Consider the following 56,305-nt stretch of genomic DNA (forward strand, 5'->3'; position numbering starts at 1 on the left):
GATCTCTCCCAGCAGTCGGCCTCCGAGTCCCTGCAGCAGATGGGGCAGAGCTGGCAGGCCACCGAGGAGGACCTGACCACCAGCGGTCAGTACGGCACGCAGCTGCGGGCCGGCGGAGAGTTCGTGCGGGAGTCGGTGGAGGCCGTCACACCTGAGGACGGCGACTGATGGGCGTCCTGGGGGAGCTGGGGGACCTGGCCGACGGCGTCAAGCAGGGCGTCTCCGACGGAGTCAACGCGACCGCGGGCGTGGTGGGCGACAGCCTGGACGGGGTCGGGCTGAAGTCCGCCGGGGAAAAGGTCCGCGACGGCGCCGAATACCTCACCGGGGCGGTCGGCGCCGAGGTGCCCGAGCGGGAGCTGGGTGAGACCGACGAGCCGGGCGAGCTGATCCACGGCTCGACCGGGGACATCGAGGAGGCCGTCCGGCATCTGAAGGCCTTCGCCACCGCCTTTGAGAGCGTCGGGCAGGCACTGAAGAAGCTCGACCCGGGCCACTGGACCGGAACCGCCGCCGAGTCCTTCCGGGAGTCCTTCACCACTCACCCCAAGAAGTGGCTCACCGCGGCCGACGCCTGTACGGCCGCGGCGCAGGCACTGGCGTCGTACGCCGACACGGTTTCCTGGGCGCGCGGGCAGGCGGGCGAGGCGATCGAGAAGTGGCGGGCCGCGGAGGCGAAGAGCACCGCGGCCCGGCAGAAGTACGACCAGCAGTTCTGGGACTACCAGTCCGCCCTGACCGTCGGCTCCCTGTCGGGCTCCGACGCCGTAACCCCCACCGACCCGGGGGACTTCGTGGACCCGGGAGAAGTCGACCGCGGGGCGGCCCGGGAGAGGCTCAGGGACGCCCGCCACACACGGGACTCCGCCGCCGAGAACGCCGCGACCAAGGTGACCAGCGCGTTCGAGGCGGCCCCTGCCGAGCCCGGTGCCTGGGCCAGGTTCAAGGCCGGCCTGATCGACGCTCCCATGGCCGTGAACATGGAGCTGGAGCACTTCGCCGGCGGTTTCCTCAAGGGCGGGATCGGGCTGACCCGCATGATGCGGACGGTCAACCCGCTGGACCCGTACAACCTCACCCACCCGTCGCAGTACCTGCGGAACGTCTCCATCACCGGCATGGGTCTGCTCACTTCGGCCAACCACCCGGTGCGCACCGCCAAGTCGATGGCCGGCTCCGGTTGGTCGACGGATCCGTCCGAGGCGTTCGGCACCTTCAGTTTCGAGGTCGGCCTGGACTTGCTCACGGGCGGCGCGGGTGCGGGTGCGGGCGCGGCTCGCCGCACGGTCGCCGCGGGCGTGAAGGACTCCATGGAGACGGGGCTGGAGCGGGGCGCCCGCGAGGGGGTCGGGACGGCAGCCGAGAGCGCGGGCGAATCGGCCGCGAGGAACGTGGCGAAGGACGGCTTGCCGGACGGCTGGACCTTCAAGCGCGCCCAGGAGGCCGCGGACGCCACGGCGGATGCCGCCAAGGACGTCACCCGGGACAAGTGGGACAAACCCGCCGACCCCGCGGGCGGTTCACCGGCTGCGGAGGCCGATGCCCAAAGCGCTCCCGCGGGGCGGGACGGCCTCCCGGACTCCGCCAAGCACAACTCGGCGATGGCAGAGATCTCCGAAGGCGCGGTCACGTTCAGAAGCAGTGAGGGCGCGATGCAGTACGGCGCCAAGCACTGGAACGAGTACGCGGAGGGCCTGCCGAACGACGTGAAGGAGTCGGTGAAGAGCTACACGGAGACCGGACATCTGCGCGTCAACGGGTTCCTGCGAGGCGAGAAGTACTACGACACCCCGGAGGTACACCAGCAGATCGAGCACCTGGACAAGGCGCTCGCCGGCAAACCGTTGCCTGAGGACGTCGTCGTCGACCGCAGCACGAACCTGGAACACTTCTTCGAGAAAATGGGTGAGCACGACCCGTTGAAGATGGTCGGTAGGAACTTCACGGATGACGGCTACATGTCCACCTCGCTGGGAGGGGCCGTATCCGAGTCCAGGGCCGCCGTCCTCCATCTGCGAGTGCCCGCGGAAACCCCCGGCCTGTGGGTGGAGAAGGTGGGCGCCTACGGTGCCGGAGAGCGTGAGCTGCTGCTCGGCCGCGGCAGCGAATACAAGATCACCGAGGCGTTCGAGGACGCCAACGGGAAGTGGCAGATCTACGGGGAGATTCACTGATGAGCGAGCAGCGCCGGCCGGACGGCCATTTCGGGGAGAGGCCGTCTTCTGCGATGTCGCAGGATCTGCGCGTACGGCTGACAGGCGGGGTGGAAGACTATCCACACCATGCCGACGGTCCCGTGCAGTACGTCGTGGTGGCCTACATGGCGGGGATTCTGCTGGCTGTGTACGCATCGGATGCGGAGGGTGCCCTTGGCTACGTCGTGCGCCCGGAGCTGGGGCCCGATGCCAGTAACTCCGCCAGCTTCTGGCTTCCCCTGATGCGGTCCGCGTGGGTGCGGAGGACGCCCCCCACCGAGGCGTTGGCCGAGATGGTGGCGGTGGCGCAGCGGGACGGGCTTCCGTTCCAGGCGTGGGTGGTGCCCGGCCCGTGGCGGGAGGCTCCCAGCCTGGCAGCCCTCAAAGAAGAGATCGTCGGCGACGGCAAGTGGGACCGGAGCCCGCGCAACCTGAAGCTGAACGTGTATCCGGTGATCCCCTTCCGCGGTCCGAAGATGCTCGCCCCCGAGGTGACCGAGGTCATGCGGTATGTCGCCCGGCGTCAGCCCGGCAAGGTGATCTTCGCCATCGATCCGGCATACGACCCGCACGGCGAGGTCCCGGAAGAGAGGATGCTCGGCGGCTGGGCCATCGACGAGAACGGCGAGATCGGCGAGTTCCGCTTCAACCCCACCTATGAGCCCACACTCACCGCGCTGCGGTACCGTCCGCCGGAGAACGAGGTCGAGCGTACGCTCCAAGCCCTGGACTCGCGCCGCGGCACCCCCGAGGCACTCCTGGACGCCTTCCGCGAAGGCACGTTGCTGGTCTCCGTCGACGAGGACGGCAAGCAACTCCGCTTCCGTCAGCGCGACGACGGCGAGCGCATCCTGGACGTCTACACCAGCACCCAGTACGTCCCGGACGACGGTCGGCAGGTGCGGGCGATGAACGGGGGCGAACTCGCCAAGGGCCTGTTCGGCTGCTACGTCGCGATCAACCCCGGCAGTCGCGCCAACATCTCGATCCCGTCGTCCGACCTCGCGGTCAGCGCGTTCGGCTGACGGCGGCGGTACGACAGTTCGGCGCCGCACTCGCCTTCCCGCTGGGCGGGCTCGTCGGGCCGTCGGTGTCGGCAAGTACACCCTCGACCGGGTGTGCAGGGCCATCGTGTGACACCGAGGGGATTCCTAGCCTCATCGGTATGACTGACAACAAGAACCCTCATCCCGAAGGAACTTCGCGGCGCCGGGCCTTACGGGGCTTCGCCGGTGTGGCGGGTGCCGCCGCACTCGCCACAGGTACAGGGGCGGGAACCGCGCACGCGACCGGCACCGCCGGTGGCGTACGGACGTACGTCCTCGTCCACGGCACCCACAGCGCGGCCGCGTTCTGGACGGCGATCGGCAGGGAGCTCGCACTGCGCGGGCACCGGGTCGTCGCCGTGGACCAACCCCTGCACGGCACCGAGAAGTTCATCCCGAAGGCCTACCAGGCTCAGGACTTGCGCGCCCTCGCGACCGAGCCCTCGCCCGTCGCCGCCCTCACCCTCGACGACTTCGAGCGCCGCGTCACCGGCGCGGTCCGCCGCGCCGCCCGCCTCGGCGGCCCGGTCGTCCTCGTGGGCCACAGCATGGGCGGCCTCTCGGTGAGCCGGGTCGCCGACGCCGTACCCGAACTCCTCTCCCACATCTGCTACATGGCCGCCTTCTGCCCGAGCCGCACCATGCCGTCCCTGATGGACTGCGCGTCCTCCCCGGAGGGGCAGCACGCCCTCACCCCGTTGCACCAGGTCGGCGACCCGGAGAAGCTGGGGGTGCTGCGCCTCAACTGGCGCACCTCCGACCGTCGTGAACTGGCCGCCTTCAAGGAGATGATCTGCGCGGACCACACGGACGCGCAGTTCCTGCGAGTGCTGGAGGGAATGCAGACCGACGAGTCGATGACGGCGTACGCGGACCGGGCGGTGGGCCGAGCGACCACCTGGGGCCGCCTCCCGCGCACCTATCTGCGCTTCGGCAAGGACAGGACCCTGGCCACGCAACTCCAGGACCGCATGATCGCGGAGGCCGACGAACTCACCCCGCACAACCGCTTCACGGTCCACAACTTCCCGAACGCGGGCCACCTGGGTCCCCCGGACCCCACCCGCGTGACGGACGCCCTCCACGGCCTGCCGCTGTGAGAACCACGTCTACGTGACGATGAGCAGAACGATCCACATGACGGCGGCGAGAATCGGCAGCGCATAGGCGATCAAGGGCATCGCGCTGGGACCGGGGATGCGGCTGGCTCTATAGGTTTCCGCATAGTCCGGCAGGCGCTCGGCAGTACGTCGTTGGATGGCCCGGTTGTAGCGGTGATACCGGTGTCCCACGTATGCCCAGACGGCGGTGAGCGCGAGCCCGAAGCCGGCCAGGACACGTGCTGCCGCGTGAGTGGTGCCCGATGTGGCGGTGGTGCTGTAGGCCACCGCCAGGAGGGATTGTGCGACGAGGAACAGGTTGCCGCGCTGGAAGACCATGGTGTCGGTGTGGAGGTGGTGCGCCCACAGCCGGGCGTCCGCGTCTCGCCGCTGTCCGTCGCTCTCTGGCGTCGCCATGCGGCAGGTCTGCCCGCAGCTTCTGGGAAACAGTCGGCTCCGGCCAGGCTCACGGAAGCACCGCCCAGCGTGAACCTGGCAGTACACCCTGTGGCGGCGGCAGAGGCCTGCTGATAGGGACGCGACGCGTCCGCCGCCTACTCCACCGCGATCTCCACCCGCACCCCCACCCGCACCCCCCACCCCTCCATCGCCCCCGCCTCCGCCTCCAGCACATGCCGGGAGCGCAGCCGCGGCAGCCCCAGTCGCCCCGGCTTCATCGTGCGTACGGCGATGACGCGGAGCCGGCGGTCGAGGTAGGCGACGTCGATGGGGAAGCGCATCCGGAAGGTGTGCACACTGCCCGCGGGGGAGAGGAGCAGAGCCCCGTCGACGGAGTCCCGCCCCAGCAGTCCCTTCGTCCGGGCGCGGTAGGAGGTCGCGATCTCCAGCGGTACGGCGAACCCCTCCCGCTCCCCGTGCACGATCAGCTTCCCGCGGCCGTCCTGCCAACGCCCCATCCCGGAGCCACCTCCAAGCCGTGGAGTTCCCACGCCGTCCGTGCCGGTCCCCGTACCGTGGGAGATCCTCTCTCTTCTGCCCAGGTCAGGTGTCCGATGCGAAAAATCGTCCTGATGATGTCCGTATCCCTCGACGGCTACATCGAGGGCCCCGACCGGGACATCAGCTGGCACCGTGTCGACGACGAACTGCACACGCACATGAACGCCACGGTCGGGAGCATGGGCGGACTCCTCCACGGCCGGGTCGTCTACGAGCTCATGGCCGACTACTGGCCCACCGCCGACGCCGACCCCGACGCCCCCGCATCCGTCCGGGAGTTCGCCCCGATCTGGCGGGATCTCCCCAAGGTCGTCTACTCCCGGACCCTCACGAAGGTCGACTGGAACTCCACCCTCGTCCGTGAGGTCGTACCGGAAGAGGTCCGGGCACTGAAGGAGCAGCCCGGCGGTGATCTCGCGCTGGGCGGGGCCGACGTGGGGGAGACCTTTCTGCGGTACGGCCTCGTCGACGAGCTGCGGATCTACGTCCACCCCGTTCTCATCGGCCGGGGCAAGCCCCTCTTCCCGCACACCGACACGCTGACCTCCCTCCGGCTCGTCGAGTCGCACACCTTCGGCAACGGCGTCGTACTGCTGCGGTACGAGCCGACGCCGTAAAGAAGTTGTCCTGTCCCTTCTCCCTGGGTAGGAAGGGCCGCATGACCGAACTCGGCGCTGTGTTCCGTCCCCAACTCCCTCCCGAGCGGCTGCGGGCCCTCGCCCGGCTCGCGGACGAGACGGGGCTCGAAGAGCTCTGGCTGTGGGAGGACTGCTTCCGGGAGGGCGGGATCTCCACCGCCGCTGCCGCCCTCGCGTGGACCGAGCGGGTGCGGATCGGTGTCGGCCTGCTCCCTGTGCCCCTGCGGAACGTCGCCATCACGGCGATGGAGGCGGCCACCCTGCACCGGATGTTCCCGGGGCGGGCGGTCCTCGGTATCGGCCATGGAGTGCAGGACTGGATGGGGCAGGTGGGAGCGCGGGCGGAGTCGCCGCTCACCCTGCTGCGCGAGCACCTCGTCGCACTGCGAGCCCTGTTGGGAGGCGAGAGCGTCAGCACCCGGGGGCGGTACGTCTCGCTGGACGACGTCGCCCTCGACTGGCCGCCCGAGGGTCCCGTCGAGGTACTCACCGGGGCCACCGGCCCGCGCACCCTCCGCCTCGCGGGCGAGGCCGCCGACGGCACGGTGCTCACCGCCAACACCCCGCCCGAGGGTGTCCGCCGGGCCCGTCTGCTCATCGACGAGGGACGGCAGAGGGCGGGGCGGACGGATCGGCACCGGATCGTGGTCTACCTCCTCACCGCCACCGGGCCCGATGCGGCCGCCCGGCTGCGCGCCGAACTCACCGACGAGGGCGTCGCGGACGTCCCCGACCTCGGCGTCGCCGGGGACGCGGGAGCGGTCGCCAAGGCCGTCCAGCGACTGGCCGACGCCGGCGCCGACACGGTCGTCCTCCAGCCGACGGCCGACGAACCCGACCCGGAGGGTTTCGTACGGTTCGCCGCGGAGGACGTCCGGCCCCTGCTGCCCTGACCCGCTGGGCGAAAAAAGTCAGCGGCGCCCGCCCGCGTCGTCCTGCGACGATCATCCCCATGACCTCCCACCGCACCCGCACGTTCGAAGACCTCGTCGCCGAGGGCGCCGCCGTGCCCACCGAGGGCTGGGACTTCTCGTGGTTCGAGGGGCGGGCCACCGAGGCGCGGCCCTCGTGGGGCTTCGCCCGCTCTCTCGGCGATCGCCTGGCCGGTGCCACCGCCTTCCTCGACATCCAGACCGGCGGCGGCGAGGTGCTGGACTTCGCTCTCGGGCAGGGGGTCAAGACACCGCTGCTCGCCGCGGCCACCGAGGGCTGGCCGCCGAACGTCACCAAGGCCACGGCGCTGCTGCGTCCGCGCGGCATCGTGGTCGTCGCCGCACCGGAGGACGCGCCGCTGCCTTTCGCCGCCGACACCTTCGACCTGGTCAGCAGCCGGCACCCGGTCAACCCCCAGTGGGCGGAGATCGCGCGCGTGCTGCAGCCCGGAGGCACGTACTTCGCCCAGCACGTCGGCCCGCGCAGCGTCTTCGAACTCGTCGAGTACTTCCTCGGCCCGCAGCCGGAGGCGCAGAGCTCGGACCGCCACCCCGACCGCGACCGGGCCGCCGCCGAGGCCGCCGGACTGGAGGTCGTCGACCTGCGGGCCGAGCGGTTGCGGATCGAGTTCCACGACATCGCCGCCGTCGTCCACTTTCTGCGCAAGGTGGTGTGGATGGTCCCCGGCTTCACCGTGGCCGAGTACGAGCCCCGGCTTCGGGCCTGACGTTCACGGCTGCGGGTGGTCCTTAGATAGCTGCAAATCAGACAACTGGTGCATCGCGTGTCGATCTGCCCCGCATATCCATGGTCTTCACGGGGTTTCCACATCGTTATCCCAGGCAGCTCGCATCAGGGCGGCGACTGACGTAAATTCAAAGCGAGGCAATTCGCGCCGGCAAAGCTGCGCGGTGGCACCGCGCAGAGGAGGGGGCTGCGCGGTGCCGCGCCCACTTCCCCGCGTCAAAGAAACGTTCCGACCCGGAGTCACCCGCTTGGGCGATGCCTCACGTCTCCATAATTCCGCCGTGATTCGGCCACGAAACCCCCATGAGCAGGCCTTCGACCGGCCATCGCGCCGTCGCCGCCCGACTCCGGAGAGTAGTTGTGGCACGCCGATGCACACACCATCCCTCACGAAGGGTTATGGTGGAACCCCCCCCTCGGGCCGGTCCGTCTCCCCCCCACGGACCGGCCCGTTTTTTTATCGCGCGGACCAGGACGCTTCGTACCGCGACGCAGGGGCCACCCACCCGAAGGGCTTCACGGCCCCGCCGCGCCGACGCCGGCTGCCCCCGCAACACGCAGGAGCGCACGGACAGAAGGCCCCCCGCACACCGGGCATCCGGCACTCCCCGGTACGCTCTACCCGCGGGGACCGCCATCCGTCAAAGGGGCTGACAATCACGTGAACCTGCGCGACAAGCTGCGCGGCCTGCTCGTCAGGCTCTACGCACGCCGGGTGGAAGGCCACCTGGACCACGCCCAGGTGCCGAAGCACATCGGTGTCATCGTGGACGGCAGTCGGCGCTGGGCGAAGGCAGCCGGATCCACCCCCGTCGACGGCCACCGCGCCGGCGCGGAGAAGATCGAGGAGTTCCTCGGCTGGTGCACCGAGACGGACGTCGAGGTCGTCACCCTCTGGCTGCTGTCGACGGACAACTTCAACCGCCCGCCGGAGGAGCTCGGCCCCCTCCTCGGCATCATCGAGGACGTCGTCCGCACCCTCGCCGCCGACGGCCGCTGGCGGGTCCACCACGTCGGCACCCCCGACCTGCTGCCCTCCCCGATGCAGACGGCGCTGAAGGAGGCGGAGGAGTCCACGGCCCACGTCGACGGAATACTCGTCAACGTCGCCATCGGCTACGGCGGCCGCCAGGAGATCGCCGACGCCGTACGGTCGATGCTGGTGGACGCGCACGACAAGGGCACCTCGATGGAGGAGCTCGCCGAGGCCGTCGACGTCGACATGATCGGCCGCCATCTCTACACCGGCGACCAGCCCGACCCCGACCTCGTGATCCGTACCAGCGGCGAGCAGCGGCTGTCCGGATTCATGCTGTGGCAGACCGCCCACTCGGAGTACTACTTCTGCGAGGTCTTCTGGCCGGCCTTCCGCAAGGTCGACTTCCTGCGCGCGCTGCGCGACTACGCGGCACGCCACCGCCGCTACGGCGGCTGACCAACCTCTCCGGGTACCCCGTTCGGGGCGGAAGTGTCGCGTTTTCAGGGGGTTACCCCCGGATCCCCAGGAGTTCACCAGGGCGTCGTCACATGAGCTGGCATGGCATCGCTCGTTCGAGGGCATAAGCCAGTCAGGTCGATGCCCGAACCACGGGTGTCGGATCTCAGCGGACGGCACGGGGCCGTCCGCCCGGGAGGCCCCTTGCACCAGCTCGACCGTGCGGTCACAGCACGGAAGAAGCAGTGGAGGGCCGGTTCCCGGTCCGTGCAAACGGGCCGACGACCGGTCCAGCTCCACTCCGTCGCTCCCCGACCTCATCCGAGGGGGTACGTCCTTCCGTGGTGACCAGCACAAAGCGCCGCATGCCTGACCGGCGCACCTATGTTCTCGACACCAGCGTCCTGCTGGCCGACCCGAACGCCCTGAACCGCTTCGACGAGCACGAGGTCGTGCTCCCCATCGTCGTGGTCACGGAGCTGGAGGCCAAGAGGCACCATCCCGAACTCGGCTACTTCGCCCGGCAGGCCCTGCGGCTGCTCGACGAGTTCCGGGTCCGGTTCGGTCGACTCGACGCCCCCATCCCGATCGGGGAACTCGGCGGGACCGTCCGTGTCGAGCTCAACCACTCGGACCCCAGCGTGCTGCCGTCCGGATACCGCCTTGGTGACAACGACTCCCGCATCCTCGCGGTCGCCCGCAACCTGCAGGCCGAGGGGTTCGACGTCACCGTCGTGTCGAAGGACCTCCCGCTCAGGATCAAGGCGTCCTCGGTCGGGCTCCTCGCCGAGGAGTACCGCGCCGAGCTCGCCATCACGGAGAATTCCGGCTGGACCGGAATGTCCGAGCTGACCCTGCCGGGCGAACAGGTGGACATCCTCTTCGAGGAGGGGCATGTCTACGTTCCCGAGGCCGCCGACATCCCCGTCCACACCGGGCTGACGATCCACTCGGAGCGCGGCAAGGCCCTCGGCCGGGTCTCGCCCGAGGGAAATGTCCGTCTGGTGCGGGGCGACCGGGAGGCGTTCGGTATCAAGGGGAGGAGCGCGGAGCAGCGCATCGCGCTGGACATCCTCCTCGACCCGGACATCGGGATCGTGTCCATGGGCGGCCGGGCCGGCACCGGCAAGTCGGCGCTCGCGCTGTGCGCGGGTCTGGAGGCGGTCCTGGAGCGCCGCCAGCACAAGAAGGTCATGGTCTTCCGTCCGCTCTACGCGGTCGGCGGGCAGGAACTGGGCTATCTGCCGGGCTCCGAGTCCGAGAAGATGAGCCCCTGGGCGCAGGCGGTCTTCGACACGCTGTCCGCGGTCACCAGCCGCGAGGTCATCGAGGAGGTCACCGCACGCGGCATGCTCGAGGTTCTGCCGCTCACCCACATCCGCGGCCGCTCGCTCCACGACGCGTTCGTGATCGTGGACGAGGCGCAGTCCCTGGAACGGAATGTACTTCTCACCGTTCTGTCCCGAATCGGCGCGAATTCACGGGTCGTTCTGACCCATGACGTGGCCCAGCGGGACAATCTGAGGGTCGGTCGCTACGACGGTGTGGTCGCCGTGGTGGAGAAGCTGAAGGGGCACCCCCTCTTCGCCCACGTCACGCTGACGAGGTCCGAGAGGTCCCAGATCGCGGCCCTTGTGACCGAAATGCTCGAAGACGGCCACATCTGAGGCAATCTGCCAGATCTGAGGAAGTCTGGGGTATCCAGGGCCAGTTGGCGCCGTCCGGAAAGGCCAAGAGCCTAGCCGGGCGGCGCCTTCGCGTGTTGCTGTTTCTCGAAATCCCGGGGCCCAAACGGGATGTGAGCTTTCACACGCAACTCAGAATTGCCACCCGGCGTCCGGTTACGGCAGAGTCTCATTCCTGTCAGGCCCCGCATACGACACACCTGTACCCCCAGCGGTACGGCACCACAGCAACACCACCAACTCCACAGCGTCGTCGTATGCCGCCCGTGCACCATGCGGCGCTCCCCGCGAGGGAGTTGCCCACCGGGCCCGTGCCTCCCGTGACCCCGTTAGTTGGGAGGCCAGTGTCTAGGGGCACGATTGCGTCCGCCAGGGTCACCGAAGCGGGCGATGCTGGAAGGAAACCGTGTGAGCCCGATTTCGGTCCGGGGATTCGCAGTGGCCTCCGCCACCGCGGTCACCGCTGTCGGAAGCGTTGTCGGAGTTGCCTCCGGCAGTGTCGCGCAGCCGAACGACGCCGAGGCGACGGCAGCCGACATGACGCTCCTGGCGGACATCCCCGCGGGTGAGCAGGCTCAGGTGCAGACCGCGTCCCTCACGCAGCAGGCCGACACCCAGGCCATCGCCGCGGACGCGAGCGCCAAGAAGGTCGCGGAGGAGTCGGCGCGCAAGGCTGCCGCCAAGTCCGCGATCGAGAAGAAGGAAGCCGCCGAGAAGGCGGCCAAGGAAGCCAAAGAGCGCGCCGAGGCCAAGGAAAAGGCCAGCAGGAGCTCCTCCAGCTTCCCGGTCCAGAGCTCGTACACCATCGCGCAGATCCAGTCGATGGCTTCCTCGATGGTGCCGAGCGGGCAGTTCCAGTGCTTCAGCAACATCGTGGACCACGAGTCCAGCTGGAACTACCAGGCCGTCAACGCCTCCTCCGGTGCCTACGGTCTCTTCCAGGCCCTGCCGGGCTCCAAGATGTCGTCGGTCGGCTCCGACTGGCAGACCAACCCGGCCACCCAGATCAAGTGGGGCCTCAACTACATGGACAGCCGGTACGGCAGCCCCTGTGAGGCCTGGTCGTTCTGGCAGGCCAACCACTGGTACTGAGCGCGCCCGGCTCTCAACCTCGCGAAGCCCCTCCCCGTCCTAGGGGGAGGGGCTTCTGCCATGTACGGTCGGACCGGACGACTCCAGGGGGGAGTGGTGAGGAGAGACGGGGGAAGAGGACGGATCATGTCGCGAGTGCCAGGGTGGCTCGGTCGGATCGGTACCCGACTGACCGATATGGGTGAGCGGTTGGACGAGCGCCGCGCGGAGGTGGCCCGCGAGGAGGCCGAGGCCGACGCGGCCGAGGCGCCTGAGCGCAGGCCGAAGAAGCCGTCGGGCGCCGCCTCCCGCGCGCCTGTCGTGCTGGTTCCCCGCCCCGATCCGGCGCAGGCCGTGCCGTGGGGCGTACGGGTCGCCGCCGAGGCCGGCTGGCGGCTCCTGGTGCTCGCGGGCACCGTATGGGTGCTGATGCGGGTCATCAGCTCCGTACAGCTCGTCGTCTTCGCCTTCGTCGTCGCCCTGCTCATCACCGCGCTGCTCCAGCCGACGGTGGCCCGCCTCATGCGGCACGGCGTCCCGCGCGGCCCCGCCACGGCTCTCACCGCGATCCTGGGCTTCGTCGTGATCGGCCTGATGGGCTGGTTCGTGACCTGGCAGGTCATGGAGAACATCGACGACCTCTCCGACCAGATCCAGAGCGGCATCGACGACCTGCGCAACTGGCTCCTGAAGAGCCCCTTCCACGTCACCGACAAGCAGATCAACCAGATCGCCAAGAACCTGCGGGAGGCGGTCGGCGCCAACACCGACCAGATCACGTCGGCGGGCCTGGAGGGCGTCCAGGTCGTCGTGGAGGCGCTCACCGGCATACTGCTGACCTTCTTCTCCACGCTCTTCCTGCTCTACGACGGCCGGCGCATCTGGGCGTGGACGCTGAAGCTGGTCCCCGCGGCCGCCCGGCCCGCCGTGGCCGGTGCGGGACCGCGCGCCTGGCGCACCCTGACCGCCTACGTCCGCGGCACGGTCCTCGTGGCCCTCATCGACGCCGTCTTCATCGGCATCGGCATCTACTTCCTCGACGTTCCCATGGCCGTCCCGCTGGCCGTCTTCATCTTCCTGTTCTCGTTCATCCCGCTCGTGGGCGCGGTCGCCTCCGGAGCGCTGGCGGTACTCGTCGCGCTGGTCACACAGGGAGTGTTCACGGCGGTGATGACCCTCGCGGTGGTCCTCGCCGTCCAGCAGATCGAGGGCCACATCCTCCAGCCGTTCATCCTCGGCCGCGCGGTGCGCGTTCACCCGCTCGCGGTCGTCCTCACGGTCGCGACGGGCGGCATGGTGGCCGGCATCGGCGGCGCGGTGGTCGCCGTACCGCTGGTGGCGGTGACGAACACGGTGGTGAGCTACCTCAAGGCGTACGCCGAGGAACAGTCGGCACCACCCGAGATCGAGGACGAGGTCGTAGCAGACGAAGAGGGTCCGGCGGAACCGCCTCCGGACCCTGAAAAACCTGCCTCGGATTCGGTCAAATGAGCGCCGAACACAGTGCTTTGAGCGGCCTGCGAATTCAACTTCCGTCAACTAGCGGCAGGTAGGAAACCAGCCCCCGGAATATGCGCCCGGCCTGATACACATTCCCTCCTCAGCGCTACGCGTCAGGCGTATGTGCGAGGCGGCGGGGGGTGTGATGTCGGGCCACGAACACCTGGCACAGGCCCTGGCCGCGTGCGGCCGTGACGGCTTCACCGGAGAGCTGCGGATCACCGGGACACCCGGTGGCACCTTCCACTTCGGGGACGGCCGGGTGGTCGCCGTGGAGTCGCCCGGCGCCCCGGGACCCGAGGCGCTGCTGCTGCGCTCCGGGCGGGTCAGCGGCGAGCAGTGGGCCGAGCTGGTGCGGGAGTCCGGCGGTTCGCGCTGGCCGGCCACCGCGCTCATCGCGCACGGCTACGCGGGGGCCGCGCAGCTGCGGGTGGTGTGCGCGCTGGCCCTGCACGACGCCGCGTTCGCGATGGCCGCGGGCCGGGTGGAGGACTGCGAACGCCGCGCCACCGCGGAGCCGTTCGCGCAGGTCCCCCTGGGTGAGCCGCCCCTGCGGCTGCTGCACGACGCGGTCCGCAGACTCACCGCCCTGGCCGCGCTGCCGCACCCGGTGCACCCCGACCGGGAACGGCCCGTGCGCTCGGGCACGGACAACGGATCCGGGGCCCTGCGACGCGAGTTGCTCACCCACGCCGACGGTCGCAGTACGGCCCGCGACCTCGCCTTCCGGGTCGGGCGTGGTGTCTACACCGTGACGGTCGAGGTCGCTCGCATGCTCGACGAGGGGCTCCTGGTGTGCGCCGGACCGTCCACGCCCGTCGCGGTCCGCTCTCTTCCCGAGGGCGACGAACTCCGGCCTCGCACGCCCACGCCCGTGGAGCAGTCCCCGTCCCCGACAAGGACCGATCTGCCCCGCCGAAAACCCGGCAGCTTCTTCCGGCTCCGAAACGGAACGCCCAAATGAAAAAGCCGATCAGATGTGAACAGAATTAGGGGAGTTGAGTAAATGGATCACAAAGCCCTGGCGCTCGAAATGCGTGGTCTGCGCGAACAGGTCACCGGAATCACCGATACCGCGCTCGCCGCCGCGGACGGACTGCTCATCGCCGCGGACACCGCCGACTCGATCGACCCGGAGGGCCTCGCCGCGCTCGCCGCGGCCGGCCTCGGCCTGGCCCGGCGCACCGCCGGGGCGACCGCCCGCGGCACGCTGCGCCGGACGGTGACGTACGGCAGCCACGGCTGCGCCGCCTTCTACGCCGTCGGTGACACCGCCCTGATGGTGGTGCTCGGCGACGAGGGCATGGACGTGGACCACCTGCACCGGGCGACCCAGCCGACCCTGAACCGGATCGGCTCGATCCTCACCGACAAGGCGACCGAGAAAGCGCCAGAAGGAGTCTGAAGGGATGGCGACGAAGCGTATGACCTCAGGTTTCTCCGACCAGGTGATGGGCCTGGTCAAGTCCCTTCGCACCGACGCCCCCGACTGTGTGGCGTCCGGAGTGGTCGACATGTCCACCGGCATGCTGCTGTCGTACGAGACCGTCGAGAACCACCCGCCGGAGGTCCTGGACCTCCTGGCGGGTGCGACCCTCGACCTGTTCCAGGGCCGTACGGTCGTGATGATCGAGGACGTCTTCAAGGAGCGCCGCGGAGTCAGCAGTGACAACCACTTCTTCCAGGAGATCCTGGTCAACAGCGAGAACCTCACGCACCTGTTCGTGCGGCTGAGCGAACAGCAGGACGTCGTGGCCGTGGTGGTCTGCCGCAAGTCGGTCAACGTCGGCATGCTGTTCGCCCAGGTCCGGCGGGTGGTGAAGGAGTACAGCCTCTAGGGCCCGGTGGACGGCCGGCTGCGGGCGGTCACTCCGTCCGCAGCCCGTCCGGCCGCATCAGCCTCAGCAGCGGCGGCAGGCTCAGCACCGTCACCACGATCACCACCGCGGCCGCCACGCCGGTCATCGACAGCACGCTCGACCAGTCCACGCGCACCGTGGTGTCCGTCATCCGAAGCAGGACCGCGCCCAGGGTCAGCCCCACCACCGAGGCCAGCAGCAGCCCGAGCGTGATCGGGATCGCCGTCTGCCACAGCACCGACAGGCTCAGGGTGCGCCTGCGGGTGCCGAAGGCGACCAGCGCCGACAGCAGCTTCTTGCGCTCACGCAGCTGCTCCAGCTGGGAGACCAGCAGGCTCGCCCCGATCAGCGCGAGGACACAGGCGGCGCCCACGAACAGGCCGGTGCGGATGGAGTCGTAGCGGTCGCTGCGCTCGAACGACACCCATTCCATCGGCTCTTCGAGCGGGTTGATGCGGGCCGCCGTGTTGCGTACGTACTCGCGCGCGTCCGGCAGCGAATCGTCGAGCCGCAGATAGATCTGTCCGCGCACGCCCGGCGCGACCGTCGAGGACAGGGCGCTCGGGGTGATCAGGAGGCCGCCGCGCTTGTAGCCCGTCGGGTCCACGAGGGAGCGGGCCTGCTTGACGTCCTTCGGCAGGGTCCAGGCGACCGGCTTGGTGTTCTCGGAGCCGTCGGAGGTCGCGGTCTCGAAGTAGAGCGTCCGGCCGGGCTCGGCGGTCAGGGCCCCCTCCTCGCCGTCGTCCCCGCCGCCCTGCAGGACGAAGGAGTCGCCCTCGCGGCACGAGGGCAGTGCGGCGATCTCGCGCAGGGACGCGCAGTCGGCGACGGTCACCCGGCTCCAGCGCGCCTCGTCGCCAGGCCCGTCGGCGACGTACCCCTCGTCGAACGCGTACACCTTCTCCACGCCCTTGGTCGCGGAGAGTTGCCTCGCGGTCGCGGCGAGCGTCTTCCCGTCCGGCACGCTCACCTGCATCTGCGCCCGTGAGACGTCGTAGCCGGTGTTCTTGGTGTAGTCGCCCTCGACACCCGCGAACAGCATCTGCAGCGCGATCGCCCCGGCCACCGCGACCGCGATGCCGTTGACCATCCGGGCCGCCGTGCCGCTGCTCAACTGGAGCCTGCGCACGGCCAGTTGCCAGGACAGTCCGCCCGCGCCCAGCCGGGCCACGACCGCCTCGACGATCCAGGGCAGCAGCGCGGTCACGCCGACAAGGAGCAGGATGACACCGCCGGTGACGAGGTACTGGTTGAAGTCGCCCTCGTCGCGGCCCTGTCCGACCATCGGGTAGAGCATCGCGAGTCCGGCCAGCGGCAGCAGCAGCCGCCACCACAGCCGCCGTCGTGCGGGCTTCGCCGTACGCACCACGCCGAGCGGCTCGATCACCACGCCGCGCAGGGCGAACAGCGTCACCATGACGGCCGCGGCGGGCACCGCGAGACCGACCAGCAGGGCCAGTGCGGGGGAGGGGTTGAGGTAACTCGGGAACACGCTCATCCCGAACACCTCGACGGAGCCCGCCACTTCGCGTCCGATCAGGAAGAACCCGGTGCCCAGGACCAGCCCCAGCACCGCTCCCGCGAGCGCCTCGCCGGCGGCGATCCGCCGGGTCGAGCGGCCGTCGGAGCCCACCAGGCGCAGGGCCGCGAGCCGCCGGTCGCGCCGCTCGCCGCCGAAGCGCACGGCCGCGGTGATGAACACGGCGACCGGCATCAGCAGGACGACGAAGACGACGAGGATGAGCAGGAGCATGACCGGGTCGGTGCGCTCCGTGGTCGGGTTCGGGTTCCCGAAGCGGTCGATCCGCTCGATCCGGCCGCCGTTGACGCCCTGGGCCGCGAGGCCCTCGGCGCCCCGGTAGTAGGCGAGTTCATGGGAACCGATGAGCCCGCTCTCGCCGATCGTGCCGACGATCCGCTCGGGAAGCCGGTCCCGCAGGAGCCTGCCGTCGCCGGACTCCAGCAGCTTCTTCAGCGCGGGGGAGACGACCATCTCACCGGCCGCCGGGAACGCCCCGACCCCCGGCGGCAGCGGCGCCTTCGGTCCCTCGGGCTCCAGCTCCCGGCCGCGGACGCTCAGATCCCGGAAGGTGGTTCCGGTGGCCGCGACCAGCAGGGTGTCGGCCGCCTTAGGGATGACCTTGTCGCTGAACGTGATGTCCGTACGGGCGTCCTCCCGGTCGTGCCGGACCGCGAGCGCGCTCGGCAGCGCGGTGGTCAGCAGCAGCAGCGCCACCCCCAGGCCCACGCCGACCGCGGTCAGCAGCGCCCGGACCCACCCCTCGCGTCCGCCCGCGAAGGCGAACCGGACCCCCATGGCGAGGTCTCGCCACCACTGCCTGAGACTCATACGACCCGCTCCATGTCCCGGGACTTCCCGTCCCGTACGACGATCTCGCGGTCGGAGTAGGCGGCCACCCGTGCTTCGTGCGTGACGAGAACGACGGCCGCGTTGGTGGACCGGGCGGCCTCGGTGAGCAGGTCCATGACACGCTCGCCGTTGAGGGAGTCGAGCGCGCCGGTCGGCTCGTCGGCGAACAGCACGCGCGGGTTGGTCACCAGGGAGCGGGCCACGGCCACGCGCTGCCCCTGACCGCCGGACACCTCGCCGGGCCGCTTCTTCCTCAGGTCGTCGACCTCGAGGCGTTCCATCCAGCCCAGCGCCGCCTTCTCGGCCTCCTTGCGGGACGTGCCGTTGAGCCGCAGCGGCAGCGCCACGTTCTCCACGCAGGTCAGCTCGGGGACGAGCTGACCGAACTGGAAGACGAACCCGAACTCGGAGCGCCGGAGCGCACTGCGCTCGGCGTCGTTCATCGTGGCCATCTCCCGGCCGTTGTAGGTGATCGAGCCCGAGTCGGGCGTGACGATCCCGGCGAGACAGTGCAGCAGGGTCGACTTGCCGGACCCGGAGGGGCCCATCACGGCGACGACCTCGCCGGGGTGGATGGAGAACTCGGCGCCGTCGAGCGCGACGGTCGGACCGTAGGTCTTGCGCAGCGCGTCGGCTACGAGCAGGGAACCGGCCGGGGTCACTTGACCACCACCTCCGCGAGCTTGTCGAGACGCGCGGCGGTGAGCTCCAGCCAGCGCAGGTCGGCTTCCAGATGGAACAGGGCGTGGTCGCAGATCAGCTGGTCGGCGAGGTCGCCCTTGCGCTTGCGGTCGGTGAGGATGCGCATCATCCGCAGGTGCTCGGCGCGCTGGTTGTCGAGGATGTCGCCGGCGTTGCGGTGCGTGAGCAGCGCGAGCACGACCTTGGTGTACAGCGTGGACTGGAGATACGGCTCGGGCTTCTCCGGCGTCGCGAGCCACCGCTGGACGTCGGTGATCCCGGCGTCGGTGATGGCGTACCGCTTGCGCTCGGGGCCGCCGCCGGGCTCGATCCCGTCGACTTCGACGAGCCCGTTCTTCAGCAGCCGCGACATCGTCGAGTAGACCTGGCCGTAGTGCAGCGGCCGGTCATGACCGAACTTCTCGTCGAAGGCCCGCTTGAGGTCGTAACCGTGGCGGGGCCCGGACTCCAGGAGCCCTAGGAGGGTGTGACCGATGGACATGGGAAGGACTGTACATGCGGTGTATACCCACCATGTATACGCAGGGTGTTTAGAGGGGATCGGGATGTGAGGAGGCGCAGGTGAGGACCGATTGTCACGGTTCTGCTACGCGTCTTTGGGCGGCTGTTCTCTGGAGGGCTGTTCCTTGGGTGGCCGTCCCCGGCGCGGCAGCGGCCCGGTGTCGCCGGGAAGCCGGCCGGTCTCCTTCAGGGCCCGCCGCAGCAGGAACTCGATCTGCGCGTTCGCCGACCGCAGCTCGTCCCCGGCCCACCGCGCCAGCGCCTCGTACACCAGCGGGTCCAGCCTCAGCAGCACCTGCTTGCGCTGCTGAGGCCGCCGCTCGGGGGAGCCCCCCTCGGAAGGTGTCGTCACTGGTAAAGGGTCCCGGTGTTGAGAACGGGCTGCGGGGCGCGGTCGCCGCACAGCACCACCATCAGGTTGGACACCATCGCCGCCTTGCGCTCGTCGTCCAGCTCGACGATGTCCCGCTCGGTGATCCGGGCGAGCGCCTCCTCGACCATGCCGACCGCGCCCTCCACGATCTGCCGCCGGGCCGCGACGACCGCGCCGGCCTGCTGCCGCTGGAGCATCGCCGAGGCGATCTCCGGCGCGTAGGCGAGGTGGGTGAAGCGGGACTCGATGATCTGGACACCGGCCGACTCCACGCGCGCGTGCAGCTCGGTGGCGAGCTTCTGGGTGATCTCGTCGGCGTTGCCCCGCAGGGAGAGCCCGTCCTCCTCGTGGGCGTCGTAGGGGTACTCGATGGCGATGTGCCGTACCGCCGTCTCCGTCTGGGTGGCGACGAACTTCACGAAGTTGTCCACCTCGAAGGTGGCCTGCGCGGTGTCCTCGACCTTCCACACCACGACCGCGGCCAGCTCGATCGGGTTGCCGTACGCGTCGTTGACCTTGAGGACGGCGGTCTCGTGGTTGCGGACCCGGGTGGAGACCTTCGTACGGGACGTGAAGGGGTTCACCCAGCGCAGGCCGTCCTGGCGGATCGTGCCCTTGTAGCGCCCGAAGAGCTGGACCACCCGGGCCTCGCCCGGCGCGACCGTGTTCAGGCCGCGCAGCGAGATGAGCGCCACTATCAGGACGAGGGCCCCGCCGACGGCGAAGCCGGGGCTCTCCCCGCTCGCGGCGAACAGGAAGACGGCGAGCAGCAGCCCGACCAGGCCCAGCAGCAGCGCGAGCGCGCCGCCGATGCTGTGCGCGGCGAACTCCCGCACGCGCGGCGCGGGCATGTCGGGTGTGTCGGCGATGGGTGCGGAGTCTTGCGCGGACATGGAGGTCCCCCCGTTTCGAGTCTAGCTCGGTGTTAGCTAAGTGATATCACTTTACCTCCTCGCGGCAACCTTGACCCCCTCTCGGAGGTCTGGTTCCGAGGAGGCGGGTGCTGATTCTCACGCCCCCCGAAGACCCGATCGAAGGTCCTGTGTCATATGGACCGGTGTTAGCTTTCTGAGCTGACCTGTGCCACGAACTTGTGTGGCCGCCGATGAGGAAGCGGAGCGAGTCGACCCATGGGACGAGCGGAAGAGAGAAGAGCACGTCAGCGCGGTGGCCGCCGCGCGGCGCCGCCCACGCGCTCGTCCGGGACGCCGAGCGAGGGCATCGCGCCGGGCGGCAGGGCCGCGGCGCGCAAGGCTGCCGCCCGCGGTAAGAAGAGCACCAAGAAAGGTAAGAGCGGCATACGCCGGCTCTTCACCTGGAAGAAGATCCTCGGCGCCTTCCTCGGCTTCTGTCTGCTCGGCATCGGCGCCTTCATCGTGATGTACATGATGATCGACGTGCCCAAGGGCAACGCGGCCGCGCAGAAGCAGAGCAACATCTACGAGTACAGCGACGGCTCGGTCATGGCCCGCGTCGGCGACACCAACCGCGAGATCGTGGATCTCGCGGAGGTGCCCAAGTCCGTCCAGCGCACCTTCGTGGCGGCGGAGAACAAGTCCTTCTACACGGACTCCGGCGTCGACCTCAAGGGCACCGCCCGCGGTCTGCTCAACACCCTGTCCGGCAAGGGCAAGCAGGGTGGCTCCACGATCACCCAGCAGTACGTCAAGAACTTCTACCTCGACCAGGACCAGACCGTCTCGCGCAAGCTGCGGGAACTGGTCATCTCGTTGAAGGTGGACCGCACGACGTCCAAGGACGACATCCTCGCGGGCTACATCAACACCAGCTACTACGGCCGAGGCGCCTACGGCATCCAGGCCGCCGCCCAGGACTACTACCGCGTCGACGCCAAGAAGCTCAGCGTCGCGCAGGGCGCGTACCTCGCCGCGCTGCTCCAGGCCCCGAGCCAGTACGACTGGGCGGTCGCCAGCAAGACCGGCAAGGAACTGGTGACGGCCCGCTGGAACTACGTCCTGGACAACATGGTCGAGCAGGGCTGGCTGAGCAAGGCCGAGCGCGACGACATGACGTTCCCGGTGCCCAAGGAGCCCAAGGCCGCCCCCGGTCTGGAGGGCCAGAAGGGCTACCTGGTCAAGCTCGCCAACCAGCAGCTGGAGAAGCAGCTGGTCAAGACGCAGGGCATCACCCAGGACGAGGCGGAGGCCCGGGTCGAGAACTCGGGCTGGACCATCACCCTGAACATCGAGAAGAAGAAGCAGGTCCAGCTGGAGAAGGCCGTCAAGACCCAGCTGATCAGCAAACTGGACCCGAAGAAGCGGTCGGTCGACAAGAACGTCCAGGCCGGCGCCGTCTCCGTCGACCCCAAGACGGGGAAGATCGTCGCCCTGTACGGCGGCCAGGACTACACCAAGCACTTCATCAGCAACGCCAATCGCACCGACTACCAGCCGGCGTCGACCTTCAAGCCGGTCATCCTCGCCGCCGCCCTGGAGGACGCCGCCGAGACGCAGGGCGGCAAGGCGATCGGCGCGAACACGATCTACGACGGCACCAGCAAGCGTCAGGTCGTCGACAGCAACGGCGACAAGGTCGGATTCGCCCCCGAGAACGAGGACGACCACGACTACGGCAAGCAGGTCACCGTCCAGACCGCGATGAACCAGTCCATCAACTCCGTCTTCGCGCAGATGGGCGTCGACGTCGGCATGGACAAGGTGCTGGAGACGGCCACCAAGCTCGGCATGGACACCGGCAAGCTGAGGCCGCTGCCCGCCTACACCCTGGGCACCATGGGTGCGAGCCCGATCCAGATGGCCGGCGTCTATGCCACGCTCGACAACCACGGCAAGCAGGTCACGCCGACCATCATCAAGTCGGCCGAGCAGGGCGGCACCGAGACCCGGATGCCGGACCCGATCGGCGAACAGGTCATCAGCCGGGAGGCCGCCGACACGGTGACCTCGGTGCTGACCGGCGTGGTCGCCGACGGTACGGCGAAGGTGTCCGTGGCGGAGAACCCGGCCCGCGACGGCCGTAAGGTCGCCGGCAAGACGGGTACCTCCGACGACAACCTCTCGGCCTGGTTCAACGGCTTCACTCCGGATCTGGTCACCTCGGTCGGTCTGTTCGGCGAGGACGCCAAGACCGGCGCCCAGACCAAGATGTACAAGACCGCCGGCCTTCCCCGTGTCAACGGCGGTGGCTTCCCGGCGCAGATCTGGGCGGCGTACACCTTCGGCGTTGCGGCCGAGAACAGCAAGTTCGACCTCGACACCGACCAGGGCGCAGCGGTTCAGCCCACCTGGACCCCGAGCCCGACCCCGACCCGGTCCGAGACGCCGTCGCCGTCCGCGACCACGAAGAAACCGTCGGAGACGCCGTCGGCGACCCCGACGACCAGTGCGCCGGTGACCCCGACGACCAGTGCGCCGGTGACCCCGACGACCAGTGCGCCGACGACACCGGACGAGAGCACGACCAGCCCGGCGAACCCGTTCGACCCCAACGGCGACCAGTAGCGGAGAAGCAGAGAAGGGCGCCCGGTGGTCACCGGGCGCCCTTCTCTCGTTCCTGTACCCGCGCGGGCAGCGGCGCGCTCAGCTCCGGTTCAGCTCGAACCACACCACCTTGCCGGTGCTGAGCCGGGTCGCTCCCCACCGCCGGGCCAGCCGGTTGACGAGGTACAACCCTCGCCCACCCTCGTCGGTGGCCCGGGCCTGCCGCAGCCGCGGCAGTTGCGGCACATCGTCCCCGACCTCGCACCGCAGCACATCGGTCCGCAGCAACCGCAGCGTCACCGGCCGGGTCGCATACCGCACCGCATTGGTGACGACCTCACTCACCAACAGCTCGACGGAGTCGGTGAGATCCTCCATGCCCCAGCGGGACAGCGCCCGCCGCGCGAGCCGCCGCGCACGCCCCGGCGCCGCGTCCTCCGGCTCCAGGAACCAGTACGCCACATCACTGGGCGCGATCCCGTCGAAGCGGGCCGCGAGCAACGCGATGTCGTCGTCCCGGTCTCCCGGCCCGAGCATGTCGAGCACCTCGTCGCACAACGCCTCCAGCGGCGGCGGATGATCAGGCCCGGTGAGCGCAGCGGTCGCGGCGAGCTTCTCCCGCAGCTGCTCTATCCCGGTCCACACGTCCCGCAGCCGGGACTCGACGAGCCCGTCGGTGTACAGCAACAGCGTCGCCCCGGCCGGTGCGTCCAGCTCCACGGCCTCGAAGTCCACGCCTCCGACACCGATCGGCGCGCCCGGCGGCACCCGGAGCACCTCGGCACGGCCGCCCAGGTGCAGCAGCACCGGTGGCGGATGACCGGCGTTGGCGATGGTGATGCGGTGCGACACCGGGTCGTACACGGCGTAGAGGCAGGTCGCCATACGGTCCGTGCCGAGCCGCTGCGCCTGCTCGTCGAGGTGGTGCAGCACCTCCTGCGGGGGCAGATCGAGCCCGGCCAGCGTCTGGGCCGTGGTCCGCAACTGACCCATGATCGCGGCGGACGTCATGGAGTGGCCCATCACGTCACCCACGACCAGGGCGACCCGGCTGCCCGGCAGCGGGATCGCGTCGTACCAGTCACCGCCCACCCGGGCCGTCTCGGCGGCGGGCAGATAGCGCGACGCCAGCCGCACGCCCGTCGGCCGCGGGAGCGTCTCGGGCAGCATGGTGCGCTGCAGCTCGTCGGCGATGTACGCCTCACGGCCGTACAGAACGGCCTTGTCGATGCCCAGCGCGCTGTGCGTGGCGAGCTGGGCGGCGACGAGCAGGTCGTCCGGGTCGAAGGGGATGCGGTCGGGGCGGCGCAGGAACAGCGCGGCACCGATGACCCGGCGCCGGCCGCGCAGCGGGGCCAGGATCGTTCGCCGACCGGTCGGTACGGCGAACTCGCCGCCCTCGCCGAGCAGCTCCGGCAGCGCGGCGCGGGCCGCGGGCGTGTCCGTGAAGACCGGACGCACCCCGCGCAGCACCTCGGCGAGCGCACTGCCGGGCTGCACCTCGCACAGTTCGGTGCCGAGCGCGTCCAGCTCGGTCGGGTTCTCCGGCACCGGCACCGGCAGGATGCCGTCCTCCAGGTCCCGCTCCTGCTGCGGAATCCGGTCACTGCGCCGCAGCCGGAGCACGAGGGGGCCGGTGGGCCGCTCGTCGCCGACGGGCAGCGGGTCGCGCAGATAGACGAGGATCGCGTCCGAGAAGGTCGGCACGGTCGCCCGGCACAGACCCATCACGATCTCGTCCAGGTCGATGCCGCGCGCGATCCGGCGGGTCGCCGCGCCCACGAAGCGCAGCCGGTCGCCGTCCCGCCGCATGGGCGTGGGCCGGCCGGGGACCGCGCCCTGTCCGGTGCGGCGTTCGTCGCCGCCCACGCCGCTCTGCGGCCGGTCCTCCTCGGCGCCCGGCTGGACCGGGACACCTTCGGGTACCGGCCGCGGGCGATGCGTGTCCTGCTCGGCGGCGGCCGGCTGGGAGTGCTCGGGGCCGGTACCGGCCGGGTTCATGCCCATGTCCTCGTGGTTACCGGTCCTGCCGGTCGTACTGCTGCTGCCCTGGACGACGGGTGCCGTGTCAGGCGTGGGGTCACCGGAGCGGGCCTGGACGGGTAAAGCCGTCGGCGCCTCGACGCCCTGGGCGGACGGTGGCGCCGGGGAACGCAGGAGCGCCCCGCGGGGGTCCGTGGGGTCGACGCCCGGCTGGGGGCGTTCGAAGGAGGTCGGGTGCTCCGTCACGCGTGTCGAATCCGTCCGTCCGGGGCTGCACGCCGTACGCGCAGTTGGTCCCGCCGAAATCCCGATACCCGGAATACGTGTCCCAGGAACGGAATTCCCGCGTGGTCAGGGGCTGTTCCTGCGTTTTTGGTCAACTTTCCGCGGCCCGTACCGGTGTTGCCCTCATACCCCACGCTCACGTCCTGCCGCCCCTCGGTGACGATCGGTCAAGCCCAGTGCCCGCTCCGGTAGTTGCCGCTGCGCACTCTTGCGGAGGACGATCCTACGTTTGCAGCCCGGGGGCGCATCAAGGGTCTCATGAGGACAAGTGCGCGGGCGTGCGGTCCCAGTCTTCCGGAAGAAGCGGCACAGTCCAGGACGGATCGGGCCGCCAGTCGGGCCAGCCGTCCGAGAACGGCGGGCCCCAGGCACGGATCACCTCCACCGCGGACCGCCCCGCCTCCCTGACCTGTTCGGCCAGGTCAGGGCCCATCAGCCCGTCCTGCTGGGCCTGCGCGAACTCGTCCTCGTCCCGCCACTGCCAACTGCGGTCCGGATCCACGGTGATGTCCAGGAAGTGGTCCTCGGAGTCCACACCCCCGGCCCACCGCGCCAGCGGCTCCTCGAGGTTCACATACCAGTTCTTGAACCGCCAGCCCGGCTCCCAGAACAGCCACACCGACCACGGCAGTCCCGGCCGCGCCAGCTTCAGCACCCCGGTGCCGAACCAGCGGTCCCGCTGCACGGAACGCGGCTTGGTGTAACGCGACTCCAACGGCTCGGCATGCACCGATGTGCCGTCGGCCAGCACCGGCTTCACACACTCGGTGCCCGGTGCCAGCCACACGACGAGCAGGTCCTCGTCGTCGCGTACGACGGTGACCGGACGGGCGATGTGCACGTGCGCGCCGGCATTTTCCCGGTAGCGCCACAGGATCTGACTCCCGGGCTCCCAGAAATGCGCCGACGTACCCGCTTCCACCGCTCTCACCGCTCCACCGTCTGCCATGACCAGATATTAGGTGCCATAGGCATACGACGCTGCGGTGCGCGTCACGGTTCACCCCGGGGCGGGGAAAGGTTACGGCCGTGTCATCCGCAGGACATCCAGCGCCTCGTCGAGCTGCTCCTCCGTGAGATCGCCGCGTTCGACGTAGCCGCTCTCCAGCACGACCTGGCGAATCGTCTTCAGCTCCGCGAGGGCCTTCTTGGCGACCTTCGCGGCCTCCTCGTACCCGATGTACTTGTTCAGCGGGGTGACCACGGAGGGCGAGGACTCGGCGTACTCCCGGGCGCGTTCGCGGTGCGCGACGATCCCGTCGACGGTCCGGTCGGCCAGCAGCCGGGAGACGTTGGCGAGCAGCCGGACCGACTCCAGGACGTTCTTGGCGATGACCGGCAGCATGACGTTGAGTTCGAAGTTGCCGGCCGCACCGGCGGTGGCGACGGTCGCGTCGTTCCCGACGACCTGGGCGGCGACCATGAGGACGGCCTCCGGGATCACCGGGTTGACCTTGCCGGGCATGATCGACGAGCCGGGCTGCAGGTCGGGCAGGGAGATCTCCGCGAGCCCGGTCCTGGGCCCGGAGGACATCCACCGCAGATCATTCGCGATCTTCGTCAGGCCGACCGCGATGGTCCTGAGCTGCCCGCTGGTCTCGACGATCCCGTCCCGGGCGCCCTGCGCCTCGAAGTGGTCCCGCGCCTCGGTGAGCGGCAGCCCGGTGGTGCGGGCGACCTCCTCGATGACGGCGGCGGGGAAACCGGGCGGGGTGTTGATGCCGGTGCCGACCGCGGTGCCGCCCAACGGCAGCTCGGCGAGCCGGGGAAGCGAGGCCTGCAGCCGCTCGATGCCGTACCGCACCTGTGCCGCGTACCCCCCGAACTCCTGACCCAGGGTCACCGGGGTGGCGTCCATCAGATGGGTCCGCCCGGACTTCACGACATCGGCGAACTCCTCGGACTTGCGGGCGAGGGCCGTGGCGAGATGGTCGAGGGCGGGGATCAGATCCCGGGTGACGGCGGCGGTGGCGGCGATGTGGATGGAGGAGGGGAAGACGTCGTTGGACGACTGGGAGGCGTTGACGTGGTCGTTGGGGTGCACGTCACGGCCGAGCCGCTCGGTCGCCAGCGTCGCGATGACCTCGTTGGTGTTCATGTTGGACGAGGTGCCGGACCCGGTCTGGAAGACGTCGACGGGGAAGTGCGCGTCCCAGTCCCCGCGGGCCACCTCGTCGGCCGCCTCCTGGATCGCCTCCGCGACGTCCTTGTCGAGCACCCCCAGCCGCGCGTTCACCTTCGCGGCCGCCCCCTTGATCCGGGCCAGGGCCTCGATGTGCGCCCGTTCGATCCGCTGCCCGGAGATGGGGAAGTTCTCCACGGCCCGCTGGGTCTGGGCCCGCCACCTGGCGTCCACCGGGACACGGACCTCGCCCATGGAGTCGTGCTCGATGCGAAACGCCTGTTCCTGTTGCTCGTCGGCCACTGCCGATCACCTCCGTCGTGGTCAGCGTCCGTGACCGCCGGGGCTATTCCTGCCGCAGGTCGTTGGACCGATCACTCCGCTGATCTGGTGTTTTTGCGGTGGTTGGCGTTGAAGCGCGCCTTCTTCTGGCGGTTCCCGCATGTGTTCATGTCACACCATTTGCGGGTGCGGCTCTGGCTGGTGTCGAAGAAGGCGGCCTGGCAGGTCGGCGAGGCGCACAGGGCCAGTTTTCCGTCTCGTTCGCCCGCGATGATGCCGACCGCGTCGGCGGCGATCACGCTGAGGGCATCCTCCACGCGGGAAGCCGAGCCGAGCCGCCATCGCCGCTCACCGCCGGGCGTCAGGATCGCCGCGGCCCGACCCTGAACGCTGCGGTCATTGATGACCTGGACGGCAGACGCGGGGAGCGCGTCCCGGATCGCGGCCGCTGTCGCGGCGGCGTGGATCGACTCCCGCAGTTCCCGGGCGAGGTCGAGCTGGGCAGGGGTGCAGGAGTCCACGGCGAGGCCGTTCACCGCCAGCCAGTCGACGAGTCGGTGCGGTGTGGGAATGCGCTCCACGGCGTCGCCATGACGCTCCGACAGAGTCCCCGTGAAGCTGGTCGCCAGCACCTTGCCGAGGCGGAAGTCAGGGGATTCGGCACGCATGGAACCACCTTAGCTGGTTGCTCGGCGACATGAAGACGTGTCACGCTGGAACCGCCTTAGACGGTTCCACTATGGCCAGGAGGACTCATGCCCCGTCCGACCAGCGACGTGCAAGCATTTGAAGCCCACGCAACGGATGCCGACCTCGACGATCTGCGCGCGCGACTGGCCGCGGCGCGACTGCCGGAGGCTGAGACGGTCCATCGCGCCGCGCCCGACCCTCGCCGATGGGAACAGGGCGTTCCGCTCGCCGACCTCGTCGATGTCGTGAACTACTGGCGCACCGGGTACGACTGGCGGTCGTTCGAAGAGCGCCTCGACCGAATCGGCCAGTTCCGCACGACCATTGACGATCTGGGAATCCACTTCCTGCACCGCCGATCGGCGCGCGCAGACGCCACTCCTCTGATCCTTACGCACGGCTGGCCGGGCAGCATTGCCGAGTTCGTCGATGTGGTGGAGGAGCTGGCGGATCCGAAAGACGCGGACGCGCCGGCGTTCCACGTCGTGGTCCCGTCGCTACCGGGCTTTGGGTACAGCGACAAGCCGGCCACCACCGGGTGGGGAACCGAAAAGATCGCGGCCGCTTGGGTGGAACTGATGGGAAGGCTCGGCTACAGCAGGTTCGCAGCCCACGGCGGCGACTGGGGCGGCAATATCACCACGGTTCTCGGCGGCAGGTTCCCGGCGCACGTTCTCGGCATCCACACGTTGTTCGCGGAGGCGCCGCCCGGGTTGCCAACGGACGGGCTGACGGCGGTCGAGCGCAAGTGGACCGAGGAAACCCGCGACTTCTGGCGCCACCGCGCGGCGTACGCGAAGCAGCAGGCGACCCGACCGCAGACCATCGGATACTCGCTCGTCGACTCACCGGTCGGGCTTCTTGCCTGGATCCTCGACAAGTTCGCCGAGTGGTCGGACACCGAGGGCAGTCCGTTCGAGACGATTTCCATGGACAGGGTTCTCGACGACGTCACCCTGTACTGGCTGACCCGGACCGGCGCATCGGCGGCCCGCATCTACTACGAAAGCCACAACTCGCTGGACCCGGAACTCCGGGTCGACGTGCCGTCAGCCATCACCATGTATCCCCGCGACATCGAGAAGTCTCCGCGCCCCTGGGCACAGGAGCGGTACCGGCGGATCGTCCGATGGGGGTCGCCCGAAGTCGGGGGACACTTCCCGTCGCTGGAGGTTCCCGAGTATTTCGTCAAAGACCTGCAAGAGGGCCTCGCGGCAGTACTGACCGCCAACCGGTGAACGCGGCAACAGACCCCCCGGCGTCCGCCGAGGGGTCTGGAGGCTTCAGGCCAGCCCAGGACCCCGGACCGGGATGCTGGTGAACGTCGGCTGCTCGGGTTCCGGTGAAGTGAAGAAGTCGTTGCCCTTGTCGTCGACGACGATGAACGCCGGGAAGTCCTCGACCTCGATCTTCCAGACCGCCTCCATGCCGAGCTCCTCGTACTCGACGACCTCGACCTTCTTGATGCAGTCCTGGGCGAGCCGGGCGGCGGGGCCGCCGATGGAGCCGAGGTAGAAGCCGCCGTGCGCATCGCACGCGTCGGTGACCTGCTTGCTGCGGTTGCCCTTGGCCAGCATCACCTTGGATCCGCCCGCCGCCTGGAACTGCTCGACGTAGGAGTCCATACGGCCGGCCGTCGTCGGGCCGAAGGAACCGGACGCGTAGCCCTCGGGCGTCTTCGCCGGACCCGCGTAGTACACCGGGTGGTCCTTCAGGTACTGCGGCATCTCCTCGCCCGCGTCAAGGCGCTCCTTGATCTTGGCGTGCGCGATGTCACGCGCGACCACGAGCGGACCGGTCAGCGAAAGCCGCGTCTTCACCGGGTACTTGGTGAGCTCCGCGAGGATGTCGTCCATCGGCTGGTTGAGGTCGATCTTGACCACGTCACCGTCGGACTCGAGGTGCTCGTCCGTCGTCTCGGGCAGGAACCGCGCCGGGTCCGTCTCCAGCTGCTCCAGGAACACCCCCTCCGCGGTGATCTTCGCGACGGCCTGGCGGTCGGCCGAGCAGGACACGGCGATGGCGACCGGGCAGGACGCGCCGTGCCGGGGCAGCCGTACGACACGCACGTCGTGGCAGAAGTACTTACCGCCGAACTGCGCCCCGATCCCGATCTTCTGGGTCAGCTCGAAGACCTTCTCCTCCAGCTCCTTGTCCCGGAAACCGTGCCCGAGCTCCGAGCCCACGGCCGGAATCTCGTCCAGGTAGTGCGCGGAGGCGTACTTCGCGGTCTTCAGTGCGTACTCGGCCGACGTACCGCCCACGACGATCGCCAGGTGGTACGGCGGACAGGCGGCCGTACCGAGCGAACGGATCTTCTCCTCCAGGAACTTCATCATGGAGGCCTCGTTCAGGACGGCCTTCGTCTCCTGGTAGAGGAACGACTTGTTGGCCGAACCGCCGCCCTTGGCCATGAACAGGAACTTGTAGGCGCCGCCGTCGGTGGCGTACAGCTCGATCTGCGCGGGGAGGTTGGAACCGGTGTTCTTCTCGTCCCACATGGTCAGCGGGGCCATCTGCGAGTAGCGCAGGTTGAGGTTCAGGTACGCGTCGTAGATGCCCTCCGACAGCGCCGCCTCGTCACCGCCCGCCGTCAGCACGTTCTGGCCGCGCTTGCCCATGACGATCGCGGTGCCGGTGTCCTGGCACATCGGGAGGACGCCCGCCGCCGCGATGTTCGCGTTCTTCAGCAGGTCCAGCGCCACGAACTTGTCGTTGCTCGACGCCTCGGGGTCGTCGATGATCCGCCGCAGCTGAGCGAGGTGCGCGGGACGCAGGTAGTGCTGGATGTCGTGGATGGCCTCCGTGGCGAGCTTGCGCAGCGCCTCCGGCTCCACCTTGAGGAAGGTCCGCCCGTCGGCCTCGAAGGTGGAGACACCCTCGGAGGTCACCAGCCGGTAGGGGGTGGTGTCCTCTCCCATGGGGAGCAGATCCGTATACGCGAACTCAGGCATCTCAGCCCATTCCTCACTCGAAAGACGGCCACCCACCTCCGTTGGCGGGCCTCACCAGCGTAGAACCTGTCCAAGGACGGGAGCTTGTGAGGTAAGGCTCAGTTGGTTCGCCAAGAGTTGTCCACAGCTCTAGTCGCGATCTATCGCGTTTCGGTACGCTGCTGCTGTGGACCTTCAGAAGCCCGACCTTCACAAGCACGCAGGCCCCGCACCCGCGGTGGCCGACCTGCGTGCCTCGGACGCCGACCGCGACCGCGTCGCCGACATCCTGCGCGAGGCCCTCGCCGAGGGCCGCCTCACCGCGGACGAGCACGAGGAGCGGGTCGAGGGGGTACTGAGCGCCAAGACGGTGGGCGAGCTGGAGGTCTTCATACGGGACCTGCCGGCGGCCCACGAGCGCCGTGCCGCCCCGGCCTGGACCCCGGCCCCGAACCGCCCGACCGATGCGATACCCCACGACCCCGACGACAACGTGGTGGCGGTCCTGAGTGCCGCCGTCCGCAAGGGGCGCTGGCGCGCGGGCCGTCGTATCCACGCCTACGCGATCTTCGGCAGCGTGGAGATCGACCTCAGCGAGGCGATCTTCGAGTACCGCCAGGTCGTGATCAAGGCGTTCTCGTTCTGCGGCAGCGTCGAGGTGCGCGTCCCCGAGAACATCTCGCTGCGCGGCACGGGAGTCGGTGTCCTCGGCGACTTCCAGGTGGACACGCTCGACTCGGCCGAGCGGGACGCGCCCGTGGTGTACGTCGACGGCTGGGCCGTCCTCGGCAGTGTCGACGCGAAGCCGAAGCGGGGCAAGCTCGTCGCGGACATCCTCGACCGGGTGCAGCGCGCGGTCGATCGCAAGGTCGACAAGAGTTTGCGCAAACACCTGGATCGTTGACGGTTGTGAATCCGGGCGCATCCGAAGCGAACGGATCCGCCCGTGGTGGGCTCCCGGAAGCGCACGCGACCGCGCGCGATCCAGCGGTTCGGGACTCAGTGCATAGGCGCGCGCACAGCGGGTAGGGCTTGCTGCATCGTCTCTCGCTCGCGAAGCCGTCGTCAGGAGTAGACCGTGCTGCAACCGCCGCATTCGTCCCTGCAGGTAGCTGCCGTTCCGGCCCAGCGGGTGCCAGTGCGGGACAGGGACCAAGACGCTCCATGGCACACCGAGGCGGTGTGCCGGCGCGACGAGGCCGGCCTGTTCTTCGCCCCGTCCAAGGAACCCACCGCCGCCAGGCTCTCGCGCGAGGAGGCCGCGAAGCGCGTCTGTGCCCGCTGTCCCGTCATGGTCGAGTGCCGCGAACACGCCCTGCTCCAACCCGAGCCCTATGGCGTCTGGGGCGGCCTCACCGCAGCGGAACGCCGGGTGGTCCTGGCCCGCAGGCGCCGCCGCGACCTGGAGCTGCAGAAGGCGGCGAGGGCGGCGCGCATAGCCCAGGCAGGCTGAAACAAGGGCAACAAGGGCAAAAGGAAAGGGCGCCCCCTCCGCACCGGGGGCGCCCACTCACTTCGGCGCGAGCTATTTCGCGCGGTCGAAGTCGATCGCGCTGTAGGCCCGCAGCTTGCTGAGCCGATGCTCGGAGTCGATCCGCCGAACCGTCCCCGACTTCGACCGCATCACGATCGAGTCGGTCGTCGCGGTCTCCGACCGGTACCGCACACCACGCAGCAGCTCACCATCGGTGATCCCGGTGGCCACGAAGAACACGTTCTCCCCGGACACCAGGTCGTCCGTCATGAGCACCCGGTCCAGATCGTGCCCGGCGTCGATCGCCCGCGCCCGCTCCTCGTCGTCCTTCGGCCACAGCTTGCCCTGAATCGTCCCCCCGAGGCACTTCACGGCGCAGGCCGAGATGATGCCCTCGGGCGTACCGCCGATGCCCAGCAGCATGTCGACGCCGGTGCCTTCGCGCAGCGCGTAGATCGACCCCGCCACGTCGCCGTCGGAGATCAGCTTGATCCGCGCCCCGGCCTCCCGGATCTCCTTGATGATTCCTTCGTGCCGGGGCCGGTCGAGGATGACCACGGTCACGTCCTCCGGGGTGGACCGCTTGGCCTTGGCGACCCGCCGGATGTTCACGGAGACGGGTGCGTTGATGTCGACGAAGTCCGCGGCCTCGGGCCCTGTGACCAGTTTGTCCATGTAGAACACGGCCGACGGGTCGAACATCGACCCACGGTCCGCCGCGGCCAGTACGGCGATCGCGTTCGGCATGCCCTTGGCCGTCAGCGTGGTCCCGTCGATCGGATCGACGGCGATGTCGCACTCGGGCCCGGTCCCGTCGCCCACGCGCTCTCCGTTGAAGAGCATCGGGGCCTCGTCCTTCTCGCCCTCGCCGATGACGACCACGCCGTTCATCGACACGGTGGAGACGAGGGACCGCATGGCGCGCACCGCGGCGCCGTCGGCGCCGTTCTTCTCGCCCCGGCCCACCCAGCGGCCCGCGGCCATCGCGGCGGCTTCGGTCACCCTGACGAGTTCCAGGGCGAGGTTGCGGTCGGGGGCCTCGGAGGGGACCTCGAGTTCGGACGGCAGATGATGATGCTCGGTCATCGGAGCGCACCTTTCTGATACGACGACGGCCGGATGAGGGTTCGACCGTCGACTCTATCCCCAGTCCGACAAAATGAGCAGGGGACCCCACGGATGAGCGGACCGGGCACCTGCGACGATAGGGGGCGTGGCAGGTTCGAACGGCAAGCAGAAGACGGTCCGGGACATGATTCTCTCCCTGGGCCTGATCGGGATCGCGGCGGCGGTCATCTACGTGTTCATCCCGCACGACGACTCCGCTCCCGACATCAAGACGGTCGACTACCGCGTCGAGCTGCTCACGGCCCGCCGCGCGGCCTCCTATCCGGTGGCCGCGCCCGAGGATCTGCCGGCCGGCTGGAAGGCGACCTCGGTGCGCTTCCAGGGCGACCAGTTCGACGCCTGGCACCTGGGTTTCCAGGCCCCTGATGATCAGTACGTGCAGGTCGAGCAGTCGACTCAGAAGCCGTCGACGTTCATCGACGAGGCGAGCCAGGGCGGCGAGGCGACGAAGCAGACCCAGCAGATCGCGGGCCGCACCTGGACGCGGTACACGGGCGGCCGCTACGACGCCCTCGTGCACACCGCCGACGGGGCGACGACGGTGGTCGCGGGCACGGGATCGTTCGCCCAGCTGGCCGAGATGGCGAAGTCGCTCAAGACGGCGTGAGAGCACACGAGAGGGCCCGGCTGCCAGGCAGCCGGGCCCTCTCGTCGCGTGTCAGCCGTCTCAGACGGTGGTGACGACCTCGTCGTACGACAGGCGCGGGGAGCGCGGGAACCAGGCGTCCTCGCCCGGCTTGCCGATGTTGACGACCATCAGCGGGGTGTGGTCGTCGTCCAGGAACTCCTTGCGGACGCCCTCGAAGTCCAGACCGGTCATCGGGCCGGCGGCGAGGCCGGCGGCACGGACGCCGATGATGAAGTACGCGGCCTGCAGGGCGGCGTTCAGTCCGGCGGCACCCTCGCGGGCGGGGCGCTCGCTGAAGAAGACGTCCTTGGCCTGCGGGAAGTGCGGGAAGAGCTCCGGCAGCTCCTCGTGGAACTCGTTGTCCGCGGAGAGGATCGCGACCAGCGGGGCGGTGGAGGTCTTGGGCTGATTGCCCTCGGCCATGTGCTGGACCAGGCGCTCGCGGGCCTCGGCGGAGCGGACCAGGGTGATGCGCAGCGGGCTCTGGTTGAAGGCGGTCGGGCCGTACTTGACCAGGTCGTAGATGGCCTGGAGCTGCTCGTCGGTCACCGGCTCGTCGGTGAAGGTGTTCGCGGTACGGGCCTCGCGGAACAGCAGGTCCTGGGCGGCGGGGTCAAGAACGAGAGACATGAGAAACCTTCTCGGGGGGACGTCGACCCCGGAAACGGACCGGGGACCGGTTGACGTTCTCGACGGTACGCGACTGAAGTTCAACCTTCAACAAAAATCGGGGCGTGGTGATCCGCTTCACAGATCACCCAGGTCTCCTACTCGGCGTCGCCCTCGGTCCCGGCCTTTTCCTCCTCGGCCAGTGCCGCGTCCAGCCGCGCCCGCGCCCCGTCCAGCCAGCGCCGGCACACCTTGGCCAGCTCCTCGCCCCGCTCCCAGAGCGCGAGGGACTCCTCGAGCGTCGTACCGCCCGCCTCCAGCCGCCGTACGACCTCGATCAGCTCGTCCCGTGCCTGCTCGTACCCGAGCGCCTCTTCCGCCACCTTGCTGGTCATCCGCCCACCCTATGCATCGACTCGGACAACGAACTCACCCTCGGCGACCCGCGCCCGCAGGGTCTCCTGCGCCGTCACCTCGTCCGGCGCCCGCACCACATGGCCGTCGGCCTTCTGGAGCACGGCGTACCCGCGCTGGAGGGTCGCGGCGGGGGAGAGGGCCACCACGCGCGCGTGCGTGTGCGTCAGCTCGGAGTCGGCGCGGTCCAGCAGATGGCCCAGGGTGCGGCGGCCACGGTCGACCAGGGAGGACACATGGTCGGCGCGCTCGTCGATCATCCGGTGCGGATCCTCTATCGACGGCCGCGCGAGCGCTTGCGCGAGGCCCCGCTCCTCCCGCTGGAGGAAGGACTCGACACACCGCCGCGCGCGGTCCTGCAGCGCTCGCACCCGCTCGTACTCCTCACCCACGTCCGGTACGACCTTCTTGGCCGCGTCCGTGGGCGTGGAGGCCCGCAGGTCGGCGACGTAGTCGAGCAGTGGGGTGTCCGGCTCGTGCCCGATCGCCGACACCACCGGCGTACGACAGGACGCGACCGCCCGCACCAACTGCTCGTCGGAGAACGGCAGCAGATCCTCCACGCTGCCCCCGCCGCGCGCCACGATGATCACGTCCACGTCGTCCAGTGCGTCGAGCTCCTTGACCGCCTGGACGACCTGGGGGACGGCGTGCACGCCCTGCACCGGGACGTTGCGCACCTCGAAACGGACGGCCGGCCAGCGGTGCCGGGCGTTCTCCAGGACGTCCCGCTCGGCGGCCGAGGCCCGGCCGCACACCAGCCCGATGAGCTGCGGCAGGAACGGCAGCGCCTTCTTGCGCTCCGGCGCGAACAGCCCCTCCGCGGCGAGGGACTTCTTCAGCTGCTCCAGCCGGGCCAGCAGCTCACCGACCCCGACGGGCCTTATCTCGGCGGCCCGCAGCGAGAGCTGGCCCCGCGGCGCGTACCACTCCGGCTTCGCCAGTACGACGACTCGGGCGCCCTCGCTGACGACATCGGCGATCTCGTCGAAAACCTGACGGAAGCAGGTGACGCTCACCGAGATGTCGTACGACGGATCGCGCAGCGTGAGGAAGACGACGCCCGCTCCCGGGCGCCGGGAGAGCTGGGTGATCTGGCCCTCGACCCACACGGCACCGAGGCGGTCGATCCAGCCGCCGATCAGGCGCGACACCTCGCCGACGGGCAGGGGCGCTTCGGGAGTCGAGTTCACAGCCATGCCGCGAGCGTAACGGCCCGGTACGACAACGCACCGTCACCGGCCGTCACTACGCGACGGGATCCGGCCTCCTTGGTTCAGCAGCGTCGTGACGACCACCGCGAGCGCCGTCACGGGCACGCGATCTTTGACGGGCCGAACGCGGCCTTACGATGGGACGCATGACTGCTTCGCCTGGCCGCCGTGTCCTGCTCGCCGCCCCCCGTGGCTACTGCGCGGGTGTGGACCGCGCCGTGATCGCCGTCGAGAAAGCCCTGGAGCAGTACGGCGCTCCGGTGTACGTCCGGCACGAGATCGTCCACAACAAGTACGTCGTACAGACCCTGGAGAAGAAGGGCGCCATCTTCGTCGAACGGACGGAGGAGGTCCCGCCGGGCAACATCGTCATGTTCTCGGCTCACGGCGTCGCCCCCGTCGTCCACGAGGAGGCCGCGCGCGGCAAGCTCGCCACCATCGACGCGACCTGCCCGCTGGTCACCAAGGTCCACAAGGAGGCCGTCCGCTTCGCGGGCGAGGACTACGACATCCTCCTGATCGGGCACGAGGGCCACGAGGAGGTCATCGGCACCTCCGGCGAGGCCCCCGACCACATCACCCTCGTCGACGGCCCCTCGGACGTCGCCAAGGTCGAGGTCCGCGACGAGTCGAAGGTCGTCTGGCTCTCCCAGACCACGCTGTCCGTCGACGAGACGATGGAGACCGTCGACGCCCTCAAGGAGAAGTTCCCGCAGCTCATCTCCCCGCCCAGCGACGACATCTGCTACGCCACGCAGAACCGTCAGCTCGCGGTGAAGCAGATGGGCGCCGAGGCCGAGCTGGTCATCGTGGTCGGTTCCCGCAACTCCTCCAACTCCAAGCGGCTCGTCGAGGTCGCCAAGCTGGCCGGCTCCCGCGAGGCCTACCTCGTGGACTACGCGAGCGAGATCGACGAGGCCTGGCTTCAGGGCGTGACCACGGTCGGCGTGACCTCGGGCGCCTCGGTGCCGGAGGTACTGGTCGAGGAGGTCCTGGAGTGGCTGTCGCAGCGCGGTTACGGCGACGTGGAGCTCGTGAAGGCGGCCGAGGAGTCCATCACCTTCTCGCTGCCGAAGGAACTGCGCCGCGACCTGCGCGAGGAGGCGGCGGCGCTGGTCGCGGAGCGTAAGGGGACCTCCCCGGCGTGACTGTCAGTCGTCCGTCGTAACGTAGGGCCATGCAGATCTTCGGCTTGGACATCGGCGGATCCGGGATCAAGGGCGCCCCTGTGGACCTGGACAAGGGCGACCTCACCCAGGAGCGCCACAAAGTGTTCACCCCGCACCCGGCGACGCCCGACGGCGTGGCCGACGGGGTGAAGCAGGTCGTGGACCACTTCGGGTGGACGGGGCCGGTCGGCCTGACCTTCCCGGGCGTGGTCACCGGCGGCTCGACGATCCGTACGGCGGCCAATGTCGACAAGAGCTGGATCGACACCGACGCGCGCGCGTTGTTCAGCGAGCGGCTCGGCGGACTCCCGGTGACCGTCGTCAACGACGCGGACGCGGCGGGCGTCGCCGAGATGAACTTCGGCGCGGGCAAGGACCGCAAGGGCACCGTCATACTGCTCACCTTCGGCACCGGCATCGGCAGCGCGGTCTTCGTCGACGGCGTCCTCGTCCCCAACACCGAGCTGGGCCACCTGGAGCTGCACGGCCACGACGCCGAGAAGAAGGCCTCCAGCAAGGCCAGGGAGGACGAGGAGCTCACCTGGGAGCACTGGGCCCACCGCGTCCAGAAGTACCTCGCCCATGTCGAGATGCTGTTCTCGCCCGAACTGTTCATCATCGGCGGCGGCGTCAGCCGCAAGGCCCAGAAGTTCCTGCCGCACATCGAGGGCATCAAGGCCGAGATCGTCCCGGCACAGCTGCAGAACAACGCGGGGATCGTGGGGGCGGCGATGAGGGCGGTGGAGGGTTAGGGAGCGGGCCGGCCACTGTCCCCCTTCGTACCGCCCGCCGGTCCTCGTCAGCGCGAGCGGCTCCGTACCAGGCGGATCCTGCGGACCAGCGCGATGATGCCGGCGGCCAGCGTGCCGGCGTAGAGCCAGCCGGCCTGCGTGGCCAGCGCGGTGAACAGGCCCATCAGGCGGCCCGAGGTGCCGCCGCTGCTGTCGGCGACCGGGACGAGCCCGGCGGCGAAGGCGATCGGGACGATGATCGGGGCGGTCAGTAGATCGCCCCGGCGCATCCAGACCGCCGTCAGTACGCTCACCGGCACGAACAGCACGCCGTACACCGTCAGCGACGAGCCGAACAGCAGCGAGACGAGGAAGCCGAGCGCGCACATCAGCCCGGCGCAGAACAGGCCGCCGCCGAGCCCGGTGAGCCGGGGGTTGGGGAACCGTCGCAGCGTCTGGACCACGGGCGGCGGGGGACGGCGGGGCGCCGCCGGCTGTCGCTCACCGCGGGCCTGCGCGGGCAGCGGTGCTCCCGGGGCCGGGCGTCGCGTTCCGTTGTGCGGGGGGCGGGTCCTGTGTTGCTCCACTGGACCAACCTAGGTCTGTTTATGTGTGGAATCGCTCCTCGGACACGCGGTGCGAAAGACCTTGGCCATGCGTTCGAGAGGTCAGCCGGAGCGTGCTGCGGCACGCCGTAGACTGGTGGATCGGCCCCCTGGCCGCCAGTCTCCTCACGTCTCCTCTCACGTACGGGAAGTCGCAACGTGTCGCTCACGATCGGAATCGTCGGTCTGCCGAATGTCGGCAAGTCGACCCTGTTCAACGCCCTGACCAAGAACGACGTGCTGGCGGCCAACTACCCGTTCGCCACGATCGAGCCGAACGTCGGCGTGGTCGGCGTCCCGGACCCGCGGCTGGCGAAACTGGCCGAGATCTTTTCCTCCCAGAAGATCATTCCGGCCACCGTCGACTTCGTGGACATCGCGGGCATCGTGAAGGGCGCCTCCGAGGGCGAGGGCCTGGGCAACAAGTTCCTCGCGAACATCCGTGAGTCGGACGCGATCTGCCAGGTCATCCGTGCCTTCAAGGACGAGAACGTCGTGCACGTCGACGGCAAGGTCTCGCCCAAGGACGACATCGAGACGATCAACACCGAGCTGATCCTCGCCGACCTCCAGACCATCGAGAAGGTCCTGCCCCGCCTCCAGAAGGAGTCGCGGATCAAGAAGGACATCGCCCCGAAGGTCGCCGCGGTGGAAGCGGCGAAGGAGATCCTGGAGAAGGGCGACACCCTCTTCTCGGCGGGCATCGTCCAGGGCTCCGGCAACGAGGAACTCCTGCACGACCTGCACCTGCTGACGACGAAGCCCTTCCTGTACGTCTTCAACGTCGACGAGGACGAGCTGGTCGACGAGTCCTTCAAGGACGAGCAGCGCGCCCTGGTAGCCCCTGCCGAGGCGATCTTCCTCAACGCCAAGCTGGAGGCGGACCTCGCCGAGCTCGACGAGGAGGACGCGATGGAGCTCCTGGAGTCGGTCGGCGCCGAGGAGCCGGGCCTCGCCACTCTCGCCCGCGTCGGCTTCAACACTCTCGGCCTGCAGACCTACCTCACGGCCGGCCCCAAGGAGTCCCGCGCCTGGACCATCAAGAAGGGCGCCACCGCCCCCGAGGCCGCCGGAGTCATCCACACCGACTTCCAGAAGGGCTTCATCAAGGCGGAGGTCATCTCCTTCGACGACCTGGTGGAGATGGGATCGGTCGCCGAGGCCCGCGCGAAGGGCAAGGCGCGCATGGAGGGCAAGGAGTACGTGATGCAGGACGGGGACGTGGTGGAGTTCCGCTTCAACGTGTGACTCTCGGATTCTCTGTACTCCAGCGGGATCGTGGATTCCCGCTGGAGCACCCATCACCGGAAGCCCTTCAGCGTGCTGAGTTCACGGACTCCAGAAGATGACGGCCCCGGCGCACAGCACGCCCCACCGCATCCACCTCGCTCGCCACGCCCGTTCACGGCGGCTCCACCCGCCGCTGACCTCGAGCCCCCGCGTCAGTCGGAGGTCCGGCGTCTCCTCCAGATCACCATCGCCTCGCCCAGGATCGCGAGGATCAACAGCACAAGGCAGCATCCGAAACCGAGCAGTCCGGCCGCGACCAGGTAGAGCGAACCCGGATCCGTGCACGCCCAGGTGGACGAGCAGCTGACGGTCCGCGGGTCCGCCGGCGGCCCCATCGCCTGCCAGCCGATGACGACGCAGAGCACGGAGACGACGCCCGCGGCGGACAGCAGGATCCACCGGACCCGTCGGGCTCCCCACCACGACAGGATCCATCCCACGACGATCACCGCCGGCAGGATGAACACGTAACCAGGGACTATGTCCACTCTGAATCGCTCCGCGACATCGAGGTCCGGCCGGTCTGCCGCTGGGTGATGTGGTCGCCCATGTTGATCAAGCCTACCGTCGGGTGCTTGACGGTCGGCAGGTCACCCGTCGGCTTCCGAGTCCTCACCGCAAGCTCCAGGTCGAGCCGGTCGCCTGACTTGAGCTTCACTCGCGTGGCCCAGCGGGTTTCGAACAGAGATGCGGTCCGGGTGTCGGAGAGGAGCCGCACCCCCGCGTCGTGCACCTTGTTGTTGAGCCGGGCGCTGACGATCCTGACGTCGGAGACGACCTGGGGGTCCAGCGCGACGGAGAATGAGGCGGCCACGGGTGCCGTGCCCGGCCCGACGCTGTTCAGCGTGATCCGCGCCGGGTAGTAGTACCACCGCTTGCCGTTCGCCCACTCGCAGCGGTTCCACACCCCGCTGACCTCCAGGCCCCACGGCGTGGCCACTCCGCCGAAGGCGTGCGGACGTCCGGGCTGGAGGCTCCGGTCAGTCGGTCTCACGTTCTTGTGGTGCACGGCCGCGGTGGCACCGGCCGGCCCGGCGACCAGGTCGTACGGGTAGAGCACGGGGAACGCGGTCCCCACGACGACCACCGGGTCGCTGCCTGCGGGGAGGGCCTCGGTCAAGGTGACCGTGCAGGCGGTGACCGAGGTCCTGGGGTCGGTGGAGACGGTACTCGTGGCGCGCAGCCGGCGGTCGCCCACGGTGGCGACGGCCGCGGGCAGCGGGGAGTACAGCCGGGGGTCGTAGCTGATGGCCACCTGGGTCCCGGCGGGCAGATCCGTGCCCGCGTGCTTGACCTGCACGGCCAGCTGTCTGGGGAACGCGGCCGGTTGGACACCGACGCCCGCCAGGACCGCGACCGGGCTCGCGCCGACCGGGACCAACTCCACGCCGGCTGCGGCCGCGGTGTCGGCCCATGCCGGGCCCGGACCGGCAACGGTGACGGCGCCGACGCCCAGCGTCAGACCTCCGAGTACCAGCACCTGCCGACGACTGACCTTCGGGTCGAACATGTCACATCCTCGATTCCTCATGCGCAGTACTGGACGATGGCGTCCTTGAAGGCGTCCGCCACACCGGACAGCGCGGCGTCGGACATGGACCCGGGAGTCGGGCAGGTCACCGATTTGGTCGTCTTGACCCAGAAGGCATCCCGGATGGCGGCCATCTCCGGGTCGGCGGCGTCGCTGGTCATGGCGCTCATGGCGGCGGCCGCCACCGTCGCGGGCGAGCTGCCGAAACGGATCGAGTAGAACGTCGACCGCCGGGCCGTGGCCGCGGTGGGCGACGCGTAGCCGGCCTTGAAACCCGTCGACAGTGGCTGACTGGAACCCTGCTTGACGGGATAGCCCAGAACATAGGCGTCCATGTCGGCGAGGAGGTCGTTGAGCGAGAAGTACGTGTTGTCGCCCTTGCCGCCGATCTGACCCGCGGCGTAGGTGTACGCCTGGTCGTCGGAGAGCCCGCTCAGGTAGAACTGCGCCAGCACGCTGACGAGATCGCCGCCCCAGCTCCCGAAGTCCGTCAGGTTGGACGACGTGAGGTCGCCCGGGATCCCGCTGGTGATGACGGCGCCGCAGGACGCGCCGAAGTGGTCGACGTCGGAGTCCCACAGCAGATCGGGGTCGCGCAGCGGGCCCGCGTACGGCTCGTCGGGATAGGTGTTCACGAAATCGATGAAGCCCTGGTCCAGCTCACCGAAGACCGTGTCGGAACCCGTGAACACATACTGTGACGTACGGGCCCGGAGGTACTGCGCGACCAGCTCCTGCGCGGACCGGTCGGTGTGCCCTTGGTCGATCCACTGGCCGGCCCTGGCCTCCACCCAGATCATGTACGTGTAGAAGGCGTCGTTGGGATCGCGCGGCCGGGTCACGCTGTCGACGCCCGGGTCCATGCCGGAGGCGATGTCGTTGTCGATCTCCACCGCGCCGCTGGTGCCGGAGGCCAGCGTGAAGTCCTTGATCTGGTCGAAGGCCCAGTTGTCGGGGAGCGGATAGCCGAGGTTGCCGCTGTAGCCGGTCGACATGCCGCTGACGAAGCTCCGGGTGGTGAGACCCTCGGCCGCGAGGCGGATGCAGGTGTTGCGGCATCCGTACACACCGATCGCGTACTGGCTGCCCATCGCGGCCATGCCGTTGTTGACGCCCTGGAAGTGCGGGATGATCGCGCTGGTGATGTCGTCGTCGGTCGCGTCGAAATCGACCGAGAAATAGATGACGGTGCCGTACGGGATACCGAAGGTGATCGCTGCTTCGGCCGCGTCGTTTCCGGCCGCCACACCTTGCGGGTAACTGAAGTCAATGAGCGCGTTTCCCTCGTCCTGATAGATCGGGAAGAGGGAAAGGCCGTTGTCGAAAATGAGCGCGATCTCGGAGTTGGTCAGGACCTTGTTCGTGCCGCCTATGAGATAGCGGCCGACGGTCGTGTATCCGTTGCTCTTCACCGTCTGGATCGTCGTCGCGTTCAGTGGATACATGCAGTCGAAGGCGGTGCCCTTGCGGTCCGGGTCCCCGGTCGAGACCAGCAGTGACATCCAGGTCTCGTAATCGGCCGCGCCGGTGGCGTCGAGCGAAGAGAACTTCTGGAAAGCCGTCACCGTGGCCACCAGGTCGGAGGTGAACGTCCCGCCGCCGTCCCCCCAGTGGTTGTCGTAGTTGTTGAACGCGACCGCACACTGGAACAACCGGACCCATCCGGCGTCCCCCGAGTCCTGCGAGCCGCTGGACACGTACGCGGTCGTCTTGAGCGCCCCCTCGGTGGTCGGACCGAGCGAGCCCGTCACCTGGCTGTCCGTCAGACCCATTTGGTACTGGATGGCCAGGACCAGAGCCTGTTGCACATTGCGGGAGAAGTGGCCGTCGCACGGCCCGATGAAGAACTGGCCCTTCCCGTAATAGGCGTCGTTCAGCCACCGTTGGCACGTCTGGATCATGCTGGAGCCGCCGGACGTGAGCACGTACGCGTCCATGGTCAGCAGCGCCTTGAAGACCTTCGGCTCCACGTTGTAGATCTGGGAGTCGGGCACCTCCGGACCCGGCAGACCCATGTCCGCCACCAGCGCGGTCAGGCCGGCGCCGGTGTCCACGTTGAAGCCGCCGTCGATTTCGCCGCCGCTGTAGCCCTTGCAGTAGAGGGCCGCCTCCGCGATGGTCCGCATGTTGATGTTGTCGGAGTCCCGCCCGACCGGGCCGTAGGCGTTCAGATCCGCCCATGTTGTCGGCCCGAAGTTGTCGGACAGCGAGGTGATGCCGAGCTCGTGCTGGAGTGCCCGCGTGAGGCAGTAGATCGTCTCCCAGCCCGTCATTCCGTTCTCGGTGCACGGGTTGTACCCGGATACGCCTGTGTATGTTGCATTGACCCATTGCTGTGCTTTGAGAACCATCTGATCCATAGGGTGGTCCTTCTCCCTGCCGGTGAGCCGATGCGTACGAAGATGGCAGCTCGCTCCATCGCCGCCCCATCGCCAGGCCATCGCCGGGAGGAGTCCGGATTTACTGACTTTGCCAGAAGGGGGCGGGTGTCAAGAAAGCCCCAAAGAGTCCCAAAGAGTCATACTCGTGCGCGAAAACTAATCCTGTGTCACATATACTTTCGAGGGCGCGGACGCGTGAATTCATCGGCATCCGGCGCGCCTTTTGGCTCCGCACCCTGTCGAAAGGATGGCCGATGCCCGACTTCGGGATTCTCGGGCAGCCCTACGCTGAGCCTCTCCGGTCCAGTATCGGCGTGAATCGCAGGCGTGAGTGGGTCATTCTTTCCGTTCTGGTGACGCGACCGAACGCATTCATTTCCATGCATACGCTCATCGACGCGCTGTGGGGCGACGACCCCCCGCGGACGGCGCGTGAGCAGGTGATGAACTGCCTCGGCTCCATTCGGCGGGCGATCGCGGCCTCGAGCGCCGGCGATGTGTGTCTCGACCGGGTTCGGGACGGATACGTGTTCGGCATCGAGGCCGAACGGATCGACCACGTCGTGTTCTCCCGGCTCTGCGCCGAGGCCGAGTCGGCGAAGGCGCTGGGCCGGACGGAGTCGAGCCTCGGCCTGTACGAACGTGCGCTGGCGTTGTGGCGCGGCGGCGTGTACGACGGGCTCGACGTGCCGAGCTTCGCCTCGCACGCGGCGGCACTGGAAGAGCAGCGGGCGATCGCGGCCGAGGAGTACTTCGCCCTGTCGATCGCGACCGGTCACGCCGGCGGAGTGATCCCGCGCCTGCTGCGGCACGTCGGGGAGCATCCGCTCCGGGAGCGCGGAGTCGCCCTTCTGATGTCGGCGCTGCACGGCGAGGGCCGCACTCATGACGCCCAAGCGGTGTACGCGCGGCTCGTCCGCCGACTGGGGGAGGGGCTCGCGGTCGGCCCGGGCCGCGAGGTTCGCCAGACCCTGGACGCGATCCTCAACGGCACGGTGGCGGTCCCCGCTCCCAGGGCTGACGCGCTCTCAGTCGCCGAGCTGAGTACTCCGTCCTGAGAACCGCGTTACCGAAGGAGGCCTGCTCCTCGGAGACGGCCCCTGCGACTGCATCGGTTGCTGCCCGGCGCCGATGCCGAGTGGAGGCGCCCCGCGCAGAAGACCCGCGCAGACGCCCCCCGCCCCGGACCCACGCCCCCTCAGCCCCCCACCACCGCCCGGCACGCCTCCGTATACCCCCGCACCAGCGCCCGCCCCCCGTCCTGCTTGCGCCAAGCAAGTACGAATCTGCTCGGGCCGATTCCGCGGACCGGCCGGGTGACCACGCCGCCCAGCGTGATCAGGGGGGCATTGCCGGCGGCCACGAGGCAGATGCCCAGGCCCGCGACGAGGGCCTCGTACGTCTCCTCCGTGCCGGCGATCTCCGCGCCGATGCGGGGCGGGCGGCCGGACCGTTCGTCGAGGGCGAGCCAGAAGTCGCGCAGCGGGCCGGTGCTCGGTGGCAGGGCGAGGAACGGTTCGTCGGCCAGGTCGGCGAAGTCGACCTCCTCGCGGGCGGCGAGCGGATGGTTGTCGGGGAGGGCGACCAGGCGGGGCTCCTCGGCGACCACGGTCCATCCGTAGCGCTCCTCGTCGGGCAGCGGCAGCCAGACGAACGCGACCTCGGTCTCGCCGTCCGCCAGGCCCGCGGTGGGGTCCTGCCAGCTCATCTGCCGCAGCCGTACGACCGCCTCCGGATGCGCGGCCGTGAAGCGGGAGCGGATCGCCGGGAGCAGACCGCCGCGGCCGGGGCTGGTGCTCATGCCCACCACGAGCGTGCCGCGCTCCGCCGCCCGGGCCGTCGCCATCGCGGCGTCCGCCGCCGCCCAGGCCGCCAGCACCTGCCGGGCGTGCGGCAGCAGCGCCTGACCCGCCTCGGTGAGCAGGACGCCCCGCGGGTCCCGCCGTAACAGCTCCACGCCCAACTGCCGCTCCAGCGCACGGATCTGCTTGCTCAGCGCGGGCTGTGACACGTACAGCCGTTCGGCCGCGCGCGTGAAGTGCAGTTCCTCGGCCACCGCCAGGAAGTAACGCAGGTCCCGTACATGCACGTCGGTCGTCATAGCCATCGGTTATCACCCTGGGTCTTGGACGGGCAACCGACTTCGGCAGCAGGCTGGTTCGTGGAACAACTCGAGAAGAGGAGTCGTGATGAACAAGGTCTGGCTGATCACGGGCGCGAGCAGCGGATTCGGGCGGGCGATCGCCGAGGCGGCCCTGGCCGACGGCGATGTCGTGGTGGGCGCGGTCCGCAGGCCCGAGGCGCTGGACGACCTCGTGGCCGCCCACCCCGACCAGGTGGAGGCGGTGCGTCTGGACGTGACCGACATGTCCGCCGCGGAGGCCGTCGTACGGGATGTGGTGGCCCGGCACGGACGGATCGACGTGCTGGTCAACAACGCGGGCCGGACCCATGTCGGCGCCTTCGAGGAGACCACCGACGCCGAACTGCGTGAGCTGTTCGACCTGCATGTCTTCGGACCGGCGGCGCTCACGCGGGCGGTGCTGCCGGCCATGCGCGAGCGGCGTTCGGGCGCGATCGTGCAGATGAGCAGCATGGGCGGGCAGCTGTCCTTCGCGGGCTTCTCGGCGTACAGCGGGACGAAGTTCGCGCTGGAGGGCATGTCCGAGGGGCTTGCCGACGAGGTGCGGGAGTTCGGCATCAAGGTGCTGATCGTGGAGCCGGGGGCCTTCCGCACCTCGCTGTTCGAAGCGAGCCGCGCGGGGGCCAGCGCCGACAGCGGCGTCTACGCCAAGGTGAGCGAGACCCGCGGGGCCGTCTCCGGCGGCGACGGCACCCAGGCCGGCGACCCCGCGAAGGCGGCGGCCCTGATCCGCGCCGCCCTCGACGCCGAGGAGACCCCACTGCGGCTGCCCCTCGGCGACGACGCGGTGACCGCCGTACTCGACCACCTCGACGCCGTACGGAACGACGTGGCCACCTGGGAAAAGACCACCCGGGCGACCGCCTTCGACGACTGAGGCCGCTGGGGGGGGGCAGCCACCGGAGCGGCGGCCGGTTCTGTCCCGCATCCCGTCGCCGGGGCGAGGCCGTCCGGGTCACCGTCTTCGGCGACTGAGTCCGCTGGGCGGCCACCGGAGTGGCGCCGGTTCCGTCCCCACCCCATCGCCCAGCCCGCAGCGCGGCTAGCGGAACGGTGCCGGGTCCGTCACCCAGCCCGCCGTCATCGCCAGCCGGGTCTCCCGGTGTACGGCGAGGAAGGCGAAGGGGCGGTCGAAGGTGGCCGTGACGACGGTCGACGTGTGTCGGGGGGTGGGCGGCGGCCCACCCGGCGCCGCCGCGACCGCGGTCACCGCGGCCGCCTCGAAGCCGAGCGCGTCAAAGCGGGCCAGGACGGACTGCCGGGCGGAGCCGACGGCCAGGGGTGCGGCGCTGATGCCGGCGAAGTGACCCTGCCGCGCGTCCCGAGCCGCGGTGAGGCCGAACAGTCCGTGCAGGTCCAGCAGATCGTGGTGCGCCCGCGCCTCGAACGCCGCCGTCGTCACCTCCAGCGTCGGTTGCTGCGGGCCGGCACACGGCCGCTCCTCGACCCGCAGACCCGGCCCCGCCGGCCCGTGCGGAAGCAACGACCCCCGTACGACCGGACACGTGCCGTCGAGCAAGCCCGCCCCCGCCGCCATCACCTGACCCGGTGTCATGTGCTCGTCCCCGAGCAGGAGATGGACGTCGATGCCGTTGTCGCCGAGCACCTTCACCTCGGTGACCCGGCCCTCGGGTGCGGTCACGACACCGACCCGGTCCAGCCGCACGCTCCGGCGGTGGAGGCCGCGCAGGGTCCGGCCCTGCCAGGGGCCCGCGGACGGCCGTACCGGACGCACCTCGAAGGGCCGCAGCCACGTGGTCCGCAGAGCCAGTGCGCTCGCCAGCACCAGTTCGGTGTCGTCCCGCACCTCCACCGGCATCCGCTCGATCAGCCCACCCGTCCGCTTCGCGGCCCAGGCATCCATCTCCCGCTGATCGAGGGCGGGATCGCCGGTGATGACCCCGAGCGCGTCGGTGGGCAGCCCGGCCTCCCACTCCTCGCGCAGCTCCAGCGTCCGCCTGGTCCACAGTCCCAGAGCCGAGTCCAGCGCCTCCGATTCGGCCAGTCCCGCGAGCAACTCCCGCGCCACCGCGGCCGCTTGCTCCGCGGGCACTCCGAGCGCCCCCGCCAGCTCGGCCCGCGCCGGACCCCGCGCCCCGTCGGCCAGGAAGGCCAGCAGCGGCCACACCCCGGCGGCGGAGAACACGGTCCCCCCGGAAGACACCCCCGCCCACCGTGCCGTCAGCCCGTTCACCGCCTGGGTCGTCGCACCCGTGATCGGCATTCCACCCCCGCCCGCCCCGCGCATACCATGCGCCCTGTCGTACGTCAGTTCCCCGCCACTGCTGAACCAGGAGCACGGTACCCGTGTCCATACCCCCGCCCCCTGGGCCCCACCAGCCCGACCCCGCCCAGGGGCCGTCCCCGGTCCCGGACCCGTACGGGCCGCCGCCGCAGGGACAACAGCCGTATGGGCAGCAGCCGTACGGACAGCCGTACGGGCAACCCTATGGCCCGCCGTACCAGACCTGGGGACAGGGCTACAGCCCCTACGCCCGCCCGTCGTCGGTCAACGGACTCGCTGTCGCCTCCCTGGTCCTCGGCGTCCTGTGCTGCTTCCCGGCGCTGGGACTGGTGCTGGGTGTGATCGCGCTGGTGCAGATCAAGAAGAAGGGCCAGTCCGGCAAGGCCCTGGCGATCGTGGGGTCGATCCTGTCGTCGCTCGGACTCGCCCTGTGGGTGACGGTGCTCGCCACCGGGGGGCTCTCCGACGCCTGGGAGGAGTTCAAGAAGGGCGCGAGCGAGGGCACGACCTTCTCGGTGGTGAAGGGCCAGTGCTTCGATGCGCCGGGGGAGTCCCTCGAAGGCCTCACCTACGACGTCGACGAGGTGCCCTGCGCGGGTGAGCACGACGGCGAGGTGTTCGGCGAGTTCAAGATGACCGGCGGCGACGGCTTCCCGGGCGACGGCGCGGTCTCCGACGCGGCCGACGACAAGTGCTACCCCCTCCAGGACGCCTACGTCATGGACACCTGGGCGCTCCCCGGCGACGTCGACGTGTACTACTTCGGCCCCACCCGGCAGAGCTGGCGCCTCGGCGACCGCGAGGTCAGCTGCATCTTCGGCAACACCGACGAGAAGGCCACCCTGACCGGCTCGCTGCGTGCCGACGAGACCACCCTCGACACGTACCAGATCACCCTCCTGAAGTCCCTCAACGCCATGGACACCGTGTTGTGGGAGGAGCCCGAGGACTACCCCGAGGACGACCTGCCCGGCTATCGGAAGTGGTCGCGGGACGTCTACGACAGCCTTAACAAGCAGATCAAGGCCCTGCGCGCGCCGTCCTGGCCGGCCGCTGCCGACAAGCCGGTCGCGGCCCTGGTGAAGGACATGGAGGACGCGCGCGCCGAGTGGGCGAAGGCGGTCGCCGCGGCCGAGGACGACGACGTGGACACCTTCTACATCCATTACGACAAGGGCTACGCGTACGTCGACGGCCCCAGCACGGTCACCGCACGCAAGGCTCTGGGGCTCGCCACCAAGCGGCCGACGTACGACGACGGGGGCGACGACGGCGGCGGCGAGTCGGGCGGCGGCGAACTCAAGGTGTGAGCGCGGCCATAGCGGGGAGAAAGTGCCTGCGTAAAGACCCCCAGCGGAACATGTCATCACATCGAGTGATTCTCTGGCCTTTGCTTGCATGGCCCAACCCACGGTTGCCACGCTGTTGCTGTCTGTACAACCTGATGGGAGCGGCCAGTGACATTCGGTGAGCAGCCGGCGTACCTGCGCGTCGCGGGTGATCTCCGCAAGAAGATCGTCGACGGTTCGCTGCCACCGCACACCCGCCTGCCGTCCCAGGCCAGGATCCGCGAGGAGTACGGCGTCTCGGACACCGTCGCGCTGGAGGCGCGCAAGGTGCTGATGGCAGAGGGTCTGGTCGAGGGTCGCTCCGGCTCCGGGACGTACGTCCGGGAGCAACCCGTGCCCCGCCGCATCGCCCGCTCCGGCTACCGCCCGGCCTCCGGCGCCACGCCCTTCCGGCAGGAGCAGGCCGACGGGGAGGGGCGCGGCACCTGGGAGTCCAGCAGCGCGCAGACCGAGGCGTCGGCCGCCATCGCCCAGCGGCTCGACATCCGGCCCGGCGACCGCCTGATGTGCACGAAGTACGTCTTCCGGGAGGCCGGTGAGCCGATGATGCTCTCCACCTCCTGGGAGCCCCTCGCTGTCACCGGCCGCACTCCCGTGATGCTCCCCGAGGAGGGCCCCCTCGGCGGCATGGGCGTGGTCGAGCGCATGGCAGCCATCGACGTCGTCGTGGACAACGTCACCGAGGAGGTGGGCGCCCGTCCCGGCCTGGCCGAGGAGTTGCTCGCCCTGGGCGGTGTCCCCGGCCATGTCGTCCTCGTGGTCCACCGCACCTACTACGCCTCGGGTCGCCCGGTGGAGACGGCCGACGTGGTCATTCCGGCCGACCGCTACCAGGTCGCGTACCACCTCCCGGTGAAGTAGCGCGCGCCCCGGGGAAGTTGCCCCGGGCGAGCACTCAAGGGGCCCGCAGGCGAACGCCGTTCGAATTCGGCCGTTCTCGCAGGTCGACACCCCAGTTCCAGAGGTGCCCCTGACCGGAGGCATCACCGCCCACCGGGGGCGCGTTCACGGCTGCGCGCCCCTGTCGGAGGAGTCCGTCCTGGCTGGTTGCGTACCTCTTTGTGCAAACGCGTATTCGCTGCGTAAAGGTTGGGCGTAGGCTCGGGCATATGCGGAGTGCGGTTTCCTTATCGGGTGGGGCTCGACGCAGGTCGGGAAGGAGCGGTGGGGCGCAATGAACGACGGCACGATCACTCTTCCCTGGCTCGTCATACGGCAGGACGACAACGGCAATCGCTACCGTGTGGGCAGGTACGCGACCCGTGCCGAGGCCCAGAAGATCGCCGACAGCCTCGATGCCCGCGGCCACAAGCAGCTCTACTGGGTCGAGCGCATCAGCCAGAACGGCGCGAGTTCGGCCGACTGAGGAGCCTCCCGTAGGCTCCGGCGCATGACGGAACGGATCGTGGTGGTGGCGGCCGCCCTGTACGACGGCGACCGCCTCCTCGCAGCCCGCCGCAGCGCCCCTCCTGTTCTGGCCGGCCGATGGGAACTGCCCGGAGGCAAGGTGGAGGAGGGGGAGTCGTCCGAGGCGGCCCTCGTGCGCGAGCTTCGAGAGGAGCTGGGCGTGGAGGCGGAGGTCGTGGCGCGCATCCCCGGCGAATGGCCCCTCAAGTCGCCGTACGTCCTCCAGGCCTGGACGGCCCACCTCGTCCCGACCTCCCCGGACCCCAAGCCCTTGCAGGATCACGACGAACTGCGCTGGCTCGCCCCGGGCGAGATCTGGGACGTGAACTGGCTCGACCAGGACGTGGAAGCGATTCGCATACTGGAGAGACTCAGGGGCGCGGGCTCTTAGGCGCCCTGTGTTACGCCGTTCGGCGCGGTACCGCAGCCCTGATATCGGGTATGTGCCCCTTAACCCCACGAAAGCGGACATGGGCTGGCCCGGGATGTGATCGGCGTGATCGACACCGAAGGCGACTGCGCCAAGTGGACGTTCCCGGCGGACCCGGGCGCCGTCCGCGCTGCCCGGACGGCCGTCCGGGACCGGCTGGCCGCCTGGAATCTCGACGGCCTCGCCGACATCGCCGCCCTGCTGGTCAGTGAGCTGGTGACCAACGCCCTGCGGCACGCCACCGGCCCCATCGGCGTCCGTCTGGTCCGCCCCGAGGCCGTCGACGGCGTCCTCCTGGTGGAGGTCTCCGACCCCCTCCCCGACCCGCCCCGCGAACGTGTCGCCGCCCTGGAGGACGAGAGCGGCCGCGGTCTCCAACTGGTCGCCCACGCGGCCCGCCGCTGGGGCACCCGTCCCGGCGCGACGGGCAAGACGGTCTGGTTCGAACTCTCGGTGCCGGGATGAACAGGACCTGATCCCGGTGAAGAACACCTGTACGGCACCCCCACCCCTGTCCATCGACTGGTTCAGGCCAGTGGCGGTTGTCGGCAGACGTGATTCGAGGAGGTGTCCGCTGGTTAGAAGACTGGAAGTGTTGTCGCAGCCCGGACCGAAAACCGTCGGGATCGTGCTGTGATCGTGAACACCGTGTTGTGCGGCGCCGTAGTGCTGGATACTGCGGGCAGCCGCCCCCGGTGACCGGTACCGGACGCGGTGAGCTGGAGGGGACGGTTCGCGTGAGCGAGATACCAGCGAAGGCCACGGAGTCGAATGACCCGTTGGGCGGCGCGAGGGCGGAGGCCGCGGATGATGCCGTGGCGCATGTCCGTCCCGGCGAGCCGCCGTCCGGTGACGCCATGTGGCAGAGCAGCCCGCCCGGCTCGATCTACGACTACATCAAGGTCGCGTCCTTCTCCATAGGCCCCGACGGTCTGGTGGAGCAGTGGAGTCTGCGTGCCGAGCAGCTCTTCGGCATCCCCGCCGAGCACGCCGTCGGCATGGACCCCATCGAGGCCTTCATCGACCCGGACCTGCGCGCGCAGGGCCAGCGCAAGATGGCGGAGATCCTGGACGGCCGCGAGTGGACCGGTGTGGTGCCCTTCCGGGTGCCCGCGTCGGCGGCCGACGGTGAGTCCGGCCGGGAGGGCCTCGCCGAGGTCTATGTGATGCCGACGCGGACCGAGGAGGGCGAGAAGGCCGCCGTCTGCATCGTCGTCGACGTGCGCACGCTGCGCAGCATCGAGACCGACCTCGCCGCCTCGCAGGCGATTTTCGGTCAATCTCCCTTCGGATTCGTGCTGATCGACCCCGACCTGCGGGTTCGCCGCGTCAACTACCGTTTCGCCTCCCTCTTCGGCGGCAGCCCGGACGACCACCGGGGCAAGGGCGTCCACGACTATCTGCCGCGCCCCGAGGCCGAGCGCGTCTCCGCGACCCTGCGCCGGGTCCTGGAGACCGGCGACTCCATCACCGACATGCACGTCACGGGCTTTCTGCCGGGCTCCGACGAGCGCCGCCACTGGTCCATCAACCTGTACCGGGTGCGCAGCGGGTCCGGCCGGCCCATCGGCATCGCCTGGCTGGGAACCGACATCACCGCCCGCCGGGCCGCCGCCCGCGAAGCGGCCGCCGCCCGGCGCAATCTCGCCCTCCTGAACGAGGCAGGCGCCCGCATAGGCAACTCCCTCGACCTGGAGACCACGGCCCGCGAACTCCTCGACGTCGTCGTCCCCGGCTTCTGTGACCTGGCCACCGTCGACCTCTACCAGGGACTCCTGGCCGGCGACGAGACCCCGCCGGGCCTCGCCGACGGCAGTGCGGAACTCCGCCGGGTCGCCTTCGCCAGCGCGGTCTCCGACGCCCCCTTCATCGGCTCCGGTGACCCCGTCGCGGTCGGCGCCGTCCACCACTACCCCTTCAACTCGTCCTGCGCGGACGCCCTGCGCACCGCGCGCCCGCAGTACATCCCGGCCGAGGAGGGCGGCCTCGTGCAGTCCACGCTCGCCGTGCCGATGGTCGCCCACGACACCGTCGTAGGCCTCGCGCAGTTCGCCCGGACCAAGGGCAGCGAGCCGTTCGGGGACCGGGACCGGGATCTCGCGGTGGAGCTGGCGGCGCGGGCGGCGGTCTGTATCGACAACGCGCGCCTGTACCGGCGGGAGCACGAGCGGGCGCTGATACTGCAGCGGTCCCTGCTGCCCCCCGGCGACCCGGTCGCCTCCGGCCTGGACATCGCCTGCCGCTATCTGCCCGGCGACTCCTCCGCGGACCGGCCCAGCGAGGTCGGCGGTGACTGGTTCGACGTCATCGAACTGCCGGGACACCGTACGGCGTTGGTGGTCGGTGACGTGATGGGCCGTGGTCTGCGGGCGGCGGTGGCGATGGGCGAACTGCGGTCCGCCGTGCGCACCCTGGCCCTCCTGGACCTCGAACCGGCCGAGGTGCTCAGCGCGTTGGACGAGATCGCCCGCGGTCTCGGCGCACCCGGCGGTGTCCAGCAGGCCACCCGGGCGGCCCGCCGCCCCCGTGAGGCGGACCTGTCCGAGGTGTACCTGGCGACCTGCGTCTACGCCGTCTACGACTCGGTGACCCGCCGCTGCACCTTCGCCAACGCGGGACACCTCCCGCCCGTCCTGGTGGAGCCCGGCGAGGACGCGCTGATGCTCGACGTGCCGCCCGGCATGCCGCTCGGCGTCGGTGGCGAGCCCTTCGAGGAGGTCGAGGTCGACCTACCCGAAGGCGCCCTGCTCGCGCTCTACACGGATGGACTGGTCGAAAGCCGCGATCACCCCCTCGACGAAGGTCTCCAGGCCTTCGTAGGAGCGCTCACCGACCCCTCCGCCCCCCTGGAGGATGTCTGCGACCACGTCCTCAACACCCTCGACACCCACCACGGCGAGGACGACATCGCACTGCTGATGGCACGTGTCCAGGGCCTGCCCGCCGACTCGGTCGGCGACTGGACCCTGCCGCGCGAGCCCCGCAGTGTGGGCCGGGCCCGGGAGTACGCACGCGGCCAGCTGCTGAGCTGGGACCTGGAACCCCTGGTCGACACCACGGAACTCCTGGTCAGCGAGCTCGTCACCAACGCCCTGCGGTACGGCGAGGGTGACATCCGGCTACGGCTCCTGCTGGACCGCACCCTGGTCTGCGAGGTCTGGGACTCCGGACTCGTCCAGCCGCGCCGCCGCCGCGCCCGTGACACCGACGAGGGCGGCCGGGGCCTGCAACTGGTCGGCCTCCTCAGCGCGGCCTGGGGCTCCCGCCGTACCCCGCGCGGCAAGACGGTGTGGTTCGAACTGCCGTTGCCCGACGGGCAGAACGGCATGGTGGATCCGGCGGAGGCGTTGCTCAGCCTGTTCTGAGGCCTGAGCCTGTTTCTAGGCGGGGTGCCCGCGCAGGCGTACGTCCTGTTCGGCGAGGTCACGCGCCTCGCGGGCCAGGGCGTCCGCCCGCGGGAGATCGTCGGTGAGCCGAGCCTGCGACAGCAGGACGCGGGGTGCGGCACCGACGGCCTCGCGGTGGACGGTGACGTAGTCGTCCGCCGCGGCCACCGACTCCCGGGCGACCAGCAGCGCAGCCACCGCGAGCACCCCGGACCGGCCGGTCGCCAGGGGTGCGGTCGCCTGCACGATCCGACGCAGGACGCCGAGGGGGCTGTACGGCTGTCCGGACGTCGCCTCCTGTCGTACGGCGGCCAGGACCGCGTCGGCGTGCAGAAGCCGGGCGTAGGTCTCGCCCTCGTACGCGGTGCTGTCGCGGAAGGGGGCCAGCTCCGCCTCCGCGCCCGTGAGCGCGGGCGGGATCAGCCGGGCGGCCTCGGTGAGCGCCGAGCGCAGCCGGGCCACGGCCGTCACCAGCACGTCCGCCCGGGAGATCGCGGTCTCCGCCGCGCGGAGGTGGTGGGCCGCCTCGTCAGGCCTGCCGGAGGCGGTGGCCTGGTGGGTCTGGTTGAGGTGCACGGTGGCGGTGACCAGGCCGTCCTTGGCCAGCTCGAGATACCCGGTGACGGAGTCGTCCAGGGGCGTCACCTCCGCCCCGGCCGTGCGCGCGGTCAGCTCACGGAAGCGGGCCTCGGCCGACGCCAGGGCCGCGGCGGGGTCACGGTCCAGCGCCCGGAGAGTGCGCAGGCTCTTCCCGGCGGTGGTCAGCCGCCGCTCGGCCTCCTCGCAGCGGCCCACGACTCCGGCGAGGGCGGCCGCCTCCTCCGGTACGCCTTCCTCGTACCGCCGCCGTATCGCGCACGCGGCCGACAGTTCGGCCTCCGCCGCACCGGCCGCCGTCGCGAAGGGGGACACCGACTCGGGGCCGAACACGGCTTCGGCAAAGGGGAGTTCCTCCCGGAAGGCGCGCAGGCGGTTGTCGGCGTCGGCCAGTGCGGCCCGGGAGCGGTGGTCGAGGTCGGCGAGCGGGGGCTGGCTCCCGGGAGCGGGATACGCGCCGACGTGGGTCGTGCCGGTGGCCGCCGGGGTCGTACGGCTGCGGGTGCGGCGTATCCGGCGGACGGAGCCGTAGGCGGCGAGGGCGAGCACCACGGCGAGCGCGGCCACCGGCAGGACGAGGTCGGTGCCGGAGGACTCGTCCTCCGCCGGGGCGGCGGCGCTCGTGCGCGCGCCTGCAACCGGAGCGTCGTCGTTGATCGTCATCCACGGCAACACCAGCCACATGACCCCGGCGACCACACC

The 56,305-nt window shown here is 69.8% G+C and carries 53 protein-coding genes (2 of these 53 cut by a window edge); 30 read left to right on the forward strand and 23 right to left on the reverse strand.

Annotated features, from left to right (window positions below):
* The 4 genes from RNB18_RS39700 to RNB18_RS39715 form a co-directional block, all read left to right on the forward strand.
* Nucleotides 1-168, forward strand: the 3' portion of a protein-coding gene (locus RNB18_RS39700; protein WP_311718959.1) for a hypothetical protein. 417 nt of this gene lie to the left of the window's left edge; 168 of the gene's 585 nt are visible here — the last part of the coding sequence; its start codon lies off the left edge, out of view; the stop codon is at nt 166-168.
* Nucleotides 168-2,174, forward strand: coding sequence for a putative T7SS-secreted protein (locus tag RNB18_RS39705; protein ID WP_311718960.1), 2,007 nt, complete (start codon nt 168-170; stop codon nt 2,172-2,174). Before RNB18_RS39700 ends, RNB18_RS39705 begins: the two co-directional genes overlap by 1 nt.
* Nucleotides 2,174-3,220 (forward strand): type VII secretion system-associated protein, encoded by a 1,047-nt coding sequence (locus RNB18_RS39710; RefSeq protein WP_311718961.1) that lies wholly within the window; start codon nt 2,174-2,176, stop codon nt 3,218-3,220. Before RNB18_RS39705 ends, RNB18_RS39710 begins: the two co-directional genes overlap by 1 nt.
* A gap of 140 nt (nt 3,221-3,360) precedes the next feature.
* A complete protein-coding gene (locus tag RNB18_RS39715; RefSeq protein ID WP_311718962.1) occupies nt 3,361-4,341 on the forward strand; it encodes an alpha/beta hydrolase in 981 nt (326 codons plus the stop codon).
* Between the two features lie 9 nt (nt 4,342-4,350).
* Here the strand turns inward: RNB18_RS39715 and RNB18_RS39720 are convergent, their stop codons facing one another.
* Both RNB18_RS39720 and RNB18_RS39725 read right to left on the reverse strand, forming a co-directional pair.
* Nucleotides 4,351-4,758: a hypothetical protein gene (locus tag RNB18_RS39720; protein ID WP_311718963.1), complete on the reverse strand. Its 408-nt coding sequence runs from the start codon at nt 4,756-4,758 to the stop codon at nt 4,351-4,353.
* A gap of 137 nt (nt 4,759-4,895) precedes the next feature.
* A complete protein-coding gene (locus tag RNB18_RS39725; protein ID WP_311718964.1) occupies nt 4,896-5,258 on the reverse strand; it encodes a DUF192 domain-containing protein in 363 nt (120 codons plus the stop codon).
* Between the two features lie 96 nt (nt 5,259-5,354).
* Here RNB18_RS39725 and RNB18_RS39730 point away from each other — a divergent pair, with 96 nt between their 5' ends.
* The 10 genes from RNB18_RS39730 (at nt 5,355) to RNB18_RS39775 (ending at nt 15,148) form a co-directional block, all read left to right on the forward strand.
* A complete protein-coding gene (locus tag RNB18_RS39730; RefSeq protein ID WP_311718965.1) occupies nt 5,355-5,918 on the forward strand; it encodes a dihydrofolate reductase family protein in 564 nt (187 codons plus the stop codon).
* A gap of 41 nt (nt 5,919-5,959) precedes the next feature.
* Nucleotides 5,960-6,832: an LLM class flavin-dependent oxidoreductase gene (locus tag RNB18_RS39735; protein ID WP_311718966.1), complete on the forward strand. Its 873-nt coding sequence runs from the start codon at nt 5,960-5,962 to the stop codon at nt 6,830-6,832.
* Nucleotides 6,833-6,891: 59 nt separating this feature from the next.
* Nucleotides 6,892-7,599, forward strand: coding sequence for a methyltransferase domain-containing protein (locus tag RNB18_RS39740; protein WP_311718967.1), 708 nt, complete (start codon nt 6,892-6,894; stop codon nt 7,597-7,599).
* Nucleotides 7,600-8,280: 681 nt separating this feature from the next.
* Nucleotides 8,281-9,054: an isoprenyl transferase gene (locus RNB18_RS39745; RefSeq protein ID WP_311718968.1), complete on the forward strand. Its 774-nt coding sequence runs from the start codon at nt 8,281-8,283 to the stop codon at nt 9,052-9,054.
* 341 nt (nt 9,055-9,395) lie between these two features.
* Nucleotides 9,396-10,721, forward strand: coding sequence for a PhoH family protein (locus RNB18_RS39750; protein ID WP_057609974.1), 1,326 nt, complete (start codon nt 9,396-9,398; stop codon nt 10,719-10,721).
* Nucleotides 10,722-11,147: 426 nt separating this feature from the next.
* Complete coding sequence (locus tag RNB18_RS39755; RefSeq protein WP_311718969.1) at nt 11,148-11,831, forward strand: aggregation-promoting factor C-terminal-like domain-containing protein; 684 nt, start codon at nt 11,148-11,150, stop codon at nt 11,829-11,831.
* A gap of 126 nt (nt 11,832-11,957) precedes the next feature.
* The gene (locus tag RNB18_RS39760; RefSeq protein ID WP_311718970.1) at nt 11,958-13,301 is read left to right on the forward strand and encodes an AI-2E family transporter; all 1,344 of its coding nucleotides are present in this window, start codon (nt 11,958-11,960) and stop codon (nt 13,299-13,301) included.
* A gap of 154 nt (nt 13,302-13,455) precedes the next feature.
* The gene (locus tag RNB18_RS39765; RefSeq protein ID WP_311718971.1) at nt 13,456-14,274 is read left to right on the forward strand and encodes a MarR family transcriptional regulator; all 819 of its coding nucleotides are present in this window, start codon (nt 13,456-13,458) and stop codon (nt 14,272-14,274) included.
* A 42-nt stretch (nt 14,275-14,316) separates the two neighbouring features.
* Nucleotides 14,317-14,715 carry a roadblock/LC7 domain-containing protein gene (locus RNB18_RS39770; RefSeq protein WP_311718972.1) on the forward strand — a complete coding sequence of 133 codons (399 nt, stop codon included), beginning with the start codon at nt 14,317-14,319 and terminating at the stop codon, nt 14,713-14,715.
* A gap of 4 nt (nt 14,716-14,719) precedes the next feature.
* Nucleotides 14,720-15,148, forward strand: a complete 429-nt coding sequence (locus RNB18_RS39775; RefSeq protein WP_057609978.1) for a hypothetical protein — start codon at nt 14,720-14,722, stop codon at nt 15,146-15,148.
* Between the two features lie 28 nt (nt 15,149-15,176).
* On the opposite strand, the gene RNB18_RS39780 is transcribed toward RNB18_RS39775, so the two are convergent.
* From RNB18_RS39780 to RNB18_RS39800, 5 genes are all read right to left on the reverse strand, one after another.
* On the reverse strand, nt 15,177-17,519 hold the full coding sequence (locus RNB18_RS39780) for an ABC transporter permease (RefSeq protein WP_311718974.1): 2,343 nt from the start codon (nt 17,517-17,519) through the stop codon (nt 15,177-15,179).
* Nucleotides 17,516-18,202, reverse strand: coding sequence for an ABC transporter ATP-binding protein (locus RNB18_RS39785; protein WP_311718975.1), 687 nt, complete (start codon nt 18,200-18,202; stop codon nt 17,516-17,518). Before RNB18_RS39785 ends, RNB18_RS39780 begins: the two co-directional genes overlap by 4 nt.
* Nucleotides 18,199-18,723, reverse strand: a complete 525-nt coding sequence (locus RNB18_RS39790; RefSeq protein ID WP_059204631.1) for a PadR family transcriptional regulator — start codon at nt 18,721-18,723, stop codon at nt 18,199-18,201. Before RNB18_RS39790 ends, RNB18_RS39785 begins: the two co-directional genes overlap by 4 nt.
* 105 nt (nt 18,724-18,828) lie before the next feature.
* Nucleotides 18,829-19,146: a hypothetical protein gene (locus RNB18_RS39795; protein WP_394817750.1), complete on the reverse strand. Its 318-nt coding sequence runs from the start codon at nt 19,144-19,146 to the stop codon at nt 18,829-18,831.
* Complete coding sequence (locus RNB18_RS39800; protein WP_311718977.1) at nt 19,092-20,009, reverse strand: SPFH domain-containing protein; 918 nt, start codon at nt 20,007-20,009, stop codon at nt 19,092-19,094. The genes RNB18_RS39795 and RNB18_RS39800 overlap by 55 nt, the downstream gene beginning before the upstream one ends.
* A 237-nt stretch (nt 20,010-20,246) precedes the next feature.
* On the opposite strand from RNB18_RS39800, the gene RNB18_RS39805 reads away from it, so the two are divergent.
* Complete coding sequence (locus RNB18_RS39805; protein ID WP_311718978.1) at nt 20,247-22,598, forward strand: transglycosylase domain-containing protein; 2,352 nt, start codon at nt 20,247-20,249, stop codon at nt 22,596-22,598.
* A 78-nt stretch (nt 22,599-22,676) separates the two neighbouring features.
* On the opposite strand, the gene RNB18_RS39810 is transcribed toward RNB18_RS39805, so the two are convergent.
* From RNB18_RS39810 to RNB18_RS39825, 4 genes are all read right to left on the reverse strand, one after another.
* Nucleotides 22,677-24,806 carry a SpoIIE family protein phosphatase gene (locus RNB18_RS39810; RefSeq protein WP_311718980.1) on the reverse strand — a complete coding sequence of 710 codons (2,130 nt, stop codon included), beginning with the start codon at nt 24,804-24,806 and terminating at the stop codon, nt 22,677-22,679.
* 295 nt (nt 24,807-25,101) lie between these two features.
* Nucleotides 25,102-25,794: a cytidylyl-2-hydroxypropylphosphonate hydrolase gene (gene fomD / locus RNB18_RS39815; protein ID WP_311718981.1), complete on the reverse strand. Its 693-nt coding sequence runs from the start codon at nt 25,792-25,794 to the stop codon at nt 25,102-25,104.
* 72 nt (nt 25,795-25,866) lie between these two features.
* Nucleotides 25,867-27,270 carry a class II fumarate hydratase gene (locus RNB18_RS39820; protein ID WP_311718982.1) on the reverse strand — a complete coding sequence of 468 codons (1,404 nt, stop codon included), beginning with the start codon at nt 27,268-27,270 and terminating at the stop codon, nt 25,867-25,869.
* 71 nt (nt 27,271-27,341) lie between these two features.
* Complete coding sequence (locus tag RNB18_RS39825) at nt 27,342-27,917, reverse strand: CGNR zinc finger domain-containing protein (protein WP_311718983.1); 576 nt, start codon at nt 27,915-27,917, stop codon at nt 27,342-27,344.
* Between the two features lie 87 nt (nt 27,918-28,004).
* Between RNB18_RS39825 and RNB18_RS39830 the strand changes: the two genes are divergently transcribed.
* The gene (locus tag RNB18_RS39830; protein ID WP_311718984.1) at nt 28,005-29,177 is read left to right on the forward strand and encodes an epoxide hydrolase family protein; all 1,173 of its coding nucleotides are present in this window, start codon (nt 28,005-28,007) and stop codon (nt 29,175-29,177) included.
* Between the two features lie 45 nt (nt 29,178-29,222).
* Here the strand turns inward: RNB18_RS39830 and RNB18_RS39835 are convergent, their stop codons facing one another.
* Complete coding sequence (locus tag RNB18_RS39835) at nt 29,223-30,893, reverse strand: fumarate hydratase (protein ID WP_311718985.1); 1,671 nt, start codon at nt 30,891-30,893, stop codon at nt 29,223-29,225.
* Between the two features lie 166 nt (nt 30,894-31,059).
* On the opposite strand from RNB18_RS39835, the gene RNB18_RS39840 reads away from it, so the two are divergent.
* Together RNB18_RS39840 and RNB18_RS39845 are read left to right on the forward strand one after the other, a co-directional pair.
* Entirely contained in the window at nt 31,060-31,776 is a 717-nt protein-coding gene (locus tag RNB18_RS39840; protein ID WP_311718986.1) for a DUF1707 SHOCT-like domain-containing protein, read from the forward strand.
* 174 nt (nt 31,777-31,950) lie between these two features.
* Complete coding sequence (locus RNB18_RS39845) at nt 31,951-32,325, forward strand: WhiB family transcriptional regulator (protein WP_079072149.1); 375 nt, start codon at nt 31,951-31,953, stop codon at nt 32,323-32,325.
* 72 nt (nt 32,326-32,397) lie between these two features.
* Here the strand turns inward: RNB18_RS39845 and glpX are convergent, their stop codons facing one another.
* Complete coding sequence (glpX, locus tag RNB18_RS39850; RefSeq protein ID WP_037719931.1) at nt 32,398-33,432, reverse strand: class II fructose-bisphosphatase; 1,035 nt, start codon at nt 33,430-33,432, stop codon at nt 32,398-32,400.
* A 127-nt stretch (nt 33,433-33,559) separates the two neighbouring features.
* Here glpX and RNB18_RS39855 point away from each other — a divergent pair, with 127 nt between their 5' ends.
* The gene (locus RNB18_RS39855; RefSeq protein ID WP_311718987.1) at nt 33,560-34,081 is read left to right on the forward strand and encodes a DUF4245 domain-containing protein; all 522 of its coding nucleotides are present in this window, start codon (nt 33,560-33,562) and stop codon (nt 34,079-34,081) included.
* Nucleotides 34,082-34,141: 60 nt separating this feature from the next.
* On the opposite strand, the gene RNB18_RS39860 is transcribed toward RNB18_RS39855, so the two are convergent.
* The 3 genes from RNB18_RS39860 to xseA all read right to left on the reverse strand — a co-directional run bounded on the left by RNB18_RS39860 (nt 34,142) and on the right by xseA (nt 36,324).
* Nucleotides 34,142-34,732 (reverse strand): malonic semialdehyde reductase, encoded by a 591-nt coding sequence (locus RNB18_RS39860; protein ID WP_311718988.1) that lies wholly within the window; start codon nt 34,730-34,732, stop codon nt 34,142-34,144.
* 137 nt (nt 34,733-34,869) lie between these two features.
* Complete coding sequence (locus RNB18_RS39865) at nt 34,870-35,106, reverse strand: exodeoxyribonuclease VII small subunit (protein WP_311718989.1); 237 nt, start codon at nt 35,104-35,106, stop codon at nt 34,870-34,872.
* Between the two features lie 9 nt (nt 35,107-35,115).
* Nucleotides 35,116-36,324 carry an exodeoxyribonuclease VII large subunit gene (gene xseA, locus RNB18_RS39870; RefSeq protein ID WP_311718990.1) on the reverse strand — a complete coding sequence of 403 codons (1,209 nt, stop codon included), beginning with the start codon at nt 36,322-36,324 and terminating at the stop codon, nt 35,116-35,118.
* A 152-nt stretch (nt 36,325-36,476) separates the two neighbouring features.
* On the opposite strand from xseA, the gene RNB18_RS39875 reads away from it, so the two are divergent.
* Nucleotides 36,477-37,487, forward strand: a complete 1,011-nt coding sequence (locus RNB18_RS39875; RefSeq protein WP_311718991.1) for a 4-hydroxy-3-methylbut-2-enyl diphosphate reductase — start codon at nt 36,477-36,479, stop codon at nt 37,485-37,487.
* A gap of 29 nt (nt 37,488-37,516) precedes the next feature.
* Nucleotides 37,517-38,260 carry a polyphosphate--glucose phosphotransferase gene (gene ppgK, locus RNB18_RS39880; protein ID WP_311718992.1) on the forward strand — a complete coding sequence of 248 codons (744 nt, stop codon included), beginning with the start codon at nt 37,517-37,519 and terminating at the stop codon, nt 38,258-38,260.
* Nucleotides 38,261-38,307: 47 nt separating this feature from the next.
* Here ppgK and RNB18_RS39885 read toward each other — a convergent pair whose 3' ends face one another.
* On the reverse strand, nt 38,308-38,703 hold the full coding sequence (locus RNB18_RS39885; protein ID WP_394817751.1) for a DUF6542 domain-containing protein: 396 nt from the start codon (nt 38,701-38,703) through the stop codon (nt 38,308-38,310).
* 300 nt (nt 38,704-39,003) lie between these two features.
* On the opposite strand from RNB18_RS39885, the gene ychF reads away from it, so the two are divergent.
* The gene (ychF, locus tag RNB18_RS39890; protein ID WP_311718994.1) at nt 39,004-40,092 is read left to right on the forward strand and encodes a redox-regulated ATPase YchF; all 1,089 of its coding nucleotides are present in this window, start codon (nt 39,004-39,006) and stop codon (nt 40,090-40,092) included.
* A 194-nt stretch (nt 40,093-40,286) separates the two neighbouring features.
* On the opposite strand, the gene RNB18_RS39895 is transcribed toward ychF, so the two are convergent.
* The 3 genes from RNB18_RS39895 to RNB18_RS39905 are packed head-to-tail and all read right to left on the reverse strand — an operon-like array spanning nt 40,287 to nt 43,938.
* Nucleotides 40,287-40,622, reverse strand: a complete 336-nt coding sequence (locus RNB18_RS39895) for a hypothetical protein (RefSeq protein ID WP_311718995.1) — start codon at nt 40,620-40,622, stop codon at nt 40,287-40,289.
* Entirely contained in the window at nt 40,613-41,644 is a 1,032-nt protein-coding gene (locus RNB18_RS39900; RefSeq protein ID WP_311718996.1) for a hypothetical protein, read from the reverse strand. The genes RNB18_RS39895 and RNB18_RS39900 overlap by 10 nt, the downstream gene beginning before the upstream one ends.
* Nucleotides 41,645-41,661: 17 nt before the next feature.
* Complete coding sequence (locus RNB18_RS39905; protein WP_311718997.1) at nt 41,662-43,938, reverse strand: glycoside hydrolase domain-containing protein; 2,277 nt, start codon at nt 43,936-43,938, stop codon at nt 41,662-41,664.
* Nucleotides 43,939-44,300: 362 nt separating this feature from the next.
* Between RNB18_RS39905 and RNB18_RS39910 the strand changes: the two genes are divergently transcribed.
* Nucleotides 44,301-45,104, forward strand: a complete 804-nt coding sequence (locus RNB18_RS39910; RefSeq protein ID WP_311718998.1) for an AfsR/SARP family transcriptional regulator — start codon at nt 44,301-44,303, stop codon at nt 45,102-45,104.
* Between the two features lie 140 nt (nt 45,105-45,244).
* Here the strand turns inward: RNB18_RS39910 and RNB18_RS39915 are convergent, their stop codons facing one another.
* On the reverse strand, nt 45,245-46,153 hold the full coding sequence (locus RNB18_RS39915; RefSeq protein WP_311718999.1) for a LysR family transcriptional regulator: 909 nt from the start codon (nt 46,151-46,153) through the stop codon (nt 45,245-45,247).
* An 82-nt stretch (nt 46,154-46,235) separates the two neighbouring features.
* On the opposite strand from RNB18_RS39915, the gene RNB18_RS39920 reads away from it, so the two are divergent.
* The gene (locus RNB18_RS39920) at nt 46,236-47,066 is read left to right on the forward strand and encodes an oxidoreductase (RefSeq protein WP_311719000.1); all 831 of its coding nucleotides are present in this window, start codon (nt 46,236-46,238) and stop codon (nt 47,064-47,066) included.
* Between the two features lie 165 nt (nt 47,067-47,231).
* Here the strand turns inward: RNB18_RS39920 and RNB18_RS39925 are convergent, their stop codons facing one another.
* Entirely contained in the window at nt 47,232-48,413 is a 1,182-nt protein-coding gene (locus RNB18_RS39925) for a serpin family protein (protein WP_311719001.1), read from the reverse strand.
* 83 nt (nt 48,414-48,496) lie between these two features.
* Here RNB18_RS39925 and RNB18_RS39930 point away from each other — a divergent pair, with 83 nt between their 5' ends.
* The 6 genes from RNB18_RS39930 to RNB18_RS39955 all read left to right on the forward strand — a co-directional run bounded on the left by RNB18_RS39930 (nt 48,497) and on the right by RNB18_RS39955 (nt 54,985).
* Nucleotides 48,497-49,744 (forward strand): DUF4190 domain-containing protein, encoded by a 1,248-nt coding sequence (locus RNB18_RS39930; protein ID WP_311719002.1) that lies wholly within the window; start codon nt 48,497-48,499, stop codon nt 49,742-49,744.
* 147 nt (nt 49,745-49,891) lie between these two features.
* Complete coding sequence (locus tag RNB18_RS39935; RefSeq protein ID WP_311719003.1) at nt 49,892-50,644, forward strand: GntR family transcriptional regulator; 753 nt, start codon at nt 49,892-49,894, stop codon at nt 50,642-50,644.
* A 313-nt stretch (nt 50,645-50,957) separates the two neighbouring features.
* The gene (locus tag RNB18_RS39940; RefSeq protein ID WP_069763326.1) at nt 50,958-51,149 is read left to right on the forward strand and encodes an SPOR domain-containing protein; all 192 of its coding nucleotides are present in this window, start codon (nt 50,958-50,960) and stop codon (nt 51,147-51,149) included.
* Nucleotides 51,150-51,173: 24 nt separating this feature from the next.
* A complete protein-coding gene (locus RNB18_RS39945; RefSeq protein WP_311719004.1) occupies nt 51,174-51,581 on the forward strand; it encodes a (deoxy)nucleoside triphosphate pyrophosphohydrolase in 408 nt (135 codons plus the stop codon).
* Nucleotides 51,582-51,677: 96 nt separating this feature from the next.
* Nucleotides 51,678-52,085: an ATP-binding protein gene (locus RNB18_RS39950; protein WP_311719005.1), complete on the forward strand. Its 408-nt coding sequence runs from the start codon at nt 51,678-51,680 to the stop codon at nt 52,083-52,085.
* Between the two features lie 272 nt (nt 52,086-52,357).
* Nucleotides 52,358-54,985 (forward strand): SpoIIE family protein phosphatase, encoded by a 2,628-nt coding sequence (locus RNB18_RS39955; RefSeq protein WP_311719006.1) that lies wholly within the window; start codon nt 52,358-52,360, stop codon nt 54,983-54,985.
* Nucleotides 54,986-55,000: 15 nt separating this feature from the next.
* On the opposite strand, the gene RNB18_RS39960 is transcribed toward RNB18_RS39955, so the two are convergent.
* Nucleotides 55,001-56,305 carry the 3' portion of a hypothetical protein gene (locus RNB18_RS39960; RefSeq protein WP_311719008.1) on the reverse strand. The gene runs 78 nt beyond the window's last position, so only the last 1,305 of its 1,383 coding nucleotides appear in the window; its start codon lies beyond the right edge, outside the window — the gene reads right to left on this strand; its stop codon occupies nt 55,001-55,003.

The sequence above is a fragment of the Streptomyces doebereineriae genome (assembly GCF_031845645.1).
In the GTDB taxonomy this organism is placed as follows: domain Bacteria; phylum Actinomycetota; class Actinomycetes; order Streptomycetales; family Streptomycetaceae; genus Streptomyces; species Streptomyces canus.

Excerpts from the sequence above, each read along its gene's own strand:
- RNB18_RS39780 (WP_311718974.1), bottom strand. The coding sequence starts at position 17,519 with ATGAGTCTCAGGCAGTGGTGGCGAGACCTCGCCATGGGGGTCCGGTTC.
- RNB18_RS39770 (WP_311718972.1), top strand. The coding sequence starts at position 14,317 with ATGGATCACAAAGCCCTGGCGCTCGAAATGCGTGGTCTGCGCGAACAG.
- RNB18_RS39790 (WP_059204631.1), bottom strand. The coding sequence starts at position 18,723 with ATGTCCATCGGTCACACCCTCCTAGGGCTCCTGGAGTCCGGGCCCCGC.
- RNB18_RS39720 (WP_311718963.1), bottom strand. The coding sequence starts at position 4,758 with ATGGCGACGCCAGAGAGCGACGGACAGCGGCGAGACGCGGACGCCCGG.
- RNB18_RS39760 (WP_311718970.1), top strand. The coding sequence starts at position 11,958 with ATGTCGCGAGTGCCAGGGTGGCTCGGTCGGATCGGTACCCGACTGACC.
- RNB18_RS39805 (WP_311718978.1), top strand. The coding sequence starts at position 20,247 with ATGGGACGAGCGGAAGAGAGAAGAGCACGTCAGCGCGGTGGCCGCCGC.
- RNB18_RS39800 (WP_311718977.1), bottom strand. The coding sequence starts at position 20,009 with ATGTCCGCGCAAGACTCCGCACCCATCGCCGACACACCCGACATGCCC.
- RNB18_RS39920 (WP_311719000.1), top strand. The coding sequence starts at position 46,236 with ATGAACAAGGTCTGGCTGATCACGGGCGCGAGCAGCGGATTCGGGCGG.
- RNB18_RS39730 (WP_311718965.1), top strand. The coding sequence starts at position 5,355 with ATGCGAAAAATCGTCCTGATGATGTCCGTATCCCTCGACGGCTACATC.
- RNB18_RS39705 (WP_311718960.1), top strand. The coding sequence starts at position 168 with ATGGGCGTCCTGGGGGAGCTGGGGGACCTGGCCGACGGCGTCAAGCAG.
- RNB18_RS39915 (WP_311718999.1), bottom strand. The coding sequence starts at position 46,153 with ATGGCTATGACGACCGACGTGCATGTACGGGACCTGCGTTACTTCCTG.
- RNB18_RS39765 (WP_311718971.1), top strand. The coding sequence starts at position 13,456 with ATGTCGGGCCACGAACACCTGGCACAGGCCCTGGCCGCGTGCGGCCGT.
- RNB18_RS39725 (WP_311718964.1), bottom strand. The coding sequence starts at position 5,258 with ATGGGGCGTTGGCAGGACGGCCGCGGGAAGCTGATCGTGCACGGGGAG.
- RNB18_RS39945 (WP_311719004.1), top strand. The coding sequence starts at position 51,174 with ATGACGGAACGGATCGTGGTGGTGGCGGCCGCCCTGTACGACGGCGAC.
- RNB18_RS39905 (WP_311718997.1), bottom strand. The coding sequence starts at position 43,938 with ATGACGGGCTGGGAGACGATCTACTGCCTCACGCGGGCACTCCAGCAC.
- RNB18_RS39710 (WP_311718961.1), top strand. The coding sequence starts at position 2,174 with ATGAGCGAGCAGCGCCGGCCGGACGGCCATTTCGGGGAGAGGCCGTCT.
- fomD (WP_311718981.1), bottom strand. The coding sequence starts at position 25,794 with ATGGCAGACGGTGGAGCGGTGAGAGCGGTGGAAGCGGGTACGTCGGCG.
- RNB18_RS39715 (WP_311718962.1), top strand. The coding sequence starts at position 3,361 with ATGACTGACAACAAGAACCCTCATCCCGAAGGAACTTCGCGGCGCCGG.
- RNB18_RS39865 (WP_311718989.1), bottom strand. The coding sequence starts at position 35,106 with ATGACCAGCAAGGTGGCGGAAGAGGCGCTCGGGTACGAGCAGGCACGG.
- RNB18_RS39940 (WP_069763326.1), top strand. The coding sequence starts at position 50,958 with ATGAACGACGGCACGATCACTCTTCCCTGGCTCGTCATACGGCAGGAC.
- RNB18_RS39910 (WP_311718998.1), top strand. The coding sequence starts at position 44,301 with ATGCCCGACTTCGGGATTCTCGGGCAGCCCTACGCTGAGCCTCTCCGG.
- RNB18_RS39875 (WP_311718991.1), top strand. The coding sequence starts at position 36,477 with ATGGGACGCATGACTGCTTCGCCTGGCCGCCGTGTCCTGCTCGCCGCC.
- ppgK (WP_311718992.1), top strand. The coding sequence starts at position 37,517 with ATGCAGATCTTCGGCTTGGACATCGGCGGATCCGGGATCAAGGGCGCC.
- RNB18_RS39740 (WP_311718967.1), top strand. The coding sequence starts at position 6,892 with ATGACCTCCCACCGCACCCGCACGTTCGAAGACCTCGTCGCCGAGGGC.
- RNB18_RS39860 (WP_311718988.1), bottom strand. The coding sequence starts at position 34,732 with ATGTCTCTCGTTCTTGACCCCGCCGCCCAGGACCTGCTGTTCCGCGAG.
- RNB18_RS39825 (WP_311718983.1), bottom strand. The coding sequence starts at position 27,917 with ATGCGTGCCGAATCCCCTGACTTCCGCCTCGGCAAGGTGCTGGCGACC.
- glpX (WP_037719931.1), bottom strand. The coding sequence starts at position 33,432 with ATGACCGAGCATCATCATCTGCCGTCCGAACTCGAGGTCCCCTCCGAG.
- RNB18_RS39925 (WP_311719001.1), bottom strand. The coding sequence starts at position 48,413 with ATGCCGATCACGGGTGCGACGACCCAGGCGGTGAACGGGCTGACGGCA.
- RNB18_RS39900 (WP_311718996.1), bottom strand. The coding sequence starts at position 41,644 with ATGTTCGACCCGAAGGTCAGTCGTCGGCAGGTGCTGGTACTCGGAGGT.
- RNB18_RS39835 (WP_311718985.1), bottom strand. The coding sequence starts at position 30,893 with ATGCCTGAGTTCGCGTATACGGATCTGCTCCCCATGGGAGAGGACACC.
- xseA (WP_311718990.1), bottom strand. The coding sequence starts at position 36,324 with ATGGCTGTGAACTCGACTCCCGAAGCGCCCCTGCCCGTCGGCGAGGTG.
- RNB18_RS39775 (WP_057609978.1), top strand. The coding sequence starts at position 14,720 with ATGGCGACGAAGCGTATGACCTCAGGTTTCTCCGACCAGGTGATGGGC.
- RNB18_RS39830 (WP_311718984.1), top strand. The coding sequence starts at position 28,005 with ATGCCCCGTCCGACCAGCGACGTGCAAGCATTTGAAGCCCACGCAACG.
- RNB18_RS39735 (WP_311718966.1), top strand. The coding sequence starts at position 5,960 with ATGACCGAACTCGGCGCTGTGTTCCGTCCCCAACTCCCTCCCGAGCGG.